The organism is Bradyrhizobium ingae (genome assembly GCF_055791185.1).
In genome coordinates, this window is sequence record NZ_JBVUBB010000003.1 from 284,427 (window position 1) to 340,620 (window position 56,194).

The window sequence follows — 56,194 nt, forward strand, 5'->3', positions numbered from 1 at the left end:
CCGGTGGCGCGGCGCGCAGCCGCGCGCTCGGAGCCATCCTTGGGGCCGCGCTCGAATGCAATGTGCGCGTCTGTAGCCGCGGCGAAGCCGGGGCGGCTGGCGCTGCGATGATTGCGGCCGTCGCAACCGGCCTTTATTCCGATATGACCAGTTGTGCTGAGGATTGGGTGAGACCGTATTTGAACGAACGACAAACACCAGATGCAGCATTGGCCGCGCGCTATGCGAAAATGTTTCCGGCCTATCTGGAGGCAAGACTGGCGTCTCGGCCGGTCTGGAAGCAGCTCGCGGCGCTGCGTGCGGGAGCCGGTCATGTCTAGCTCCATCGCCATCGTCGGTGATCGCTTCATGCTGCCGTCGGTCTTCGCCGAGAAGATCACCGCCGCCTGCGGAAACGGCGTCGACATCCGCCTTCTGGAGCAGCCCTGGCCGGACGAGCCGATGGAGCACGGCTATGCCGGCTCGAAGCTCGATGGGCTGAAGGAGTTCATGGGCGATCCGGACGAGGTCGCGGAGTTCATCGGCGACGCGGCACTACTCGTCACGCACCTCGCACCGATCTCGCGGTCGATGCTGGAGCGTTTGCCGAACCTCAAATTCATTGCGGTCTCGCGTGGCGGTCCCGTCAATATCGACATGCAGGCGACACGCGATCACGGGGTGATCGTCGTGAATACTCCGGGTCGCAACGCGAGCGCAGTCGCCGAGTTTACCATCGGCGCCATTCTCGCCGAGACGCGCCTGATCCGCAGCGGCCACGAATCCCTGCGCAGTGGCGAATGGCGCGGCGATCTCTATCGCGCCGACCGCACCGGGCGCGAGCTCGGCGAGATGACGGTCGGCATCGTCGGTTATGGCGCGATCGGCACGCGCGTGGTGAAGCTGCTCAAGGCGTTCGGCTGCAGGATCCTGGTCGCCGATCCCTACGTTCAGCTCAGTGCGCAGGACCGCAGTGACGGCGTCGAGCATGTCGGCCTGGCCGAATTGCTGGCGCGCGCCGACGTCATCAGCCTGCATGCGCGGGTCACCGCCGAAACGACGGGCTTCATCGATCGCGCGGCGCTCGATCAGGTCAAACCCGGTGCGTTGCTGATCAACACGGCGCGCGGCCCGCTGGTCGACTATCAGGCACTCTTCGATGTCTTGTCTTCGGGGCGCCTTGGCGGCGCGATGCTCGACACGTTTGCGGTCGAGCCGGTGCCGCCGGATTGGCCGCTTCTGCAACTGCCGAACGTCACGCTGACGCCGCATATCGCAGGCGCCTCCTTGCGCACCGTCACCATTGCTGCCGATCAGGCCGCGGAAGAAGTTCGCCGCTATCTCGCCGGCGAGCCGCCGCTCAACCCTTGCTGAAGACGAAAGGTGTTTCGACATGACCCGTGAGGAGCGACAGTTACGCGAAGCGATCATCGCCAAATGCCGGTGGATGAACGCCTCGGGTCTTAACCAGGGGACGTCAGGCAATATCTCGGCCCGCTACAGGGACCGGATGCTGATCACGCCGTCGGCGACGCCGTATGACGCGATGAAGCCGGAGATGATCGCGTCGATGCCGCTCGAGGGCGAATATGGCTCCTGGGAAGGACCGCTCCAGCCGTCCACCGAATGGCGCTTTCATCTCGATATCATGCGCGGGCGGCCGGATGTCGGCGGTGTCGTCCACACTCACTCGACCTACGCGACCGTGCTCGCGATCGCCCGCAAGCCGATTCCCGCGTGTCACTACATGATGGCGGCGTTCGGCGGCAACGACGTCCGCTGCGCGGGCTATGCGCGGTATGGGACCGCCGAGCTATCCGAACTCGCTCTGCAAGCGCTCGATGGCCGCAACGGCTGCCTGCTCGCCAATCATGGCATGATCGCGGTGGGGGCCAATCTCGACAAGGCGATGTGGCTCGCCGTCGAGCTCGAGACTATCGCGCGGCAATACTATCTCTCGCTTGCGCTTGGCGCGCCGCATATTCTGAGCGAGGCGGAGATCGCGGAAACGGCGAGGGGATTCTCGACTTACGGATTGCAGGCGCCCAAGCCTAAGTCGAAGCCTGAATCGAAGACTAAGTCGAAGGCCAAATCGAATCCAAAGCCGGCGAAGGCGGCGGCACGGCAGCGGGTTGAGAAAAAGCGCAGCGGAAAGCGATGACGTCGCCTGACGCGGGCAGGGATCACGGGCTCGTCGACCTCGCGATCATCGGTGGTGGCATCAACGGCGCCGGTATCGCCCGCGATGCGGCGGGGCGCGGGCTGAAGGTCCTGCTCTGCGAGAAGGACGATTTCGCCGAAGGCACCTCGTCGCGTTCTGGCAAGCTCGTGCATGGCGGGCTGCGCTATCTCGAATATTACGAGTTTCGCCTGGTCCGCGAGGCCCTGATCGAGCGCGAGGTCCTGCTCGCATCGGCCCCGCACATCATCTGGCCGATGCGCTTCGTGCTGCCGCACTCCCCGGAGCAACGGCCAGCCTGGCTGGTCCGCACCGGCCTGTTCCTCTACGACCATCTCGGCGGCCGCAAGCGCTTGCCTGCGAGCCGCGGGCTCGACCTCGCCCATGCGCCGGAGGGCGCGCCGCTGCGTGCCGAATTTCGCCGCGGCTTTGAATATTCGGATTGCTGGGTCGACGATGCCAGGCTCGTGATCCTCAATTTGATCGATGCCGCAGAGAGTGGCGCCAAGATCCTGCCGCGCACCCGCGCGGTGAGCGCGCGCCGGGAAGGGGACGTCTGGCAGTTGGAGATGCAGGGCGGGGACGGCGGCACGCAGATCGTTCGCGCGCGCGCCCTCGTCAATGCGGCAGGCCCCTGGGTGCAGGACGTCGTGCAGGGTGTCGCGGGCTTCAACTCTTCGCACAATGTCCGGCTGGTCAAGGGAAGCCACGTGGTGGTGCCGAAATTCTGGAGCGGGCCGCAAGCCTATTTGCTTCAGAACGAGGATCGCCGCGTCATCTTCGTCAATCCCTATGAGGACGATCTCGCGCTGATCGGCACCACGGACATTCCTTACGACGGTCGCGCCGAGGACGTCGCGATCGACGAGGGCGAGACGGACTATCTGCTCAAGGTCCTGAGCCGTTACTTCCGGGCTCCGCCGCGCCGAAACGAAGTGGTTCATGCCTTCTCCGGGGTGCGCCCGCTCTATGACGACAACGCGGACAATCCGTCGGCGGTGACGCGCGATTATGTATTCGAGGTTCACGGTACGCCCGACACGCCGCCGCTGCTGTCGATCTTCGGCGGCAAGATCACGACCTATCGCCGGCTCGCCGAGCATGCGCTGGGGCGCCTGGAGGCCTGGTTTCCAAAGATGGCGCCGGCATGGACGGCGGGAGCGCCGCTGCCCGGCGGCGATATCGGCGCCCCTTTCGACAACTTCGTCGTCGGTCTCGCGCACGATTACCCCGATCTTCCGCGCAAGCTGATCCATCACTATGCGCGCCTGTATGGGACGCGTGCCCGTGAACTTCTGGGCTCGGCGCGCATCTCCGCCGATCTCGGACGTCATTTTGGCGGCGACTTCTATGAACGCGAAGCGGCGTATTTGCGCGAGAAAGAGTGGGCCAAAAGCCCGGCCGACTTCCTGGACCGGCGTACCAAGCATGGGCTGCATCTGACGCCGGCCCAGCGGGAGGCGTTTGAGACCAAAATCTAGGCTTGCCCCCGAGTATGACGGTTCTATAAAAAGATCATACCGGGGTGCGGTCGGATGGAGCGGGACGGGTGACGAAGTGGTCTGGGCAGGGGGACACATCCGGCACCCTGCTGCTGTTCGCGGGACTCATCCTGGCCAACATCGCGGCCTGGATCTGGGCCTTCGCGCTGTTCGCCGACCGGCCCGCGGTGATGGCGACTGCGCTGCTGGCCTGGGTGTTTGGCTTGCGCCATGCCGTCGATGCCGATCACATCGCGGCCATAGACAATGTCGTGCGCAAGCTGATGCATGCGGGCGAGGCGCCGAAAAGCGCCGGGCTCTATTTCGCGCTCGGCCATTCCACGGTCGTGCTCGTCGCCACGCTGCTGCTCTGCCTCGGCGTGGTGAGCTTCGGCGGCGATAGCCTGCTCAGGAACGTCGGCGGCTTGATCGGCACCTCGGTGTCTGCCCTCTTTCTGCTCCTGATCGCCGTGGTCAATCTCATCATCTTCGTCGGCCTGTGGCGGACGCTGCGCAAGGTCCGCGCCCATGGCATCCATGATGCAGACGGCATCGAGGCACTGCTGGCCGGCCGCGGCTTTCTGGCGCGTCTGCTCGCGCCGATGTTCCGCATGGTCTCGAAATCCCGCCACATGTATCCGCTCGGCTTTCTGTTCGGGCTCGGCTTCGACACCGCGACCGAGATCGGGCTCTTGAGCATCTCGGCGACGGAAGCCGCGCGCGGCGCCTCGCTGTCAGATGTGCTGGTGTTTCCTGCACTGTTCGCAGCCGGCATGGCGCTGGTCGATACCGCCGACTCGACGCTGATGGTGAGTGCCTATCGCTGGGCCTTCGTCGATCCCATGCGCAAGCTCTGGTACAACCTCACCATCACCGGCGCCTCCGTGATGGTGGCGCTGTTCATCGGCGGGGTGGAGGCGCTCGGCCTGATCGGCCAGCGTTTTGGCCTCGATGGTGGGCCGTGGACGCTGATCGAAAGCCTCAACGGCTCGCTCGCCAATTTCGGCTTCGCGGTGATCGCCCTGTTCGTGCTCGCCTGGATCGTCTCGATCGTTTGCTATCGCACCGCCTTTGCGCGCCGTACCGGGTCCGACGTTCTGGAATGCACTGATGTTGCCGAGGCGACGTGATGCCGTTGGGTGCGACTGGCGATACGGCGCGCTATCATTGATCTCGGCCTGCGTTGTGGCTTGCAGCGGCTGCCGCGCCGAGGCGCAAGATAGCACCACGTCACGCGAGCTGCCGCCGATCCAGGTGACGAGCGGGGATGCGGCGCGGCCAAAGAAGCGGTCATCACCGCGTCGTGCCAGCAAGCCGGCGCCGGCCAATCGAAATATCGTGGCACAGCCCGCGACCGCAGCAGGATCGGACGGGCGCAGCGTGGCCTCCGGCGCAAACGCGCCGCCGAGCATGGCGAGCGAGGTCAGGGTCTCGGGCGAAGATCTCAACGCACGTCCCGTCGCCCGTCCAGGCGAACTGCTGGAGGCGGTGCCCGGCCTGATCGTGACCCAGCACTCCGGCGAGGGCAAAGCCAACCAGTATTTCCTGCGCGGCTATAACCTCGATCACGGCACCGACCTTGCGATCTATGTCGACGATGTGCCCGTCAACATGCGCACGCACGCGCACGGCCAGGGCTATGCCGACCTCAACTGGCTGATCCCGGAAACGGTCGCCGCGATGGACGTGGGCAAGGGGCCGTATTTTGCCGATGAGGGTGATTTCTCCTCCGTCGGCAGCGTGCATATCGGCCTGATCGACCGCACCGTGAAGGGCCTGGCGCAGGTGACCGCCGGCAGCTTCGGCTATCGCCGCTTCCTTGGCATGGATTCAGTGAAGCTCGGCGACGGCTCGCTGCTGATCGCAGGCGAGGCCGGCACCTACGATGGCCCGTGGGACAATCCCGACAACATGCGCAAGCTCAACGGGCTGATGCGCTACAGCCAGGGCACCGCGACCGACGGCGTCTCGATCACCGGCATGGCCTATGCCAACAAATGGAATTCGACCGATCAGGTGCCGCAACGCGCGATCACCTCCGGCTTGCTCGATCGCTTCGGATCCGAGGATCCGAGCGATGGCGGCAACACCAATCGCTTCGCGCTGTCGGCCCGGGTCGCGCAAAGCGACGATAAAGGGGCGTGGAAGGCAAACGCGTATGTCGTCAAGAGCGAGCTCGATCTCTACAACAATTTCACCTATGTCCTAAGCGATCAGACCTTTGGCGATCAGTTCCACCAGCATGACGACCGGCTGATGGCAGGCGGCAACATCGCGCGCACGCTGAACGGATCGTTCGCAGGTCTGCCGGTCGAAACCACCATCGGCCTGCAATCGCGCTACGATGCGATCGATCTCGCCTTGACGCGAACGTTTCAGCGCGACTTCCTGTCGAATATCCGCAGCGACAAGGTTGGAGAGGGCAGTGTCGGCGTCTACGCCGAGAGCACTGTGCGCTGGACAGGCTGGCTTCGGACCACCGCCGGCTGGCGCGGCGATTACTACGCCGCTGATGTCGCCTCGCTGTATGACGCAAATAACAGCGGCCACGCCAACGCCGCGATCGGCAGCCCGAAGTTCCGGATGGTGCTCGGTCCCTTTGACAAGACCGAGTTCTTCCTCGGTGCCGGCTACGGCATGCACTCGAACGACGCGCGCGGCGCGACGGCGACGGAAGATCCGAGCGATCCCGGCACCAAGCTCTCGCCGTCACCGCTGCTGGTGCGCACCAAAGGTGCGGAGATCGGCGTGCGCAGCAGGGTCATTCCGGATCTCGACACGTCGCTCAGCGTCTTCATGCTCGACCAGGACTCCGAGATCCTGTTCTCGGGCGATGCCGGCGACACCACGGCAAGCCGTGCCAGCCGCCGTTACGGCTTCGAGTGGACCAACCATTATCGCCCAAGATCGTGGATCGACCTCGACGCCGATCTGGCGATGACACATGCGCGCTTTCGCGGCTACGACAGCGAGCAGGCGCAGGTCTATGCCTCGCTCGTAGGCTTCCCCGAGGCGCAGATCGGCAACGCGCCGGGCAACTACATTCCGAATGCGCCGGCCATGGTGGCGTCCGCGGGCGTCACGCTCGGTGAGAAGACCGGCTGGTTCGGCGCCATGCGGTGGCGCTATCTCGCCTCCAGTCCGCTGACCGAGGATAACGCGTTCCGCTCGCAGCCGACCAGCATCGTCAATGCGCGGCTCGGTTACAGGACCGACAATGGCTGGCGCATCCAGCTCGACGTGCTCAATCTCTTCAACACCAAAGCGAACCAGATCACCTATGCCTACGGCTCGCTGCTGAAGACGGATTCCCTCTACAATCTCTGCTATGTGCAGCAGACCGCGCCGGCGGCGGTGTGCCGGAATGGCGTGATGGACTATGTGCTGCACCCGGTCGAGCCGCTGACCTTCCGGGTGACGATGGCCGGCGCGTTCTAAGGGCAATGCGATCGAAGTCCCGGTTCGGGGAGCGGCGAGCATTGATCTGGGTCAACAGGATCGAGCGAAGCCGACCGATATCTGTGCGAAGGCTGCATTGAGATGAGAGTCCGCCGTGAAGACGCTCCGCCAGCTCTTGTCCGCAGAAGATATCATCCAGCTCCTGATCCGGCTGGGCTTGCTTGCTCTGCTGATCATCTGGACGTTCGTCATTATCCGTCCCTTCGTGTCGATCCTGACCTGGAGCGCGGTCCTTGCGGTCGCGTTCTATCCCGCCTTCAGCTGGCTCGCGAAATTGCTCGGCGGGCGTCCCCGGACCGCGGCAGCGATCCTGACGCTCGTCGCGCTCGGCATCGTTCTGGGGCCGGCCGCCTGGCTCGGCGTGAGCGCAGTGGAGGGCGTGAAGGATCTGGCGAGCCAGCTCGGCACCGGTGATCTCGCCCTTCCGCCGGCGCCGGAACAGGTCAAAACGTGGCCATTGATCGGCCCGCAGCTCTATGAATTCTGGGATCTGGCCTACACCAACGTGCGAGCGGTGTTGCGTGAGGTGGCACCCTATTTGAAGCCGCTCGCGGGGCCGCTGCTGTCATTCGCAGGCGATGCCGGGCTTGGCACGCTTCAGTTCCTGGTGTCCGTCTTCGTCTCCGGCATTCTCCTTCCCTTCGGGCCGCAACTCGTGGCGGTGACCCGTGGTTTCCTGTCGCGGATCGTGCCCGAGCAGAGCGAGCATTTTCTGGCACTTGCGGGTGCGACTATCCGGGCGGTGGCGCAGGGCGTGATCGGCGTCGCGATCATTCAGGCCTTGCTGGCCGGTATCGGTTTCAAGCTCGCCGACATCCCAAGCGCCGGCCTGCTGGCCTTCGTCGTCCTGCTGCTGTCGATCGTGCAGATCGGCCCGCTCATCGTCCTCCTGCCCGTGGTCATCTGGATCTGGACGGACAAGGATGTGACGACGGCGTTGCTGCTGACGGTGTTTCTCGTCCTTGTCGGCTTCCTCGACAACATCCTGAAGCCGCTCGTGATGGGACGCGGTCTGACCACGCCGACGCTGGTGATCCTGATCGGCGTGATCGGAGGAACGCTGGCACACGGCATCATCGGACTCTTCATCGGGCCGATCATTCTATCGGTGGCCTGGGAACTCGCCGTGGCGTGGATCCGTATCGACAGCGGCGCGCCGGTGCGAAAAACGACAGGCGACTGAAGCTGTTGCCTAGCCGAGCTGAAGCACCAGATGAACGGTCTGCGGGTCACGGCGCGCGGCCGGTTTGAAGCCGGACCTTTCGAATACGCGCAGCATTGTCGTATTCTCGGGGAGGACTTCTGCCGTCAACTCCTGCAGTCCGCCGTCGCGCGCGATCTGGATGAGGTGCCGCATGAGGAGCGATCCCAGCCCGCGCCCCTGGTATGAGTCGATTACGACGAAGGCCATTTCTGCGACGCCCGGCTCGAACACGATGAATCGGCCACCACCGACAATCATCTCTCCGTCACTGCCACGGACAAGTGCAGCGAGCGCGACGTGATTTTTGAAGTCGACCTGCATGAAGAAGGCCCGTTCCTTGTCGGAGAAGTGGCGCTTCATGGCAAAGAAACGCCGCTGCAGAGACTGCGGGCTTGTCTGCTCGATCGCGGCCAGCATCTGCGCCTCGTCGTCCGGCCGCAGTGCCCTGATCTCGACCGGGCTCCCGTCCTTCAGAAGCTCCCGGGCTGAATAGTTTTCCATATCTGCCATGGGGCGTCCCGATACCGCCTCTCGGACGTGATCGCCGAGCGTCATATCTCGACATCGCTTTAAGGGGGCCCCGATGTTGACCTAGATCAACGCTCGCCGGCGGCCCCGCACCTTGAATGACGCAGCGCGACAGCGAGGTCGGAACATGTCCATGGACAAAGCACAGCAACTGGACAAAGCACAACTGGACAAAGGACAACTGGACAAGCCACAACTTCCCGGCGGCCCCATGTCTGGGCTGGTTGCGTCGGCCGTCGAATATCTGGTGGATGCGGGCCAGCGCAGCGTGCTCTTTCTGGACATCATGCGCCAGCGCGGTGACCAATACCGGGAACATGTCGCACAGACGGCGCCGCACGTGCTGCAATATGCCGCCGAATTGATCGTGGACGGCCGCAAGCTGGACGAGCCGGTCAATTACGCGTTGGTGCGCATCGTTCCGCCCAAGGGTGTCGAAATCGACATGAAACGGCGGCCCTTCATCGTGGTCGATCCACGTGCGGGCCACGGGCCGGGCATCGGCGGTTTCAAGGCCGACAGCGAGATCGGTGTCGCGATGAAGGCGGGACACCCCTGCTATTTCATCGGCTTCCTTCCCGAACCGATGCCGGGACAAACCATCGAGCGCATTGCGCGCGCCGAAGCGCTGTTCATCGAGAAGGTGATCAGCCGCCATCCCGACGCAGACGGCAAGCCCTGCGTGATCGGCAATTGCCAGGCCGGATGGGCGGTCATGATTCTGGCTTCGCTGCGACCCGAACTGTTCGGGCCGCTCGTCATTGCCGGCGCGCCTCTCGCTTACTGGGCTGGCGTGCACGGCAAATATCCGATGCGATATTCGGGCGGGCTGCTCGGCGGAAGCTGGCTCACGGCGCTTGCGAGCGATCTGGGCGGCGGCAAGTTCGATGGCGCCTGGTTGGTGCAGAACTTCGAGAACCAGAATCCATCGAACACGCTCTGGACCAAGCAATACAACGTCTATTCCAGGGTTGACACCGAGGCGGATCGCTATCTCGAATTCGAGCGCTGGTGGGGCGGGCACGTCAACCTCAATGCGGAGGAGATCCAGTTCATCGTCGACGAGCTGTTCGTCGGCAACAATCTCGCGGCCGGCAAGATCGAGATGTCCGACGGCAGGAAGGTGGATCTGCGCAACATCCGCTCGCCGATCGTGGTGTTCTGCTCCAACGGCGACAACATCACCCCGCCGCAGCAGGCATTGCACTGGATCCTAGATTGCTATGCCGATGTCGATGAGATCAGGGCCTATGGCCAGACGATCGTCTATACCGTGCACGAGAGCGTCGGCCATCTCGGCATCTTCGTATCCGGCGGCGTCGCCAAGAAGGAGCACGCGGAATTCTCGAGCAACATCGATCTGATCGACGTGCTGCCGCCGGGGCTCTATGAGGCCACGTTCGAGGCGAGGGGGTCCGAGACCGTCAACGCCGACCTCGCGACCGGCCAGTGGATCATGCGCTGCGAGGCGCGGACACTCGACGATATCCGCGCCATGGGCGGCAATTCGCCCGAGGATGAACGGCGGTTTGCCGCCGCCAAGCGCGTCTCGGAACTCAACCTCGCGGCCTATCAAAAGTACGTACAGCCCTGGATCAAGGGCATGGTGACCCCGCAAATGGCGGAGTTGGCGCGCAACCTGCACCCGCTTCGGCTGCAGTATGAAGCTTTCAGCAGTCAGAATCCGTGGATGTCGGCGGTAAAGTCGGCAGCCAACGCGGTCGAGGACAAGCGCAAGCCGGTCTCGAAGGACAATCCGTTCCTGGCGTTCCAGGAACAGATGTCCAAGCAGATCGTTCACGCGCTGGATAGCTGGCGGGATTCGCAGGAGGCGCTGAGCGAAGCCATTTTCCTGAATGTCTATGGTTCACCGGCCTTGCAGGCGGCCGTCGGCGTCGATCCGAACGCCGAGCCATCCGGCCGGCGGGAGATGACGGCCGAACACCGGGCGATGTTGGAGAAGAGGATCGCCGAACTGAAATCGAAGATCGGCGAGGGTGGTCTTCGCGAGGCTGCGATTCGCGCGCTGCTCTACGTCGGCTCGGCGCGCGGCATGGTGGATGAGCGAAGCATCGAGGCCTTGCGCCAGGTTCGGCGCGACCATTCGGGACCCCGGATGACGCTGGCCGAATTCAAGATGCTGGTTCGCGAGCAATTCTTCATGTTGCTGCTCGACCGGAACGGAGCCTTGGCTGCGATCCCGAAGATGCTGCCCGACGACGTCAATCAGCGGCGCGGAGCTTTCGCGGCGATGCGCGAAGTGCTGTCCGCGAGCGAGGACATCACGGGCGAGCGGGCAAAACGGTTGAAGCAGGTTGCCGGACTCTTCGGTGTCGGTGAGGAAGGCGAGTCGAACGTCGCCCCTTTCGATTCCAAGGCAAAAGCGTCGTAGCCAAAAGCGTCGTAGCGCAGATTGGCAGAATTGGGAGTAGCACCATGGCGGCCGAGACGACGCAAACGCAAGCAGGCAGCAAATACGATCGTCTGATCGCGGCCGCCAAGGCCGCGCCTCCTACGCCGACCATCGTGGTCCACCCCTGCGACGAGACATCGCTGCGCGGCGTTGTCGACAGTGCAATCGCGGGCATCATCCGGCCGCTGCTGGTCGGTCCGGAGCGGAAGATCAGGGAGACGGCGAACCGGTTCGAGCTCGACATCGCCGGGTTCGAGATCGTCGATGCGCCGCACAGCGATGCGGCTGCAGCCAAGGGCGTCGAATTGATCCACGAGGCCCGCGGTGAACTGTTGATGAAGGGCAGTCTTCACACCGACGAATTGATGCGCGCCGTTACAGCCAAGACCGGCGGCCTGCGCACTGACCGGCGGATCAGCCATGTCTTCGTCATGGACGTGCCAGCCTATGCCGACACCATCTTCGTCACCGATGCGGCCATCAACATCTTTCCCGATCTCGACGCCAAGCGCGACATCATCCAGAACGCGATCGACCTCTACAATTGCTTCCGGAGTACGCCGCGGGTGGCGATCCTGTCCGCAGTCGAGACAGTCACGTCGAAGATTCCGTCTACGATCGAGGCTGCCGCGCTCTGCAAGATGGCCGATCGCGGCCAGATCACTGGCGGCCTGCTCGACGGACCGCTCGCGTTCGACAACGCGATCGATATCGAGGCGGCGCGGATCAAGGGCATCAAATCGGAGGTCGCTGGCCGGGCACAGATTCTGGTCGTGCCTGATCTCGAGGCCGGCAACATGCTGGCGAAGAATCTCGCTTACTTCGCCAAGGCGGATAGTGCCGGTATCGTGCTCGGTGCTCGCGTCCCCGTCGTGCTGACGTCACGGGCCGACAGCCCACGTGCACGGATGGCGTCGTGCGCCGTGGCCGCGCTTTACGCCCATGCACGGCGCCAGAAGGCGCCGACAATTGCCGCGTGATTGCCATGGACACGATCCTCGTTATCAATGCCGGTTCCTCGAGCGTCAAGTTCCAGGTCTACTCGGTCGAGGGTGAGGGTACCCTTCGTCGGCAGATCAAGGGGCAGATGGACGGCATCGGCAGCCGGCCGCGTTTGCGGGCGAGCGGAGCAAGCGGCGATCCCCTGGCCGATCGCGCCTACCCGATCGAGGCGATTCCGGACGTTCCGGCCGCGATGCAGGTCGCGGGCGAGTGGCTCCGGAACGAAGCTCGCATCCATCCGCTGGCTGTTGGACATCGCGTCGTCCATGGCGGACCGGAATACGAGCGGCCGGTCCTGATCGATCACGCCGTGGTGGGGCGTCTGGAACGCTTTGTGCCGCTGGCGCCGCTGCACCAGCCGCACAATCTCGCACCGATCCGTTCGATCCTTGCCAACTTTCCTTCGCTTCCGCAGGTTGCCTGCTTCGACACCGCGTTCCACCGCAGCCATGGGCCGCTTGCCGATCATTACGCGATCCCGCATCAGCTGCATGCCGAAGGCGTGCGGCGATACGGCTTTCATGGACTTTCCTACGAATACATCTCGAAGACCTTGCTGAAGATCGCGCCCGACAGCGCGAAACGGCGGGTGATCGTTGCGCATCTCGGCAGCGGCGCCTCGATGTGCGCGATGAAGGGCGGGCAGAGCGTCGAGAGCACGATGGGTTTCACGGCTCTGGACGGCCTGCCGATGGGCACGCGTCCCGGTCAGATCGATCCTGGCGTGGTGCTCTATCTGATTTCCGAGAAGGGCATGTCGCCTGCGAAAGTTCAGGACTTCCTCTATCGCGACTGCGGATTGAAGGGGTTGTCCGGCGTCAGCAACGATATGCGAGAGCTGGAAACGAGCGCAGATTCGCGCGCCAAACTGGCGATCGACTACTTCGTCTATCGGATCGGCCTTGCCGCAGGCATGCTGGCGGCCGCTCTGCAGGGCCTCGATGCTTTCGTCTTCACGGCGGGCATCGGTGAGAACTCCGCGACCATACGTGCACGTGTCGCGGAGCAACTCGGCTGGCTCGGCGTTGCGCTCGATGCGGCCGAGAACGCGCGCCACTCGCGGCTGATTTCCCGGCCGAGCAGCCTCATTCCCGTCTACGTCGTGCCGACCGACGAGGAACTGATGATCGCGCAGCACACGCTGGCGCTGCTGATGAATGGTCAATCGCAAAATGCAAGATCTATGAGGGTGTCATGATTCCCGTTTATCCGGAGACGAAAGTCGCGCTGAAAGGGAAGAAGGGCTTGGTCGTTGGCATCGCCAACGATCAGTCGATCGCCTGGGGCTGCGCGCGGGCGTTTCGCGCGCTCGGTGCCGATCTCGCCGTGACCTATCTCAATGACCGCGCCAGGAAGCACGTCGAGCCGCTGGCGCAGGCTCTGGAGGCGCCAATCTTCATGCCGCTGGACGTGATGGTCGAAGGCCAGACCGAGCAGGTGTTCGAGCGGATCGCGAAGGAATGGGGTCAGCTCGATTTCCTGCTGCATTCGATCGCCTTCTCGCCGAAGGACGCGCTGCACGGACGCGTGGTCGACGTTGGCCGCGAGGGCTTTCTCAAGACCATGGAAGTCTCCTGCTGGTCGTTCCTGCGCATGGCTCACCTCGCGGAGCCGCTGATGAAGAATGGCGGCACCCTGTTCACGATGACCTATTACGGCAGTCAGATGGTCGTGGAGAACTACAACATCATGGGCGTGGCGAAAGCGGCGCTGGAAGCGGCCGTCCGCTATGCCGCAGCCGAGCTCGGACCGAAGGGCATCCGTGTGCATGCTATCTCGCCGGGACCGCTGGCGACGCGCGCGGCGTCAGGCATTCCGGAGTTCGACGAGCTCATGGACAAGGCGCAGTCGAAAGCGCCGGCACGCAGCCTCGTCAGCATCGATGACGTCGGCCATGCCACGGCTTTCCTGGCGCTTGACGGTGCCAGGCTGATGACCGGCAGCGTTCTCTACATCGACGGCGGCTATCACATCATTGATTGAGGAGAGGCAGCGCCGCTTCGCAGGAGCCAACCTGGGCGGCCTGTTCAGCATCGGTCAGATCGGCTCACCTGGGCCGTGACAGCGTGTTTTTTTTCTGCACCGATTGGCTGGTCGCTTCTGACTTCCGATTGCGCTTGACGAGCTTCAGAAATGTCAACGGTACAGGCCCCAGCTCGTCACGACGCCTTGTGACCGCATGAAGTGTACGGCGCATGTTCGGACGCAGTTTGATCGCCACGAAACCTTGCCGATCCAACGGCAAGGCCAGTTCGGGCATGATGGTCAGCCCGAGCCCCTCGCTCACCATGCTGATCAGGGTTGCATTGTCGCGCACCAGGCACACGATGTCGGGATTGCTTGAGGCTGTCGCCAGGAGTTCCTGAACGAGCGTCTCGCACCCGCCCCCAGATAACAGCATGCGTTGCCCGTCCAAATCTCTAAGTGCAACCGATGATTTTGCGGCAAAGGCATGCCCTTGAGGTACCAGCACGACGTAATCATCCTGGAAGACAGGCAACGCGGCCAGCTCCGCGTGCGTGCGGCTGGTGAAGCCGATTTCAACGATCCCCGTCTGGACCCATGCGGTAACTTCGGGATCGGTTCCTTCGTAGAGCGTCACCGAAATATCGGGATGGGCAGCGCGAAGCTGACGAAGCCAGCCCGGTAACAAGCGTATCGCAGCACTCTGGACAACGCCGATACGCAAGTTGCCGCTCAGTGCGGCCGAGCGGCGGACGCTGCCTGCGAGGCGCTCGACCGCCGCCAGGACCGCGCGGGCCTCGGCCAACGCTGCAACCCCTGCGCTCGTCAACGTGACGCCATCGCGACCCCGCACAAGAAGCTGTGCACCGAGTGTCCGCTCCAATGCCGCCACTGCCTGGCTGACCGCTGATTGCGACAGGCACAGATGATCTGCAGCAATTGTGAAATTGCCTTTCTCCGCAACTCCGCAAAAGCACCGCATCTGGACCAGAGTGATATTAGGAAACAAGATAGTGCCTCATGCGTAGGATTAATTTGACTGATGCTATAGCGCCGACTAGCAATCCAGCAAGGCAATAAAAGCAGGGCTGAATTCTACGATGTCCACCGTTGAAGACGATCAATTGACTGTTGGTTTGGTCCAGATTGCGCCGGTCTGGCTCGAGCGCACGGCAACACTTGAAAAAGTGATCAATTATTGTGTGAAAGCGGCGCAGCGCGGCTGTGGTTTCGTCGCGTTTGGCGAGGCGCTTGCGCCCGGCTATCCCTTCTGGATTGAGCACACCGACGGCGCGCGGTTTGAGTCAAGCCTTCAGAAAGAGATTCACGCGCACTACCTCGATCAGGCGGTCCAGATCGAGGCCGGCCACCTTGAGCCGGTGGCCAAGGTTGCCAAGGAGCTGGGCCTTGCCGTGATGCTTGGGCTTATCGAGCGCCCGGCCGATCGTGGCGGCCACAGCGTCTATTGCTCGCGCGTCCATATCGGTAGCGACGGCAAGATCGCGTCGGTACATCGCAAGTTGATGCCGACGTACGAAGAGCGCCTGAGCTGGGCGCCTGGTGACGGCAACGGCCTCCAGGTACATCGCGTCGGCCCGTTCCATGTCGGTGGGCTCAACTGTTACGAAAACTGGATGCCACTCTCGCGTGCAGCACTTTATGCGCAGGGCGAAGATCTGCACGTCGCCCTTTGGCCGGGCAATTTGCGGAATACAGAGGGCACCACACGCTTTCTTGCCCGAGAAGGTAGGAGCTACGTATTAGCGGTGTCTGGCCTCATGCGGAAAAGCGACGTGCCGCTGAACAGTCCTGCAAGAGCAATGCTTGAAAAATGCCCCGACGTGCTGGCGAACGGTGGGTCATGCATCGCCGGACCGGACGGCGAATGGGTCGTTGCGCCTGTGACGGATAGTGAGGAATTGATCGTTGCAACACTTGATCAGCGGATCGTACGGCGCGAGCGGCAGAATTTTGATCAAGCGGGGCATTATTCGCGACCGGACGTGACACGCCTGGTGGTGAACCGTAGCCGACAAGCGATCGCATCGTTCAGCGCACACGCGGAATAGTGCTCGTGGGTATCGAGATCCATCATCTGCTCGACTATGAGCATCACCTTCCGACCGTTGCGGCATGGCAGCAGGCGGAGTTTGGCTATCTAAGCCCGAACGGCACCGTTGAGCAACGTGCCGAACGGCTAAGAAGCGCCATTGATAAAGCGCGGCTGCCGATCTCCCTCGTGGCGATCTCAAACGATGAGGGAGATCTCGTCGGCTCCGCAAATATCGTCGCGACCACGCTGACCCACAAACATCTCACGCCCTGGCTGTTGTCGGTGTTTGTGCCACGGACGCAACGCGGCAAAGGCATCGCCTCAAAGCTCGCTCTTGCTGCGATCTCGGAGGCGGATCGGCTCGGGTTCGACAGGATCTATCTTTTCACACCGAAGAATGAAGCCCTCTATGCGCGCCTTGGCTGGGAGACGTTCGAGCACACTGTGATCAACGGTGTCCCGGTTTGTCTGATGGCGAGAGCAACGCGACGAACCGAAGCAGACGCCGCCAGCGCCATAGGTCCAGTTGCAAGACTGGCTACCTAGTCCTGTCAGGAAAGGGTGGCTTGGCGGCTACCATGCTTCATCGAGCCCGAGATGCTCGAATACCTCGCGACGAAGCTCAACGAAGTGAGGATCGCCCCGATGGCGAGGATAGGGCTGGCTGTTGACGATTTCGGCCTTGATCCGCGCGGGTCGGTCGCTCAGCACGATAACGCGGCCGGCGAGCAAGAGAGCCTCCTCGACATCGTGCGTGACCAGCAGCGCCGTGAATCTCGAGCGCTGCCAAAGTGAAACAAGTTCCGCCTGCATCGCGATGCGCGTCAGCGAGTCGAGCTGGCCCAAAGGTTCGTCGAGAATGAGCAGCTTCGGGTCGTTGACAAGCGCTCGCGCCAGGGCCGCGCGTTGCGCCATGCCGCCGGAAAGCTGGTGCGGGTAGGCATTGGCGAAGCCCGTGAGCCCTACCAGACGCAACGCGCTTTCGACGCGTCCGCGATGAGTGCGCAGCAAGCCGCGGGCTTCCAGACCGAGCGCAACGTTGCTCCATACCGTCCGCCACGGATAAAGCGTGGGGTCTTGAAAAACGACAACGCGCGACGGATCGGGTGCGTCGATCTCCTTTCCCTCCGTTAGCAGGGAGCCGGCGGTTGGAGTGTCGAGCCCTGCGACCAGCCGCAGCAGGGTGGATTTTCCGCACCCACTCGGTCCCAGGAGAGCGACAAATTCGCCGCGGCCGACCTGCAGGTTGATGCGGTCCAATACCGGCAGGGGCTGCCCCTCGAAATTGAAGCGGTGGCTGACTTCGCGGAGAGTTAGCGTCGAGCCATGGATTGCGTGATCGCTTGCAATCGCCGCTACCATCGCACCAGACCCTTCTGCCAGGATAGCAGGCGGTCCCGCAAGCGAAACAGCAGCGTGATCAGCCCGGAGCACAAGAACGCCATGAGCAGCAGCGCGGCGTACATATTGGCGTAGGCCGCCCAACCCTGTGCCCATTGCAGATACCAGCCGAGCCCCGCCTTCACGCCCAGCATTTCGGCGACGACAAGAACCGCAAACGAGTTCCCCAGACCCATAAAAAGCCCAACGAAGACATGCGGCATTGCCGCCGGAATTGCAACCTTGAGCACGAGGAAGCGCTGGGTTGCACCCAATGTCCGCGCAATGTCGTAATAGGCGCTCTTCACGCCGGCGACGCCCGACCAGGTGAGCACGGTGACCGGAAAGCCGGTGGCGAGCGCAATCAGGAAAATGCTGGCGCTGAAGCTCGACGGGAAAACGAAAAATGCGAGTGGCAGCCAAGCCGTCGCGGGCAGCGGCCCGATGAACCGCAAGACTGGATGAATCCAATAGCCGGCGAGCGGCGACCAACCGATCGCCACGCCGGTCACGAAGCCCACGGTCGCACCGAGGACATAGCCAGTCGCGAGCAGACGAGCTGAGGCGAAGATGCCTTCGGCCAGCCGCTTCCAATCGTCGATTGCGACTTCGACGATCGCCTGCGGCGGCGGAAAAAACGGTAACGGCAGCCATCCGAGCTTTGCTGTGACGACCTCCCAGGCAGCCAAAAACATCGCGAGCGCGAACAGCCACGGAGAAAGCCGCTGGAGCCGCTGAAAAGCGACGAAACGAACACTCGCAAAGGCCGCAAAGGCAAGGGCAACGGCCAATGCGCCGCAGGCAATGGCGAAGGCGCCCGTGTAGGCCCAATCGCTTTCGAGCTTATCTGGCCAGAACGCAGTGAGCGCGGCGACCATGGACCACGCGGCGGCCACAGACAGGCCGCCGATCAACGACCGACTGGTCGAACTTTCAAAAAAGCCGAAAGCCGATTTCTCTGATGGCCTCGGCACTTCATCGATGACCGAGCTCACTGCGGATATTCCCAATCGGCTTAGCTTAGAACGTCAAGATAGATCCGCTCGGCGAACTTCGCAGGATCAGTGCTGCGCTTGATGACGTTCACTGCCTTGAGTTCATCTGTGTAAAGTAAAAGCTGCTTCTTGAGCACCATCCCGACGGGATGATTGTGGTGAGTATGGCTGCGATACATGGTGGCGAGATCCTCTATGGACCCCTTTCCGCCGTAGCCCGAATAGATTGCTGCGGCATCGGCCGGATCGTCGGCAACTCGGTCCGCCGCCTCCAGTATCGATCGTGTCAGGGCAGCCGCGACCGGCATTTCGTTGCGGGTGAGGCTGCCACGTATCGCGAGAACGCAGCAGGTGCGGTCGGCGAATTCGCCCGTCAAGTTCGTCGCGATCTCGTTGAGCTTGCCGTCCTTGAGCCACAGATAGGGCAGCGGGTCGATCTCGGCCAGCGCCTGTACTTCGCCCTTATCGACGGCAAGCGCGAGCAGATTGGCCGGATACTGGCGCCACTCCACCTCTTGGGCAGGGTCGATGCCCTTCTTGGCGAGATAGATCGAGAAGAAGTTCTTCGCCGGGCTGGCTTGATCGCTGATCGCGATGGCCTTGCCGCGCAGGGAGTCCAGGCTGTCAATGTTCGCAGCCTTGGAGCCGAGGAGGCGGATGCAGCCGCCATGCACACCAGCGGTCAGCCGAACGTCGAAACCTTGTTCCAGCGGTTTGAGCCAGCGCAGGGCCAATCCCAAACCGGCATCCGCCTTGCCAGTTGCAATCGCCTCCAACAACTGGTCGGTCGAACCGCCGAAATTGACGAAATCGACATCGAGGTTGTGCTTGGCGAAGATACCCCGTTCTTTTGCGACCGGCGCAGCGACCGTGCACGCCGCATTCGCGTTCCAGGCGAGTTTGAGTTGGCGGGGCGGGCCCTGCAGCTCTTCACCGTTCGCTGCGACCCGGCAAATCAGTGGCTCGCCAGCAATATAGGACAGCGATCCAGTCCCGGATGCCGTCAGCGCGCGAGCCGCTCCGAACATACCAAACGGCGCCGCGGCGCCGAGCGTGCAAGCCAAGGTTAGCACCGAGCGGCGGGAGAACGCACCTCGCTGCGCTTCGGACAGATCTTTCGTCGAGCTGTTGTCAATTTCGCGCTTTTCCATGTGTTGCTCCCAAACTCGCGTGTGAATGGAATAAACCCATCGGAACCGGGTGGCGCTTTGCGGAGCCTTAGCTCGCTTCTCTTTTTCTTTCTTGTTTGGGCATCATCCGAGCCCGTTGGCTACACAGGTGTGAAGCACTTCACACTAACGCAAAAAATTGGAAGGAGATAGCTGCGCGACGATTGAGGCTCTCGTCAATCGTGTTGACCTACTGGCGGCAAGCAGTACGGGTTGGGTTCCGCGCTCTTGATCGAGGTCGACCTTTCGCGTCGCTTGCTTGATCGCGGGGATGCCATCAATGTTGCGCCGGGACCATTCTTACGAGGAGGTCGCATGATTACCGCCATTGTACGATACAAACTACCGCCGCAGATCGACTACGCCGCGTGCCGCGAGCACTTTCACAAGATCGCACCCAACTTCCGCGAGGTGACGGGGCTGATCAGCAAGCACTTCATCTGGTCCGAAACCGGGGTTGCTGGCGGCGTGTACCAGTGGGAGCGCATCGAGGACGCCAAGGCGTTCTACAGCGGACCGTGGCTCGATGGCATCATCCAGCGCTACGGCGTGAAGCCGCAGATCGATTTCTACGAGGTCTTTGCGGTGACCGACAATGCGCGCGACAAGGTTGAGCTGTTCAAGGCGGCCAGCGATGATCGTGTGACGCGCGACGCGCCGTTCGGACAAGCTCGTTGAATCTCTCGGACTCCACGGCAGACGAAACCAATGGCGGAGCATTCATCTGCCCAACGGCCAGCGAGATCGTCCACGGCTGCACGAGGCTCTGATTTGACCGATGGGCCAAGTGTTGCTGCCCGAAGGCGTCATGCCGACAACCGCAAGTCTACTTTGTATGGGGTTGTTTTTCAGTTTTTGTTTTCAGCGGTAATGCAGGGCGATCAGCTCGGCGACGCAGGCGGGCTTCTTGCCACCCTCGATCTCGATCACGAGGTGATAGTTCACGCGCAGGCCGTCGGGCGGCACGTCCTCGGCCTCGGCGACGGTGACGCGGCCGCGCAGTCTTGAACCTGCGGGGACGGGAGCCAGATAGCGTATCCGGTCTGCGCCGTAGTTGAGGGTGTTGCGCAGGCCTTTCAGGCCGATCACCGAGCGGATGAAGAGCGGTGCGAGTGCCAGCGACAACAGCCCGTGCGCGATGGTCTTGCCGCCCGGCATCTCCTTGCTCGCGCGCTCCTGGTCGACATGGATCCACTGCTCGTCGCAGGTCGCCTCGGCGAACTGATTGATGCGATCCTGGGTGATCTCGATCCAGTCGCTGGCGCCGATCTCGGTGCCGACGGCGGATTTGATCTCCTTGAAATCGCTGAATACCCGCATGGTCCGACCTCGTCAGATCTTCATTTCCGGTACGTTGTCGGGAACGGCGAGCTCGGCATCCGTCACGGCCATCACTTCGCCTACGCTCACACCTGGCGCGGTTTCGAGGAGCGTCGCCCTGCCGTCGGGAAAGCCGATCACGGCCATGTCGGTAACGACGAGGCTTACCGGCCGCGCCGACGTCAGCGGCAGTGTGCACTTGGCGACGATCTTCGACTTGCCCTTGGCCGCGTGCTGCATGGCGACGATCACGCGCTTGGCGCCGCTGACGAGATCCATCGCCCCGCCCATGCCCGGCACCATCTTGCCGGGGATCATCCAGTTGGCGAGGTGGCCGTGGGCATCGACCTGAAGGCCGCCGAGCACGGTGACATCGACGTGGCCGCCGCGGATCAATCCGAACGACATCGCGCTGTCGAAGGTGCAGGCGCCGGGCAAGGCGCTGATTGGGCGGCCTCCCGCGTCCGTCAGCGTCGGATGGGCCATGCCTTGCTCCGGGATCGGGCCGGTGCCGATGAGGCCGTTCTCCGATTGGAAGAACACCTTCAGATCGGGCGGAACGTAGTTGGCGACCAGCGTCGGGATGCCGATGCCGAGATTGACGAGATTGCCGCTCTTCAGCTCCTTGGCGACGCGCCGGGCGATGATGGTCTGTGCATCCATGATCTCACCCGTTCGTAATGAGGAAATCGACGAGCGGCGCCGGCGTCACGACGTGATCGGGCGCGATGACGCCGACCGGCACGATGTTGTCCGCCGTGACAATGACGGTGTCGGCGGCCATCGCCATCACGGGATTGAAATTGCGGGAGGTGAGGGCGTAGGAGAGGTTTCCGAGATAGTCGGCGAGAAAAGCATGCACCAGCGCGAACTGCGCCCGCAGCGCAGTCTCGAGCAGGAACGGCTTGCCGTCGACCTCGATCTGTCGCTTGCCTTCGGCAACCAGTGTGCCGACCCCGGTCGGGGTCAGAACGCCGCCGAGTCCGCATCCGCCCGCGCGAATGCGCTCGACGAACGTGCCCTGGGGAACGAGATCGACAGCGATCTGGTTCGCCAGCATCTGCTGCTGCGCTTTCGGATTGAGGCCTATATGGGTTGCCGTCAGCCGCGAGACCAGCGCGGCATCGAACAGCTTGCCGACGCCTTTGCCGGGTGTGGCCGCGTCATTTGAGATCAGCGACAGCCCCGTCTTCTGCTGCCGGACGACTTCATCGAGCAGGCGCTCCGGTGTCCCGACACCCATGAACCCGCCGACCATGACGCTCGCGCCTGCCGGAATCATTGCAACGGCTTCTTCGACGGAAACGGCCTTCATGGCGGCAACTCCGATGCGACGCGAGGGCAGCAGCGGGTGGATGTTTGCCGGCCGTCACCGCGGTGCTTTGATTTGCATCAAGGATTCTCGTCATTTGAATCGCCGACGGCGATGCCGACGCTCTGCAGCATGTCGCGCCACAGCTTGCGCACCTCGGTGTGACGCCGTTCGAGCGCGGTGTTGACGGCGTCGCGAAATGGCACGAGGTCGGGACCCTTCAGCGACAGGATTTGTGCCTGGAGCAGGCGGCTGCTTTCGAACTCGATACGGCGCAGTGCCATTGCGAACGGATCCTCGGGATTTGCTTCGGCCGGCAACAGTGCTGCGGGCCGGATCGCCGCATGAACGGCGTGGGCGAGCGTCGCAAGACCGGCTGCCACTGCCAGGGGCCAGTCCGAAATTTCGTAGACCGGTGCCGGAAACCAGGCGCTTTCCCAGGCTACGGTCATATAGCCAAGGCCCGGGTCAGGCGCCCAACTCGTCGCGCGCATCAGCAGCGAGACGATCTCGGTCTCGCGGAAGAGCTGCGTGTTCAGCTCGGTCTGCCAGGCGGATTCGAGCTTTGTCGGCAAGGTAAATGCGGACTGTCGCGCCAGCGCACCGTGGGCGGAGATAAGGAATGCGGCGACACGCGTTTGCTGGTGGGGTGGCACGCGCCCCTCGGCATCGAGTGGTCCGAAGAAGCCGGTCATGGCGCGGTCCTCTGCACCGGAATCGCGCGCATGTGATCGTAACCTGCCGGGAACGGCATGAGCTCGCCGCCGGGCTCTTCCGGCGCGACCCAGACCGCCTTGTTGCCCTGCCACCGTCCGGCGAGAACATCTTCGGCGAAGCGCGCCAGCAGATCGGCGGTGAGGGTGCCCTTCTCGAGCGTGAAGGCGTGATAGGCCCGCGGGATGATCACCAGCGAGCTGTTGGGGATTTCGACCCGCAGGGTCTCGTGCAGGGCCCGCGGCGTCAGGAAGTCGAACTCGCCGTTCAGGATCATGGTCGGGAGCGTGATCGAGGAGAGCTTCGGCGTCAACGGCTGGAAGTCGAGAAAAGACTCCATCAGGTTCTGGAGCGCGTAGACATCGTTGACGAGCCAGCCCTGCCGCTTGACGCTGTCGAGCTTGCCCAGAAGCGGCTTCAACCACTGGTCGGACAGGTTCATCGGCAGCAACAGGTCCTGGAGATAGCCGGTGCCACCCAGGATCAGGCCGGTGCGCAAGGCGCTGCCGATCAGCTGCAGCTGTGGGGACATCTCAGCAAAGCAGCTCATCGGCACCAGGCCGGTGAGCCGCTCGCCGTGCTCGATCGCGTAGCGCAGTGCAATGAGTCCGCCGAAGCTGATGCCGCTGAGGAAGATCGGGCCACCGCCGAGCTCATCGATTAGGCAATGAAGCGCGGTAACCTGATCGTCCTGATTGATGAACAGGGCCGGTTTGTCCGAGCCGCCCTGGCCGAGCAGATCGAAAGTCGCCACGCGGAAATGTCGGGCGACAAGAGCTTCGCGATAGGCAGCCCAGAGCTCGGCATATTGCGTGAGACCGTTAACCAGAACATAGGCGGGGGCACCCGGCGGCCCTTCGAGCTCATAGCGTATCCGATATGAGCCGTGACTGAGGAAGGGCATTGCGACGACCGGCTGCCGTGTCTGATCGCTGCGATCTTCAATCTCCGGTCAGGGATTCCATTGAGCTAAATCAAAGCTCTTCCGGGTGACGTGACTAGCGTTTTCGCAAAACACCGCCAGGAGGAATCCGCCATGACCGGGAGAGATCTGCTCAAACGTTGCCTCCTCAGCCTGATCGTGTTGCTGGTCGGCACGGCGCTCGCTGTCGCGCAACCCTTCACCCGCCGCTCATCGCAGATGCAGCATGATGGGCTGAAGAAGACCTACGAGATCGCCAACTTCCGCCTCGGCGGCAAGTATGATCTGTCCGATCCGTCCAAATGGGAAAATGGCGGCGAAGGCGGCGTGACGCTGGAATCGCTCGGTGCCGGCAAGCTGCGCGCCTCGTACATCGCGATCGGCAAGGCGCGGCGCAATGCCAATGACGAGATCACAAACGCCGTCGTCATCAACTCGTACTACTCCGGCGACTCCACCGACATGTTCGAGCAGTGGGTCAAGGGCGCGGCCTTGTCAGGTGGCGTGCCCATCATCGGGCCCGGCCGGCCGATCGATACCGATCGCTACTTCGTCATCATGGTCGATCCGCTCGGCACCTGGGGCGACAGCAAGCCCTCCGACGGATTAGGGGTGAAATTCCCGCAATACAGCTACTTCGACATGGTGCAGGCGAACTACCGTCTGCTGCGCGATCATCTGAAGGTCGCGCGCGTGGCGCTGGTGACCGGCGTCTCCATGGGCGGCACGCAGACCTATGTCTGGGGCGTGATGCATCCGGAGTTCATCAACGCGCTGATGCCGATCGGCGGCACCACGCAATCCGATGCCGGCGACCCCGTCGGCAACTGGACTTTCCAGATGATGACGGCCGCAATCGAGTCCGACCCCGTGTGGCAGTCCACGAACGGCGATTACTACAAGTTGCCCAAGGAAGAGCACCCCATGCCGGGCGTTGCATTCGGGTGGTCCATCCTTGGAATGACCGGGTACGACTTTGGTTATCGCACGACCCAGAATTTCACCGCAGTCCAGCCCGAGATATTCTACTGGGATCCGCCCAATGAGAAGGCGGGATTGAACGTTACCAACCGTGCCAAACTCTATGACGCCGTCGATCTGGTTTGGCGCAACCGGGTCGGGGAAACTCACAACATCAATGCCGATCTCGGCCGCATCCAGGCGCGTACGCTGGTGATGCACATCACCAACGACCTCTGGCTGAACTTCAAGCTCGCCCAGCAGGCCGTCGATCGGGTGCCCGGTGCAGACCTCATCGCCGAGGAAAGTCCGGTTGCCCATTATGGCGTCTTCCCTCTCATCAACAACCGCAAGAACGATCCGAAGTTCGTCGCCTTCATGGATGACGTCGCGAGCCTGGACCGCGCGCAACAATTCGTCGACAAGAACTATCGCGTGCCAGGTGTTGCCGAGAACATCGATCCCACGAAATCGTTCTGGAAGGATTTCGTGACCTATCCCTATCCAGTCAAATTCGCCAACGCCAAGGACAAGAGCGGCAACTCCTGGCAGATCGGCTACATGGATGAATATGCCGGCACCGCCAAGGATCCGAAGGTCCTCGTGATCATCCACGGCAAGGGCGCGTTCGGCGGGCACTACGGCAATATCATGCAATACGCCTTGCGTAGCGGCCTGCGGGTGATCGTGCCCGACCTGCCGCATTACGGCATGTCCGGACCCGGTAATCTCGACAAGAGCCCGGCCCGCACCATGCAGGACATGCGTGAGGTGATCTACGACCTCGTCGTCAATCAGCTCGGCGTCAAGAAGGCCTACTATCTCGGCCATTCGCTCGGCGGCCAGTTCGTGATGGGTTACGCCCTGACCTGGCCGGATACGGTGCAGGGTCTTGCACTGGAGGCGCCGTCGGGCCTCGAGGAATATCCGCGCGATATCACGGTCGCCAAGGACAAGAAGCTGCGCCTGTTTGATCCAGCGTTCGACCACGACTTTGACAAGTGGAAGGCGACCTGGGACCAGACCGGAATCCTCGCTGCCGAGAAGGCGCGCGATGAGCAGAGCATCCGCGACTTCTTCTACTTCAAGAAGCGTGATCCGAACACCGGCGCGGTGTCGGCGGCCAAGAGCGGTTACTTCTTCAGCGACAGCGAATATGCCCGCTTCCACACCGAGCAGCGCGTTGGGCTGACCAAGGGCAATCCGAAGGAGCTCGAGCAATGGTGCAACGTCTTCATCTACGACATCTACACCATCGGCGCCGAACTCCAGCAGGATGACCCGAAGAACCTCTACGAGCGGCTTACCCAGATCAAGGCGCCGATCTTCCTCGCATTCGGCGACAAGGAACCCTTTATCCCGACACCCGCGTTCAACGGGCTGACGGATCTGGGGCGCGACGTCATCTCGCCGTTCATGACGAGGATGACCAATGCCGGAAACCGGCCGATGCTCAAGATCTATCCGGAAACCGGACATTTTATCCATACGGACAATCCGGTCGAGTTCTCGGTCGACGTCGTGGACTTCGTAACCAAGGGTAGCGTCGATACGTCGTCGCCGCTCGGCATCGACCGCATGATCAAGGGCGCCGTGGTATCGGCCTTGCCGGTAGCACCGACCCCGGCTGGTGCCGCGCCGACGGCCGGCCTGAACAAGTAGGCCCGCTCATGCCAAGGGTGCAGGCGGGCGAGGTTCAGTTGAGCTGGCGAGAGTGGGGAGAGGGCGACGTCACCGTCGTCTTCATCCACGGCAATCTCGCCAGCAAGGACTGGATCGAGCTCGCCGCGCCGATGTTCCCTTCAGGCCTGCGCGTGATCGGTATCGATTGGCGAGGCTGCGGCGACAGTGACCGGCCGAAGCCCAAGGTCGACTATTCGAACTACTCGATGCAGCAGCATGCGCAGGACATGCTCGCGGCGCTCGATGCGCTGGGCGTCAGCTATTGCCACCTTGCCACGCATTCGACCGGTGGCATCATCGCGGCGCGAATGCTCTTGATGCAACCGCAGCGCTTCGGACGCGTGTTCGCGCTCGATCCGGTGACGCCGCTCGGCTTGGCTTTCAATGCCGATCAGATCGGGCTTTTCCGCGCAATGATGGCGAGCAAGGAGCTGACGCGGACCGTGATGGCGACCGCGGCCTCCTCGCTGTTCGTGCCCGAGAGCATGGCGCCAAACGAAACTCCCCGGTTCCGCGCGGGCGTAGGAGAAATCCAGACTTTGTTCGACCGGATCATCGAACAGACCTTCGGCGTCTCTGAAGGCATCTGGATCGGAACGCCCATAAACCTCACCAAGGAAAAAGAGAGCCGGGAGCTGGAGCGCCGCATGGCGGAGATACCGCATCCGCATCTCGTCCTGTGGGGCGAATGGGACGGCTGGATCCCACCCGTCGACCTGCGCGCCATGGCCGAGGCGATGCCGGACTGCCGGCTGGTGGTCGTGCCCCGCGTTGGGCATTCTATGAATCTCGAGCTGCCGGCTCTGTATGCCGGCTATTTTGGGGCTTGGTTCGGCGGGCTAGCGGCATAACCCCTAAGGAGCAACATCATGGCGGACATCCCATCGACCGAGAATATGCGCGCAATGCTGAGCGAAGCGCTTGGTCGTCTGCGCAAGGCCAATGCCGAATATTTTGAGCTGCTCGAGAAGGGCCTGAGCTCCTCGCCGCTGCCGATCGCGGGCCACGCCAAGGAGTTCTGCGATCACATGCAGCGCAACGTCATCGCGACTTTCGATCTCGGCGACAAGCTCATCCAGGCCAAGGACATGCAGGAAGCGCTCAAGATCCAGTCCGAGTTCTTCCAGGACCAGATGCGCTCCCTGACCGACCAGGCCAGAGGCATGGGCGAGTCCGCGATGAAGGCGGCAAGCGGCATGTTCACGCCGAAGGCATAGGCGAAGTCTCATCCAGCCCCTCCGCCATCCGGCGAAACGTGAGAGGATGATGGCGCTTCAATTCCTGGCCGGTACCATCATCAGCCTCGTCAACATCATGATTCACGCGCTGGTGACCGTTGGCGCCATCGGCATCGCGCGTAGGGCGGGGCTGCGTCACTCAACGGGAGCACGGTTGCATTTGATGGCGGTCATGGTCGCAACCGCGGCTGCCCTCATGGTGGCGCACACGCTCGAGATCCTCGTCTGGGCGCTCGCATATCTGGTGGTTGGTGCGGCGCCCGCCGGGAGCGAGTTCCTCTATTTTGCCTTCGTCAATTATACCACGCTCGGCTACGGCGATATCACGCCTGTCCCGGACTGGCGGTTGCTCGGCCCGATGACTGCGATGAACGGCATCCTGCTGTTCGGCTGGTCAACCGCCGTGCTGTTCGAGGTGTTGCGCAAGACGCTGGAGCATCTCGCCGCGATCAACGCCAAGGGTTTCAGTTCTGGAGATCGAGACTAGCAAGCTGCTGGCGGTCCAACAGCACGATCTGTCGCTGGGTGTTGCCGACGAAGCCGAGGATGCCGAGCTCGTGCAGGTGCGATATCGCCCGCGAAACCGTCTCAAGGGTGAGGCCGAGATAGTCGGCGATATCGCGCCGCGACATCGGCAAGGCCAGGACTCCGGCGGCAGTCAGTCGCGTATCCATCTCGATCAGGAAGGCCGCGACCCGTTCCAGCGATGTCTTGCGGCCGAGCAGCAGCATGTGATCTTCGGCATGCTGCAGATTGGTCGTGGTCATGCGGAGCAGGCTCTTGGCCACCACCGCGTCGCTCTCGGCTACCGTCTCCAGGCTCTGCCGCCTGATCAGGCGCACGGTGGTATCGACGACAGCTTCTGCGGTGAAGCGATGCGTACGGCCATTCTCGAGCCCGAAGATATCGCCGGCGAGGTGAAACGCGCCGATCTGACGACGTCCGTCCGACAGCAGCTTGTAGCTGCGCACCGCGCCGGTCTTGACCTGGTAGATATACTCGGCGGGCTCCTTCTCGCCGTAGATCTCGTTGCCCTTCTTGTAGGTAAACTCGCTCAAACTGACGATCGGATTCGAATCACTGTTCATTCCGAGATCGTGCAGAGAGTTGGGGCGGGGCAGGGGATCGGTCGTGATGCGTACGAACATGGGCCAACTCCTCATCCATCGCTGAATTGGTCTCAGTCGATTCATGGCGAGGAATGTGCCGCGCAATCCCACTCCCGCTTGGGTTGCTTTACGACGAATGCGGCATTTCCAGCCATTGTCTCGAGGGCCATTGTACCAAAGGACAAGCGCTGCAATATCTTGCGCAGAGTGAGAAAAGGCGATTGTTATAAAATGCATTTGATACTCTTGGTACTACATCTTATGGATTGTTCGCTATGCCCGGTATCATCCATATGGACAACTTGATCGCCGGTTGACTCTGCGTCTCAGTGCGGCGGAAACTCCAATAGTCGTCGCGGCAAAGAGGTGAAATTGCCTGGGCTGGTGCACGTGGTCGACGACGACGCCTCGTTTCGGACGGCGATCGAACGCCGTCTGAGACTTGCTGGCTATGACGTCGCGACCTACGCGTCGGCGCAGGATCTGCTTGATCGGTTGCCTGACCCTGCCAAGCTGGGATGCGTTCTGCTCGACGTGCAGATACCGGGATTGAGCGGTCCAGAGCTGCAACGTCGTCTGATCGAGCTTGGCTCGATGCTGCCGATCGTCTTCCTCACCGGCCACGCCGACACGGCAACGACAGTGCGAGCCATCAAGGCGGGCGCCGAGGATTTTCTGACGAAGCCGGTCTCGTCGGAGCAATTGATCGATGCGATCGAGCGCGCCATGGCTCGGCACGAGACGGCACGCAGCGAGCGCAGCAAGCTCGACTCGCTCACGGCGCTGGTGGACCTACTGACTCCACGCGAGCGGCAGGTGTTCGATCTGATCGTGCGCGGCAAGATCAACAAACAAGTTGCTCACGAGCTCGGAACCACCGAACGCACCGTGAAGGCGCATCGCCATCAGGTGATGGAAAAGATGCAGGTTCATTCACTCGCGGAACTGGTTTCGATCGCCGAGCGCCTCGGCATGCTCGATCCCAAGGGCGATCGGCACGGCTAGTCGCTCCGCGCTGTCTGCCGGTTTCCAAAAGTAACTATACCTGGGGACAATATGAAGGCGCGGCAATGGCGTGTTCTGTGAAGCACGCACGCCTTGTAAGCGAACCTCGTTAGCAAGTCCTGCGAGCGGCGTTTTCACCTAGCCAACAAGAGGACTGTTCACGTGCCGACCCGCAGATCCGTGTTCGTTGTTGACGATGATGCGTCGGTGCGCATCAGCATCAAGCGGCTTCTGCGCGAGCACGGCTTCACGACGCTGCTGTTCGACTCCGCGGCCGCGCTGCTTGACCATGGTGAGTTCGAGAGCGCCATGTGCATCATCATCGATATCGACCTGGATGATCATTCCGGCATCGACCTGCGACGGAGGATCGCCGACAAGGGCGTATCGGCACCCGTGATCTATATCACCGGAAATGATTGCGAGAGTAATCGCTCGGCTGCGGTCGCATCCGGATGCGCGGCGTACCTGACCAAACCCTTTACCGCGCAATCACTCGTCGATCAGATCGAACGGGCTCACGAAAACAGGATCTAGACCGGTTTTGTCGGATCATTCCTCGATATCCTGCTCCAGCGTCTTTGCGGGCGCACCCTTGTGAATCGAAGCGAATTGCGCCAGGGGTATCGACGTCGTCAGCGCCAGAAGATTGGCATCGACGACCTCCAGGACCAGTGCTTTTCCTGCTTCCATCTCCCTGATGATCTTTGGATCTGCGACGTCAGCCGCGATGCAGGCGTTGGTGAGGCACCAGGTATAGGGCACCAGGTAGGGGCTACCCTGATCGACGGTCAGCTTGACGGGGTATTGCAGGTACATGCCAACGGGAACGAACAGTTGCAGCCGAGCCGTCCGGTCGCCTTCGCGCTCGATCAGGTCTGCCCGCATTGCCATTTGACCGGTCGGAAACTTTCCGGTGATCGATGTCCGGCACAACATCGGCGCACCGCCTGGCTTGAAGCAGAGCTTTTGCCAATCCCCGTAGGTGATGTCTTTGGCTTCGCGCTGGCCGCGCGTTGCGACTTCGGCTGGTTTGTCGATTTGCGCCTTCTTCCGCGTGGCCGCACCGGGCGTCGTGGCGACGCCGGCGATGGCGGCAACCAGGACGCCTGCGAGACAGTAACGAGCTTTTCCCATGGTTTCGTCTCCGAGCCTCGAACCATTCCGGTTATCTCTGCGCGTCAAGAAATGTCGTCACCAGCGGCGACCAGATCGGGGTCGTATCGGGCGAACCGATGAAGGCCGAAGGGCGGCAGCAAATGGTATTCGGCGTTGCCACCGGCGGCGACGAAAGCCTCGTGCATGCGTTTCGCCAGAACCGGCCCGAAGTAAGTGCCGCGGTTCATGATCACGAGCGGGAAGGGGCCGTCTCCCACCGGGCCTACCACGTAAGCGAACATCGGCAACGGCAGCGGCAGTGCCCAGATCTCCTCTTGAATGGGACGATCGTCGGCCGCAACGACGCTCGACGGCGCAAGCAGACCGAAAAACACAAACAGCAGCAGGGCTGTTAGGCTTCGTAAGGTTTGCTGACACATGGCTCAGCTCTCGGTGGAGATGATCCGCCTGGTGGTGCTCATTGAAGTACTTCCCCGGGGCGTGTTTGCAGGAAGTCAGTCCTGATAAGCGGCAGGATGCTTGATCCAGATCAATCCCTGCCGGCCGGATGACCATGCCTATGGTCGGACATGAATTCTCCGGACATCGCCGCCTCTCCGTCGGTTCGCCGCGACAAGACAGTCGACGTTGCGCGGTCGCCGGCTTTCGCCGGCCGCGGCTTTCTTGAAGCCAATACCCGGGTGATCCATGGCGTGATGGCCAACGCACAGACAGACAATCTTCTGCTATTGCGCGGCGAGGTTCAACGTGGTGGTGGGCGGCCATGACGGAGGTGCCCGGTCAGTTGACCAACTGGTTCAGGTTCTTCCCTCCGGTGCGATGGCTTGCCAATTATCAGGCGGCATGGCTGCGGCCGGACGCGATCGCCGGCATCACGCTCGCGGCTTATGCCATTCCGGTCTCGCTCGCCTATGCCGCGCTGGCCGGCCTGCCGCCACAGGTCGGCGTCTACGGCTATCTGCTTGGCGGCATCGGTTATGCGTTGCTTGGCTCGTCACGGCAGCTCGCTGTCGGCCCGACCTCTGCGATCTCGCTGATGATCGCCGGTACCGTGGGCGCACTGGCTGGCGGGGACGCGGTGCGATACGCGCAAATTGCAAGCCTCGCAGCCTTCGCGGTAGCGGTCCTGTGCTTCATCGCCTGGCTGTTCAAGCTCAGTGTTCTCGTCCGCCTCGTCAGCGACAGCATCCTGGTCGGCTTCAAGGCCGGTGCCGGCCTCACCATCATCATGAGCCAGTTGCCAAGTCTGCTCGGCGTCGCCGGCGGCGGTCACAACTTTTTCGACCGCGCCGTCAAGCTCGCCAGTCAGCTTGGTGAGATCAATCTCCTCATCCTGGCGATTGGCGCCGTCGCGCTCCTGCTCCTCCTGCTTGGCGAGCGCTTTCTGCCGGGACGGCCGGTCGGCATCACCATCGTGGCGCTGTCGATCGTCGTGGCGACACTCCTCGGCTTTGCGTCCCATGGCGTCCCCGTGACCGGCAAGATTCCCGAGGGGCTGCCGGCGATCGGACTGCCGACCTTTGGTCTTCTGGAATTTGACGATCTCTTTCCGCTCGCGGCAGGATGCGTGCTGCTGGCCTACATCGAAGGTGTCTCGGCCGCGCGCAGCTTTGCGGCCAAGCATGGCTACCCCCTCGACGTGCGGCAGGAGTTTCTGGGACTTGGCGCGGCGAACCTCGCCGCAGCGTTCGGTCACGGGTATCCCGTCGCCGGCGGCCTGTCGCAATCCGCGGTCAATGACAGCGCGGGCGCGCGGACGCCGTTGGCTTTGGTCATCTGCTCGGTGACGCTTGGCCTGTGTCTGCTGTTCTTCACGGGGCTGTTGACCAACTTGCCCAAGGCCGTGCTCGCGGCCATCGTGTTTGCCGCCGTCTACAGGCTGGTCGACATTCGCGCGCTGCTGCGAATGTGGCAGGTCAGTCGGATCGACTTCTACGCCGCGGCGATTGCGCTCGTGTCCGTGCTGCTGCTCGGCATCCTGCAAGGCGTCCTGCTGGCATCCATCGCCTCAATCTTTCTGTTGCTGGCGCGCGCCTCGCAGCCGAACGTGGCATTCCTCGGCCGGCTGCCCGGCAGTGGTCGTTACTCCGACAGCGCGAGACACCAGGGCGTCGAGCCGCTCGTCGGCGTCATCGCCTTCCGGCCTGAAGCCTCGCTGCTTTACATCAATGCCGAGACAATCCTCGATACGGTCCTGATCGCGCTCAAGAAGTCGTCGGACATCCGACTCGTCGCATGCGATCTCTCGGCATCGCCCTATATCGACCTCGCCGGCGCGCGCATGTTGTGCGATCTAAACGACGAGCTTGCGACGCGCCGGGTCGCTTTCTGTATCGTCGGTGCGCATGCGCAGCTGCGCGACCTGTTGCGGGCCGAAGGCCTGGCGGAGAAGACCGACAGTGGCCAGTGGTTGCGCTCGCTCGACAGCGTTCTGGGTGAGAGACAGCCCGACGCGAACCAAAGAACGTTCTAGTCTCCCGACTGGCTTCTTATCGCATGCCGGTGTTGTGTTGCATTGCGAAGGGGCGCTCGCGCAGCCAGAAGCGTCATGACATCGTGCGCGACCGTTGACTTGGATCAATGGAGCCTGCCGCGCCCCAACTCACGATCTCGTATCACCATGCCTCAGGGATCGGGAGACAGTCATGTCCAAGGACACGAAGCCCGCGCAGAAGCGTATCGATCAGTTCTTTTCCGGGCCTGGAGCGCGGGCAGATGACTGGCGAGATCTGGTGGAGGCCGCGAAGGCATGGGCCCGCGGCGGTGATCGTGCGAAATACGATGCGGCGCTCGCCGATCTGTCGGTGACCGAGGAGTTTCACGGCTATCCTGGCCTGCAACTGATGGCGGCATTGCGAGAGGCTGCCTCTGGCGGCGATGCGGCAACATCACTGGCCCTTGCGACGCGGATTACACAGGCGCTGGCCACGCGATCGTTCCGGCAGCATGCCGGCGACTGGAGCGCGAAGGAGGACGGCAATGGCGATGCTCCGGAGCTGGTGTCGCCGACCTTCGGCGCCCATGCGGCGCGCCGGCCCTATTTCGAAACCCTGATCGTCACCGGCGTGTCATCCGGCAACTGGCCGGCGCTCGTTGCGGAATGGCGCAAGCTGCGGCGTCCGGTCGACCAGTTCATCTATGAGCCGGTCATCGTCGGCAGTCTTGAAGACGCCTTCTGCGCGACGATGCTCAATCCAAATATCGCGGCGGTCATCATCAACGAGGGCTTTGGCCTGCGTTCGCGCCACAATGCGCCTGTGCTGCGCTCGATCACGAGCACTGCCGGTCTCAACGACGAAACCGATGCATCAGCGCTCCGGCTCGCCCAGATCATCAAACGCGTTCGTCCCGAGCTCGATCTCTACATGATCTCGAACCGCGACGTGGAGGAAATGGCTGGCAATCCCGAGGCCAACGTGGTTCGCCGCATCTTCTACTCCGTCGAGGAGCTTCTCGAGCTTCATCTGTCGATCCTGGAGGGCATCCAGGATCGTTACGACACGCCGTTCTTCGACAATCTCAAGAAGTACGCCCAGCGTCCGATCGGGACGTTCCACGCATTGCCGATCGCCCGTGGAAAATCCATCTTCAAGTCCGACTGGATTCGCGACATGGGCGAGTTCTACGGCCCGAACCTGTTCCTGGCCGAGAGCAGCGCCACCACCGGCGGCCTCGACAGCATGCTCGAGCCGACCGGCAACATCAAGAAGGCGCAGGAGAAGGCGGCGAGGGCGCTCGGAGCTGATCGCGTCTTCTTCGTCACCAACGGTACCTCGACCTCGAACAAGATGGCGGTGCAGGCACTGCTCGCGCCCGGCGACATCGCGATCGTCGACCGCAACTGCCACAAGTCGCACCATTACGGCATGGTGCTGGCCGGCGCCCAGCCGCTCTATGTCGAAGCTTTCCCGATGACGGAATATTCGATGTACGGCGCGGTGCCGCTGAAGACGATCAAGCAGGCGCTACTCGGGGCCAAGGCCGACGGCCGGCTCGACCGCGTCAAGATGATCGATCTCACCAACTGCACGTTCGACGGCCACATCTACAACACCCGCCGGGTGATGGAGGAGTGCCTCGCGATCAAGCCGGACCTGATCTTCCTGTGGGACGAGGCCTGGTTCGGCTTTGCGCGGTTCTCGCCGTTCCTGCGCCGGCGTACCGCGATGGGTGCCGCCAACGAGATCGAGGCGTGGATGCGTGATCCGAAGTCGGTCGCGGCCTATGAGAAGCAGCAGGCCGAGCTCGGCAAGAACCCGTCGGAAGAGGTTCTGCTCAAGACCCGGCTTATCCCTGACCCGCGGCAGATACGCCTGCGCGTCTATCAAACCAACTCGACCCACAAGTCGATGTCGGCGATCAGGCAGGGCTCGATGCTCTCGGTCAAGGATGTCGAATTCCACACGGTCGAGCAGCAGTTCAAGGAGGCCGTGTTCACGCACGCTTCCACCAGCCCGAACCAGCAGCTCATTGCCAGTCTCGACATCTCGCGCCGGCAGATGGAGCTGGAGGGCTATGGCCTCGTTGCCAACGCGATGGAGATCGCGTTCGCGATCCGCCAGGCGGTCAACAACAATCCGTTGATCTCAAAATACTTCCGGATCCTCGGCGCTGACGTCATGGTGCCGGCGCAATACCGACAGAGCGGCTTCACAGACTATCTTTCGGCCGGCGTGAACTGGGTGAATACGCTCAAGAGCCTGGACGAGGACGAGTTCTGCCTCGATCCGACCCGCATGACGCTGGTGTGCGGCATGGCGGGCTACGATGGCACCCAGTTCAAGGGCATCCTCGCCAACGAGTACAACATCCAGGTCAACAAGACCTCGCGCAACTCGGTCCTTGTCCAGTCCAACATCAACAACACCCGCAGCGACGTCGCTCATCTCATCCGCGTCCTCGCCGAGATTGCGGGCGAGGTCGATCGCGGCCTTGCGCAGGGCGGCGCCAACGGGAAGAAGGCCTTCGAGGCCCGGGTGACGAGCCTGATGAAGGACGTGCCCGACTTGCCGAACTTCTCGCATTTCCATCCGAGCTTCCGCGGCGATGCCGGCACCAAGACCAACGAGGGCGACATCCGCAGCGGCTTCTATGCCGCCTATGACGTGGCCGGTTGCGAACACATCCGCCTCAACGATCCCGAGATCGACCGGCGGCTGAAGGCCGGGCCGGAGCTCGTCTCGGCCAACTTCGTGATCCCGTATCCGCCGGGCTTCCCGATCATGGTGCCGGGACAGGTTATCACGCAGGAGACCATCGACTTCATGCGCAAGCTCGATGTGAAGGAGATCCACGGCTACGACGCCAAGGAAGGGCTGAAGCTCGTACGCACGGAAGCCCTGGCGAAGATCGGCAGGCCGAAGCCGGGTGCGCAGCCGAAGCTGAAGGCCGCTTCTTGAATAGTTCGACGTCAACCAAAGGGGAAACCAAAGTCATGAGAAAATTTGCCATCCGCGCCGCTCTGGTCGCCTTGCTTGCAGGCGTTGCAGGTTTCAGCACGCCGTCGCAAGCCGAGACAGGCCAGGTCGCAGTCGTCTTCACCAAAGGCGGGCTGATCGTCGGGGTCGGCGGCGGCGAGGGTGTGCTGACCTTGCGCGGCAAGCACTATCCGTTCACGGTGTCGGGCATGAGTGTCGGTTTCACGATTGGCGCCTCGACGACGAAATTTGTCGGACGAGCTCTCAATCTCAAGGGGCCAGCTTCGATCGAGGGCTCATATGCGGCAGGTGGAGCGGGAGGCGCGGTTGCCGCGGGCGCCGGTGCCGTTCAGCTGCAAAACGCCAACGGCGTGATCCTGCAACTCTCCGGGCCGAAGGTTGGTGCCGAAGTGTCGGCTGCGGTCGGTGGAGTTACCATCCGGCTGAAATAGCCTTCGGTGATCGGGCCGCATCCACGCGGCCCGACGGAACACTGTGTTTTGTTCAAATGCTCCGGTTCCGTTGATCTAGGTCAAGTTCTGGCACGACCAGCGCCCGACGGTATCGTCAGGTGCTGGTCGCTTGTCGCGCGGCATCATCGAAGAGCGAACGACGGCACCCCGATCAATGGAGGACACGCCATGCTTCGTTATCTTCTCGCTGCTCTTGCGGCGCTCGTTCTTCTCACGACCTGCCTCGTTCCGGACGATGCCTTCGCCCGCCGGGGCGGCGGCGGCGGTGGTGGTGGCTTCCGCGGTGGCGGCGGTGGTTTCCACGGCGGTGGTGGCATGCGCGCAGGCGGTTTTCATGGTGGCGGTATGCGCGCCGCCGGCGGGTACCGCGGCGGTGCCGTTCACGCCGGACGCATTAGCGGTGGCGGTTATCGCGTCGCCGGAGGCGCGCGTCCGAGCCATCCGATAGCCGGTCGTCCGGGCCGTCCGATCGCCGGCCGTCCAGGGTATCCGGGGCGTCCGATCGCGGGCTATCCCGGTTATCGTCCGGGCTATGGCTATGGCTGGCGCGGGCCAGCTTATGGTGCCGCCGCCGTTGGAGCCGCAGCGGCCGGTGCGTACGGTGCCTACGGCTATTACAACAACAACTACAACAACTACGGCTGCTATCAGGACTCCTACGGCAGTTGGGTCTGCCCGCAGCAATATCCCTATAATTATTGAGGCAAGAAAGGTCGCATCAGGCCGCCGGCGCGCGGCCTGATGCGCTCAATCTCAATAGCGCTCCTCGACGAATTTCAGCCCGCGCAGGCTGGCCTGGTCGTTGTAGCGCCCCTTGTCGGAGCGGGGCGGCAGCCTGATCTTGTCTTTCTTCACGCGCCTATAAGGGATCGCCTTGAGCAGGTGCGCGATGCAGTTCAGCCGCGCCCGCCGCTTGTCGTCGGAGCGGATGATGTGCCAGGGCGCATGCTTCGTGCTGGTCTTTCTGAGCATCAAGTCGCGGGCCCGCGAGTAGTCGTACCAGCGCCGGTAGGATTCCAGATCCATCGGGCTCAGCTTCCACTGCCGCACCGGATCATCGATGCGGGCCCTGAATCGGCGCTCCTGCTCGTCCATCCCGACCTCGAGCCAGATCTTGACCAGGATGATGCCGCCTTCGATGACGTATTTCTCCATCTGGGGGCAGAGATCGAGAAAGCGATCGTGCTCGGCGGGCGTACAGAAGCCCATCACATATTCGACGCCGGCGCGGTTGTACCAGCTCCGGTCGAAGATCACGATCTCGCCGCCGGCGGGAAACTGCTCCATGTAGCGCTGGAAGAAGAGCTGGGTCTTTTCACGATCCGACGGCGCGGGAAGGGCAACGACGCGAAACACGCGCGGGCTGACCTTCTCGGTGATCGCCTTGATGGTGCCGCCTTTCCCCGCGGCATCCCGGCCCTCGAAGAGGACGATCACGCGCAGCTTCTTCTCCCTCACATAGTCCTGGAGATGGCAGAGATCGACCTGAAGCTTTTCGAGCTCCTTCTCGTACTCCTTGCGCTTCATTCGTTTGTCGGACTCGTCATCCTTGGCCATGCCTGTCCTTTCGCTGTTTCAGCTCCGACGCGGCCGAATGGCCGTCAATCGTCTCCCCAGGAGATGGTGACGCCGATATCGCCCGGGACGCCGCCGGGAAAATCGATGATCTGGTAGGCGATGCGATAGCCGCGCGGCTTCAAATGGTCGGTCCAGAGCTGGAAGATTTCCTTGGGAATGCCGGTCAGCGTGTTCTCCCAGCCCTTTTCCCGCTGATTGATGGCGCGGCCCTTGTCGGTGCACAGAGTGTTGGGGAAGCGATAGACCTGGACCTCGGTCAGGCCATTTCGCACTGCACGCTGGATGATGGTCGAGGCGAGCTTGATCTTCTCCTCCTCGGTCTTGCCGGACGGCTTGCTCAGCCGGTCGATCAGGGCGTGCTTTTCGGCTTCGGCGGCGGCGGCAAGGCGGGCATATTCTTCCGCCTTCTGGGCCTCCTTGAGGGCTGCTTCTTTCCGGATCTGCGTGGCATTGGGAATGAGATCATCGAGGCCGGGCATGGCTGACGGCTCCTGATTGAATGTTTGCAGTTCGGCGTCTGCCGAAAGCTAGGCCCGGCGGCGACCCATTTCTTGATTCAAATCAAGCAAAACCCACACCGGGGTAGTCAGACTGGTCGCAACGCGATGTGCAACTTTCGCTCCTGACTAGGGAGAGACCATTGAACGATCAGCTTCATCCGATGGCTCCGCACCATCTCCCGTTCTATCTCGCGCCAGGAAGCGGGGTCGACCCGTTGATGGTGGTGATGGGAATATTCCTGATTGGCACCGTGCTCTGGGTCGGCACGCTCTATTGGAAGCTGCACAGCCTGCCCGAGCGGATGGCGCACAAATCGCAGAAGCTGCAGTTCGAATTTGTCGCGGTGCTCGGCCTGATCTCGCTGTTCACGCATATGCATATTTTCTGGGTGGCGGGCCTGTTGCTTGCGCTGATCGACATCCCGGATTTCGGCACACCGCTGCGCAGCATCGCCGACTCCGTCGAAAAGATCGCCGATGCGACGCCGGGAGAGGCCGGCGCGACCACATCGACCTCACAAGCCGGCGACGCCGTCAGTCCGGCACCGGCAGACAAGGCCGGTGTCGCGAAGGAGAAGGAGCACAGCCATGTTTGAGCTCATGTTCTGTTCGCTCCTCACCATCGTGCCGGACTATCTGTACCGCCGCTATGTCCAGGGCAAGCGCTTCGGCAAGGAGATTACGTTCTTCTCCGTCTGGTACGAGCTGCGATGGGGCATCACGGGTTGCCTGATGCTCACGGTGTCGCTGATCACCATGATCTTCTATTTCCATCCGGCGACCGATTCTGCGACGCTCTATTTCCGCACCGTGCCAATCCTGCCCGAGGGATCGGGGCGGGTTGCCGAGGTCAAGGTCGGCTTCAGCCAGGACGTGAAGAAAGGCGACGTGCTGTTCACGCTGGACAGCTCCAAGCAGCAGGCCGCTTACGAGACCGCGCGGCGGAAGGTCGCCGAGGTCGATGCGGCGATGGCCTCGGCGCAGTCGGATGTCGTCAAGGCCGAAGCCCAGATCCAGGAAGCCAAGGCCAATTGGCAGCAGGCCAAGGACGAGCTCGACGTCAAGAGCGAGTTGCAGCGTCGCAATCCTGGCATCGTGCCGCAACGTGACATCGAAAAGCTCCAGGTGCTGGTCGATCAAAGGCAGGCCGGGATCGATGCGGCGACCGCCGTGAAGGAGTCGGCCGCCTTGCAGGTCTCGACACTTTTGCCGGCTCAGAAGGCCAGCGCTCAAGCCGCCCTCGAGCAGGCCCAAGTCGATCTCGACAAGACGATCGTCCGAGCCGGGGTCGACGGCCGGGTCGAGCAGTTCCTGCTTCGCGTCGGCGATGTCGTCAACCAGCTGATGCGGCCGGCGGGCGTGCTCATTCCGGAGGGCGCCGGCAGGAAGGTGCTTCAGGCCGGCTTCGGTCAGATCGAGGCGGGCGTGATGAAGGAAGGCATGGTGGCGGAAGCGACCTGCATATCGAGGCCCTGGGTCATCATCCCGATGGTCGTTACCACGGTGCAGGACTACATTGCGGCAGGACAGTTCCAGGGCGGACAGCAACTGCTCGAGGCGCAGAACGGTCCAAAACCCGGTACGATCCTCGTCTTCCTGGAGCCGCTCTACAAGGGCGGGCTCGAAGGCGTGACGCCCGGTAGCAGCTGCCTCGTCAACGCCTATACCAGCAATCACGAGGAGATTTCCGCCGAACATACCAGCACCGGTCGTGCCATTGCGTTGCACGTCGTCGACGGCGTCGGCCTCGTTCACGCGCTGCTGTTGCGGATCCAGGCGCTGCTGCTGCCGATCAAGACGCTGGTGCTGAGCGGCCATTGACCTCGAGGGAGGCTTCCGCAAAGCCGTTGGCCGTCGCCCGTTTTGCGCTAGAATGAGGCGAAGGTGCAGCCGATCGAAGCTGCTGAGGAAGAGGATGAGCGGGCGCATCCCGATCATTGCTGCGGTCAGGCGGGGCTGGCCGGCGGCGGTCGCACGGCTCTGTCTGTGCGTGCTGGTCTTGGCCCTTGCCGGGCTCGGACCGGCGAGCGCTGCCGATCAGGGCCAGCCCAAGCGCGTGCTGCTGTTGCATTCGTTCGGACGGGAGTTTCGTCCGTGGAGTGAATTCGCTCGCACCATCAAGGCCGATCTCGAGCAACGCTCGCCCTGGCCACTGGACATTCAGGAGCACACGCTCCTGACGGCACGGTTCAACAATCCAGGTCCTGAAGAGCCCTTCGTCGACTATCTGCGCTCGCTCTATGAAAGTTGTCCGCCCGATATCGTCGTGAGCGTCGGCGCGCCGGCGGCACGATTTGTCCAGAAGTATCGCAAGCAGCTTTTCCCCGACACGCCGATGGTTCTGAGCGTGGTTGAGCAGCGTCTGGTGGATCGCATCGGATTAACTGACAACGACACCGTCGTGTCGGTCCAGAACAATTTCAAGACGACTTTCGCCAGCATCCTTCATGTCCTGCCGGATACGCAGAAGATCGCTGTTGTGCTGGGCGCGTCTCCGCTGGAGAAATTCTGGCTCGACGAGGTCAAGAAGGATGCGACGCCGTTCGAAAGCAAAGTGTCCTTTGACTGGTACGCGGGACTCTCCTTCCAGGAAATCCTCCACCGTGCCTCCGCGCTTCCGCCGCATGCCGTCCTGTTCTTTGGCCTGATGTCGGTCGATGGCGCAGGCATCACGCATGAAGGCGATTCTGCCTTGCGCAAGTTACGCGCTGTGGCAAATGCTCCGATCTTTTCCTATCAGGATGCATTCTTCGACGGACAGACCGTCGGCGGTCCGATGCACTCCACGGCCGAAATCAGCCGAAGTGTCGTCAGCGCCGTCATGCAGATCCTCGGTGGCGAAAAGCCCGGCAACATCAAGATCGAGCCGATCCAGTTTGCCCCGCCGCGCTATGACTGGCGTGAGATGCAGCGCTGGGGCATCAGCGAGAGCAACCTGCCTCCCGGCAGCGAAATCTTGTTTCGCGAGCCGAGCGTATGGGAGGTCTACCGTTGGCAGATGGTGCTGATTGCGGCCGTGATGCTGATGCAGGCCGGACTGATCAGCGGACTGCTTCACGAACGCTGGCGTCGCCGCGTTGCGGAGGTCGAGTCCCGGCAGCGCCTCGCGGAGCTCGCACATGTCAATCGCTACGCGGCAGCCGGAGAGCTGACCACGTCGATCGCTCACGAATTGAACCAGCCGCTCGGCTCGATCCTCACCAACGCCGAAACCGCCGAGCTCATGCTGAAGGGGGTTTCGCCCAATCTCGACGAGATCAGGGAGATCCTCGCCGATATCAGGCGCGACGATCAGCGGGCCAGCGAAGTGATCCGCAGGCTGCGCAGCGTGTTGAAGAAGACGCCGTTCGAAATCGCGGACATCGACCTGAATGAAACCGTCGATGAGGCAATCGGGTTCCTGACCGCCGTGACCGACCAGCACAGGATCGCCCTGAAGTTTACGCCCGCCGCAAGTGCGCTGCGCGTCAGGGGCGATCCGGTCCAGCTCCAGCAGGTCATTCTCAACCTGATCATCAATGCGATCGACGCGATCTCGGAGGCGGAGGCGAAAATGCGCGAGGTGACCGTGACGACGGCGCTGTCCGGCTCCTTTGCAGAAATCAGGATCGGCGACAGCGGACCCGGCATAGCCGCCGGCGATCTCAAGAACGTCTTCAATCCCTTCTTCACCACCAAGCCGCAAGGCATGGGCATGGGGCTGGCCATTGCCAAAACCATCATCGAGGCTCATCGCGGACAGATCGTTGCGGAGAACAGGCTGTCGGGTGGTGCGCTGCTTACGATCAAGCTGCCGCTTACGCGCTAGGCCGAAACGGATCGGTTGCCGAAGTTTCGCGCCGCAGCAACCCTGCAAACGCATTCTTTGATCTCTATCAAAGGAACACTGCGGTCCTGGTCCGATGCTACCTGCCGAAATGCCAAGGGAGGTTGTGGAATGTTTCGCTCCGGCAAGACGTTGATCGCGCTTGCGCTGATGATGGCGATGCCCGTCGCCGTGTCGGCGCAGACACCGGCCGCTCCGAGCACCTCGGCGCAGCCGGCAAGCCAGGCGCCGCCGGCTGCGGAGCTTTTGAAGCCGGAGCAGCTCGAAGCGCTGGTCGCGCCGATCGCGCTCTATCCGGACGAACTGCTCGCCAACGTGCTGGCGGCATCGACCTATCCGCTGGAGGTCGTGCAGGCCGATCGCTGGCTGAAGGAGCGCAAGAGCCTGAAGGGCGATGCGCTGAAGGCGGAGGTCGAGAAGCAATCGTGGGACGACAGCATCAAGGCTCTCGCGAGCACGGCGGATGTTCTCGCCATGATGAGCGACAAGCTCGACTGGACCAAGAGCCTCGGCGACGCCTTTCTCGCGCAGCAGCCGGACGTGATGGATGCGGTCCAGCGGCTGCGCAACAAGGCCTATGACAACAAGAAGCTGGTCACGACCAAGCAGCAGAAGGTCAGCGTCCAGACTCAGGACAACAAGCAGGTGATCGTCATCGAGCCGGCCGAGGCAGGTGCGATATACGTTCCCTATTACGAGCCGGCGACCGTCTACGGCGCGTGGCCTTATGCCGAGTATCCGCCGTACTACTTTGGATATCCGTCCTATATCGGCGCGGGCGTGATCGCAGCGGGGCTCGCTTTCGGCACGGCGTGGGCGATCGGACGCTGGGGCAACTACTGGGGCGGCGGCTTCAACTGGGGCAATCGCAACGTCTACGTCAATCATCGGACGACCAACATCGCAAACGGCTGGCAGCACAATCCGGCGCATCGCCAGGGTGTGCGCTATAACAACGTGAACGTGCAGCAGCGTTTCGGCAACAACAACATCAAGGCCGGCGCTGCCGACCGGATGGATTTTCGCGGCCGCGACGGTCAGCAGGTGCTGAAGCCCGGACAGGATCGGCCAGGCGCGGGAGACCGTGCGGGCGACCGCGCAGGCGATCGAGCGGGAGATCGCGGCGGCGATCGTGCAGGTGACCGCGGCGGAGATCGCGCCGGCGCTGGCGATCGCGCCAAGGGTGGCGGGGACCGTGCCAAAGGCGGTGGCGACCGAGCTGGTGCGAAGGGCGGTGGCGACCGCGCGAAGGCCGCCAACCGCGGCGGTGCTGGCACCGGCAATCGCGCCGCCAATGCCAACCGTGGTGGTGGCGGCAATCGCGGTGGCGCCATGAACGTCTCGTCCGGCCGCGCCGCGGCCGCGGCGTCGGCACGCGGACGCTCGAGCATGGCGAGCATGCCCCGCGGCGGCGGTGGCGCGAGCTTTGCCGGGCGCGGCGGTGGTGGCGGAATGGCGATGCGTGGCGGCGGCGGAGGAGGCTTTGGCGGAGGTGGGCGCGGCGGCGGCGGCGGTGGCCGGCGCTCGGATATCGCGCTGAAGCACGACATCGTCCTGCTCGGTCATCTCGCGAGTGGCCTCGGCTACTACCGCTTCAGCTATCTCGGCAGCCATAAGGCCTATGTCGGCGTCATGGCACAGGAGGTCGAGCGCGTGATGCCTGACGCCGTGACCCGCGGCAGTGACGGGTATCTACGCGTCTACTACGAAAGGCTTGGTCTGAAATTCCGTACCTACAGCGATTGGCTCGCCGACGGCGCAAAAATTCCCGCGGAGGTGATGCCATGATCGGTCTGAAGTCGCTTCAACGCGCGGTGTTGCCGGCCATGATGGGGCTCGTGCTGTTCAGCTTGCCGTCGCAAGCGCAGCAATCCTATCCGACCCCGGAGGATGCAGCCGCTGCGCTCGCCGCGGCCGTGAAGAGCGGGCCCGGCGATATCCTGAAAGTGCTCGGCCGAAACGCCGACGACATCGTCTCGTCCGGTGACGAGGTTGCCGACGGCGACATTCGTCAGCGCTTCACGTCGATGTATGACGCCAAGCATGCGATCAAGGCGGAGGGCAACAAGAAGGCCACGCTGATGCTAGGCCCGGATGATTTCCCGTTCCCGATTCCTTTGGTCAACTCCAGAAAGGGCTGGGAATTCGACGTGGATGAGGGGCGGATCGAGGTGCTCTATCGCCGCATCGGCCGCAATGAGCTCGATGCGATCCAGGCCGCGCTCGCCTATGTCGATGCCCAGAATGACTACGCCGAGAAGGATCGCGGCGAAGGCGTCGGCGTCTATGCGCAACGCATCGTCTCGACCCCCGGAAAGAAGGATGGGCTGTTCTGGCGCGACGATAATGACCCGAGTCCGCTCGGCGAATTTGCGGCGGAGGCCTCGCGTGAGGGCTACAAGATGGAAGGGCAAAGTGCGCCCTATCACGGGTACTACTTCAGGATCCTCAAGGGGCAGGGGCCCAACGCCCCCGGCGGCACCCTCGATTACGTCGTCAAGGGCAAGATGATCGGCGGCTATGCGCTCGTCGCCTATCCCGCCGAGTACGGCAATTCCGGCGTCATGACCTTCGTGGTCAATCACGGCGGCACCGTCTACCAGAAGGATCTCGGGCCGCGCACCGAAAATATTGCCAGCCGCATGATCCTGTTCAACCCGGACCAGACGTGGAAGAAAGTCGATGCCACGAAACAATAGGAGAGTGGCGGGGCGTTCCTTCGGATTCTGCCTGGCGGTGATGACGTCGCTCGCCCTGCTGGTTCCGGTGACGCCTTCGTTCGCGCAGGCCGCCGGCCACGTTCGCGTCAAGTTCGCGAAAGCAGCATTGCTGGTGGGCGGCGGCGCCGGCAGCGGCGTGCTGACCTGGCGTGGCCGCAACTATCCGTTCAGCGTGTCCGGCCTGAGCCTTGGCATCACGGCCGGCGCCACGATCAGCCGCCTGGATGGCTGGGCTTCGGGCATCCGCGAGGTTAGCGATTTCACCGGCACCTATAGCTCGGTCGGCGGCGGTTTTGCCCTGGTCGGTGGTGTCAACGGTGTGCATCTGCGCAACGAAAAGGGCGTCACGATCGTGCTGCAAGGTCCAAAGGCAGGCATGGAAGTCGCCGCCAATCTCAGCGCGATCACGATCTCCATGAAATGAGCCGGGGCTGAATACGTCCCCATCCGGCTTTCCTTGAGCATGCGAAGCTGGCCTCCAAGTTGGAGGCGGCTCTGGTCGCGTGACACTGCCGCAGATCTTTCGGGGAGCATTCGCGCGCAAATCGTCCATCCGCGCGCCGCCGGTTGCGAGGCGTGATCGCGTCGATCATGTGCGGCTCCCCCGTGAATAACATGATGTTAGGTTTATCGCACAACAGGGTAATTGTGTTAGTTCGCCGAAAGCCTATTGTCGCCCTCAACCAGACACGTTCCGGCAGTCGACAAGCGCACGCGAAAGGCCGCTGCGCGGTCGGACATGACTGCCCAACACATCGATGAAGCCCGCTCACGGGACGCCAGCAAAACAGGTCGGAGGAAACTTGCACATGACCACGGCTCGCGCGATCCACGACATGGGTCAATCCAAGAAGGCTGCTGCGAGCGGCTGGATTGGATCGGCGCTTGAATATTATGACTTCTTCATCTACGCGACCGCGGCGTCGCTGATCTTTCCGCAGATATTCTTCCCGTCAGACAATCCTACGGTTGCCATCGTCGCATCGCTGGCAACGTACGGCGTCGGATATGTGGCCCGGCCGATCGGTGCCTTCGTCCTCGGGCACTGGGGCGATACCCACGGCCGGAAAACGGTTCTGATCGTCTGCATGTTCCTCATGGGCATCTCGACGATGGCCGTCGGCATCCTGCCGACATACCAGCAGGTCGGCATCTGGGCGCCGATCCTGCTCGTCACCTTGCGTCTCGTGCAGGGTTTTGCCGTTGCCGGCGAGATCTCCGGCGCAAGCTCGATGATCCTCGAGCATGCGCCATTCGGGCGACGCGGATTCTATGCGAGCTTCACGCTTCAGGGCGTGCAGGCGGGACAGATCCTTGCGGCGGCGGTCTTTCTGCCGCTCGCGGCCTACATGCCCACCGAGGCCTTCAATAGCTGGGGATGGCGGATTCCCTTCCTGCTCAGCTTCTTCGTTATCGTCGCGGGCTACATCATCCGCCGCGAGGTCGACGAGACCCCCGCTTTCGCCAAGGAGGGTGAGCGCGGAGAGACCCCGCGGGCGCCGATCATTCAGGCCATCAAGCTGAACTGGAAGGACATGCTCAGGGTCATCTGCATGGCACTGATGAACGTCATTCCGGTGGTCGCGACGATCTTCGGCGCAGCCTATGCCGTCCAATCCGCCTACGGAATCGGTTTTGCGAAGGACGTCTACCTCTGGATTCCGGTCCTCGGAAACATGCTCGCCGTGTTCGTCATTCCCTTCGTCGGCAACCTGTCCGACAAGGTCGGCCGTAAGCCTCCAATTATCATCGGCTCGCTCTGCTCCGGTCTGCTCGCGTTCGGCTACCTCTATGCAATCAGCATCAAGAATGTGCCATTGGCGATCCTGTTGTCGCTGTTGATGTGGGGTGTGGTCTATCAGGGCTACAACGCGATCTTCCCGAGTTTCTATCCCGAGCTGTTTCCGACGCGCACCCGGGTGTCGGCGATGGCGATCTCGCAGAATATCGGAACGACCATCACCGCGCTGCTTCCCGCTCTGTTTGCGACAGTGGCACCTCCCGGCTCGGCCAACATCCCCCTGACGGTGGGCGCTATCGCCTTCGGCATCACTGTCATTGCGGCGCTTGCAGCCGCAACTGCCAGGGAAACATACAGGATCAGCATCGACGATCTTGGCAATCCGAGCGCTGTTCCAATGCCAAGAGCAGACTATGATCGCAAGCGTGCGGAGACTGCGAGCGGGGCTGCCATTTCACCGGCATGATCGCGATCTTCGACCGGCTGCATGTCGGCTACCAAGGAGTTGAAAGATGAATCCCGTTGTTGTTGCTGTTGCGATCACCGGTTCCGTTCCGCGCAAGAAAGACAACCCCGCGGTGCCGATCGTGCCGTCCGAGCAGATCGAATCGACTCACGCGGCCTTCGAGGCCGGCGCGACCCTTGCGCATATTCACGTTCGCAACGACGACGAAACGCCGTCCTCCGATCCGCAGCGTTTCGCCGCGGTGCAGGAGGGGATCAAGAAGCATTGTCCGGGGATGATCGTTCAGTTCTCGACCGGAGGCCGCGGCCGCGATCCGTCCGCCCGCGGATCGGCGCTCTATCTGAAGCCGGACATGGCGTCTCTATCGACCGGATCGGTGAACTTTCCGACGATCGTTTATGAGAATAGCGCCGCCCTGGTCGAGCAGCTCGCCACCGGCATGAAGACGGGCGGCATCCGCCCCGAAATCGAGATATTCGATTTGTCGCACCTGCATGGCGCGCGCCGCCTGATCGAGGCGGGACTGATCGACGAGCATCCCCACGTGCAGTTCGTCATGGGCGTCAAGAACGCCATGCCGGCGGACGAGCACGTGCTCGACATCCTTCTGGCGGAGCTCAAGCGGCTGATGCCGAAAGCGACCTGGACCGCGGCAGGCATCGGGCGCCATCAAGCCGAGGTCATGGGCTGGGCGCTGTCGCGGGGCGCCGATGCGGTTCGCACCGGGCTCGAGGACAACATCAGGATCGACAAAAACCGTCTGGCCAGAAGCAACGCGGAGCTTGTGACCCTCGCCTGTGAGGCGGTCACGCGCCACGGCCGACACGTCGCGACGCCGGCGGAGGCACGATCGGCGCTGAAGATCGCGAGGTAGATCACACGATCAACCGTCCCCGCCGCGCCGCGATCCCGATCGCGACTTCGGCGCCGGCGTTGAATTCGAGGCGATCGGCTTCGATGCCGTCGCTGAAGATGACGCCGTTTTCCGGCATCAGCGAGCGGATACGCAAGCGTTCGGAGGCGGTAAGGCTGCCGCAGACGAGGTTGGTCTCTGAATGCCGGCTGGGGAAGGGCTCGCGCACGGCAAAGCGCAGCTCCGCCGCGTCCCAGGGCAGGGCGGCGTAGGCGACGGGCTCTGACGGCTGGCCGAACTGCCCGGCGATCGCAAGCGAGCCGGTGACGATGCTCTTGAACCAGGCGGTTGAGCCGAGCCCCGTCGACACGATCAGTCCGCTGGAAGACTGTCGCTCCTTCGTCTCGCCGGTCGCAATCTCGTAGATCGCGGAGGTGTGCGTGCGGGCGCCGATGAAGAGGTCGTTCACGGCATGGAGCGCCTGCCCATCGGAGAGCCGCGCCTCTGCCATCGTCACCGCCTGGCTGTCGCGCTTGTCGGCTGCGACCTCCGGCAGGAGCTTTGCGAGGTCGCGCGGCGCGAAGGGCAGGAGGATGCCGTCGTAGCGCGCCGGGTCCGGGTTGAGCCCGATCAGCGGATGGCCGTCGAGATATTTCATGGTGTTGGCAACGACGCCGTCCTGACCGAGCGCGACGACGATGTCGGATGGCGCGAAGATGAAGTTCGGCAGGAAGCTGCGCTCGATCATCTGGTAGCGTCCCCATTGCTCCAGTACCTGGAGCGCGAGGCGCTGTTGCGCATGATAGACCTCGTGCTCGCGCTCATAGTCGGAGAAGTCGGCGCCGAGATGCTCGACATAGAAGCGTGCCTGCGCCGCGGTCAGGTAACGCGCGACCAGGTCCTCCAGCCTGGTCTTGCGCGTCACCAGCACGATCTTGCGGTCATTGCCGGCGGGCATTGGCGGCCTCCGCCTTGGGCTTTTCCATCAACTGGCTGAGCAGGTCCGGCGAGACGTTGAGCTGGCCGATCTTCTCGGCCTTTTCGGCGATGCCGGTGAAGGCCTGCGCGATGAGCTGGCCCGGCTGCATGCCGGCAGAGGCGAGTGCCTGGATCACGCGGGTGTCGACGCCCTCGAAGATCTTCATCAGCGCGCCGACGCGATAGGCCTCGGCATCCGCCAGGGTGCGGGTGTTCTCGGCGTTGAGCTCGACAAAGTCCTTGCGCCTGCCTTCGAGCGCGATGTCCGCGACCATGCCGGCCTGGCGCAGCTCGTTCTTCTTGGCGGCGACGCTGGCTTCAGCGTCCATCTGCGTCTCGCGGATCGAACGCTTCTTCTGCTCGACCGCGATCTCGGTGTCGAGCTCGCTCTCACGAATGGCGCGCTCCTGCTCGACCGCAAAGTTGCGGCGGGCGAAGATCGCTTCGTCCGCGTTCTTCAGGATCGCCTCGCGCGCTTCCGCCTCCAGCGCCTTGGCGGTGTCCGGCGTCGGCTTGATGCCGCGGATGGAGACGCCGAGGATTTCGAGGCCGAGAGAGGCGATGTCGGCGCGCGCCCGCAGGCCGGTCGCGATGATGTCGGCGATGCGGTCGGAGGCCTGAAGCGCCTCTTTCAGCGTCAGCTCCTTAACCGCCTGCTGGGCGAGCACCTCGACGGTGCCGAGGATGCGCTGCGGCAGCTTTTCCGGATCGTCGGTCTCATAGGTCTTGCCGTCGCTCTTCAGCGTGAAGTCGAGCATCGAGGCCGCCTTCTTCGGCTCGCTGACGCGATAGGTGACATGACCCTGGACGGTGATGGTCTGAAAGTCGCGTGCGATCTGCTGGAAAATGAAGGAGGCGTCGCGGCTGCCGATGGGAACGGCGACGAGCGAGGTGGCCGGCGCATAGTAGAACGCGGATAGTCCGGGGCCTTCGGCGACCACGGCGCCGGCACGGTACTTCATGAGATAGGTGGTGGGCTGGGCCTTGATGAACCGGACGCCGAACATGGTCTTCTCCTAATAAGTTTGTCAGGGCAACTAAGTAAGTTGCACTGTACAACTAAGTGGGTTACTGTCAAGCGAAAGGCGAGGGGAGGTCGCAATGGCGACGAAGGATCAAGCCCAGGGCATTGAAAGTTCGGGACAATTGGATTTCCCGCGGCCGCTGGCCACGGTCGATGTGGTGATCTTTGCGATCCGGAACGAGTGTCTCCACGTCCTCCTAGTGCAGCGGCCGGCGGGGGCGGGCGAGCCGTTTCCGCTGGGCTTCGCACTGCCGGGCGGCTTCGTCGATGTCGCCAAGGACCGCGATCTCGGGGCCTGCGCAGTGCGCAAGCTGAAGGAGAAGACCGGCGTGACCAGCCCCTATCTGGAGCAGCTCGGAAGCTGGGGCAGCGCCACGCGCGACCCGCGGGGCTGGTCGGCAACACACGCCTATTTCGCGCTGATGCCGGAGGAGGCGGGCCGGGCCGCGCTCGCTTCCGACGCGCAATGGTTTCCGATCATTGCCGGCAGGATCAAGCCGAAGCTTGCCTTCGACCATGGCGACATCCTCACGGCCGCCGTCGAGCGCCTGCGCAACAAGGTCGAATACACCTCACTGCCGGCCTACCTGATGCCGGCTGAATTCACGCTGCCCGATCTTCAGCGGGTCTACGAGATCGTGCTCGACCGTCCCCTGGAAAAGAGCGCCTTTCGCACGCGGATTCTCTCGGCCGACATGATCGAGCCGATCGCCAAGATGCGGCGTGGACCGAACCGGCCAGCGCAGCTCTATCGTCTGAAGAAGGGCAAGGAGCCGGTGTATTTCGTGCGCACGTTCAATCCGCCGGAATGAGCGGTCTTGCGTGTCGCGGGTTAGGCGAACTGGCGAGCTTTTGGCGGCTCCGGCGGATCTACGACAAACCCTTCGCAGACGATGAGGCCGTCGATCAGCCTGAACTCTAGCCTGTCGTAGCCCGGCATCGTCTCGCCGGGCTTCGGCGGCAGCAGGGCGATGCGACCCTGAATGCACAGCACGGATTGCCCGGCGCCATGCCACATCCTGATTCCGGTCTCCTTCCAGCGCCGGCGAATGAGCGTCTCGCGGTCACAGAGGTCATCGGGTTTCGCGGCGGCAACCGGAGCGGCATCGGCCTTGGCCGAGACCATCTCGACCGGAGCCGTTTCGATGGTGTCGGCCTCGACGAACTCAGCCTCGACCGCGTCGGTCTCGACAGCGGTGGCTGCAAAAGTATCCGCGGCGTCGGGATCGCCCGTGCCCGTCTCGAAAGCTTCGAGAGAGGGGGCAGTCTCGACTAGCTCGGGTTCAATCGTATCGGGCTGAGCGGCCTTGCTCTCGGTCTCGATTTCAAGGGGCGCGGTCTCGATCGCGTCGACCTCGATCATCTCGGTCTCGGCGGAACCGGGCGGGAGAACATCCGTCTCGACAGCAACGCCCTCGGAAAAATCCTCCGACGGCGTGACATCAACCGTCACGTCGTCGGCGCAAAGCGCGACGGTTTCGACTTTCTCGGCCTCAGCCGTATCGGCCTCGGCGCTTGCGGCAAGAGGTGTCTCAGCAGACCCGCTTTCAGCTATCTCGGCCTCAACGGGGAGATCACCGTTTTCAACGGTATCGATCTCACGCCCGGAGAGGTCGTCGGACGCCGTTGCGGGAAGGACGGCATCGCATTCGCTGAGTGTCACCGGCTCATCTGCATCGGTCTCGGCACCGCCAGTCTCTGCGGTTGCGGTCTCAGCGGCGTCCGCCGAAGGAGCCTCCATCTTCTCAGCCTCGGCGCTTGCGCCAACAGGCGTCTGAGCAGACTCGGTTTCAGCTATCTCGGCCTCAACGGGGAGATCATCGCTTTCAACGGACTCGATCTCACGCCGGGAGAGCTCGTCGGATGCGATTGCAGGGGAGGCAACGTCGCATACGCTTGTCGTGACCGGCTCATCTGCGGCGATCTCTGCGGTGTCAGTCTCAGCAGTCGCGGTCTCAACGACCTCAGTCGCAGGAGTTTTGATCTCCTCAGCTTTGACAGTGTCGGTCTCGATTGGCTCGGCCGCAGCGATCCCGGTTCCACCCGGGGCCGCGGGCACGGTGTCGGCTCCAACGGTTTCGGCATCAACCGTGCCGCGCGCGACATCGTCCTTCGCGACGTCAGCGGCTGGTGCCTGAAACTCGCTGACGACAGCAGGTTCGTCGTTCGTTCGGCCACGCAATAGCGACTTGAACTTCGCGAACGCAAATTCGACCGCTGGAATGCGGCGCAGCGCTATCGCCAGTCTCGTGAGGACTGGGAGCGGTTTGGGAGCGTACTCGGCCTGAGACATCAGTGATTCTCGAAACGAGCAAGAGTTGCCCGCGCTGTGCGAAGCTGTCAAATCGCGCTGCTGGCCGTTGTCATCGTGTCAATGCTGTTGTGGCGGATAGGGTCATACCGCGTTCGCAGTGCAGCGCCGGGTGGAGATGGTGTATCCGGGAACGACCGGATCGGTCGGATCCGGCCCTGGGGCGGAATGCGTCGCTTGAAATTCGATACGAAGCTGATTGGCGTCATGGCGGTGCTTGCCGTCACCCAACTCGTCGGATGGGGGACGATCGGGCTCCCCACCATCGTCGGTCGCGATCTCGCTGCCGATCTCAACATGAGCCTTCCGGCGGTATTTGCGGGAACGTCGGTTCTGTACGTCGCCATGGGGCTGTGCGCGCCCTGGCTTGCAAAGTCCTTCACGCGGCAAGGCGCGCGCCGTGTGATGATGGCAGGCACGCTCGTGACTGCGCCGGGCTTTGTGCTGCTATCCTTCGCTCAGGGGCCGATCCTTTATTTCGCATCGTGGATCGTCCTCGGTGTGGCCGGCAGCGCCACGCTTTCGACGGGCGCCTATATCATGCTGAACGAGGTCGCCGGAGTGCGTGCAAAGAGCGCGATCGGCGCGCTCATGCTGGTGACGGGCCTTTCCGGCAGCATCTTCTGGCCAACGACGTCCTTTCTGAGCGGGCTCGCCGGCTGGCGCGGAACGTGTCTGATCTATGCGGCCATGATGGTCGTCGTCAGCCTGCCTCTCCTGGCCTTCGGCGCACCGCACCGGCGCAAGGCGGGCGAGGAAGTCGCCGTGAAGGCGCGGGACGTGCCGGCTTCTCCAGTTTCCAGAAGCACCTTCCATCTCGTCACATCAGCGGTCGCGCTGAACGCCTTCGTGAATTTCGGCTTGGGTGCGGTCTTCATCGAGCTCTTGAAGGCGGAGGGGCTGTCGCCGGCGGAGGCCGTCGGCTTCGGCTCCATGCTGGGCGTGATCCAGGTCAGCGCGCGCGGCGTCGATTTCCTTGGCGGTGGGCGCTGGGACGGCATCACAACCGGACTGGTTGCGGGCACGGCGCTGCCGCTTGCGATGTTGCTCCTGATGGCCGGCAATGGCGCATATTGGATCGTTGCGCTCTTCATCCTGCTCTATGGTCTCGGCAGCGGCGCGATGGCGGTGGCGCGCGCGACGATCCCGCTCGTCTTCTACGACCAGACCGAATTCGCCAGGGCGATGTCGATGATCGCTCTGCCGGTCAATCTGTCCGCAGCGGTCTCGCCGCCGGTCCTCGCAGCCCTGCTGGTCCATTTCGGCAGCCGCGGCCTGCTCGGCCTGACCATGCTCTGCTCATGCGCAACGGTGCTGATCCTGATCGCGCTCGGCCGCCGACGGCCGGGTGCAGCGACGGCAGCCGCGGCGTAATATCGTAGGACTGCCCCAGGCGCGGATGGCCGCATGCCGACAGTGCAACGCTCTGGCCCCTGAAATAGTGTATCCGCAGGGAGCGCGGCCCGGCCTTGGCCGCCGCGCCAACATCAGTTCCCGGAGGAAACCCTATGTCGGCCTTGCCGCTCTCAGGCATCAAGATCCTGGACCTCACACGCGTGCTCGCCGGGCCCTTGTCGGCCCAGATGCTCGGCGATCTCGGCGCGGAGGTGATCAAGATCGAGCGGCCCGGCACCGGTGACGACGCACGCGCCTTCGGCCCGCCTTACCTGACCGATCCCGAGGGCAGGGCGAACAACAACAATTCGTTCTACCTCTGCGCCAACCGCAACAAGAAGTCGGTCACCGTCAACATCGCCAAACCCGAGGGGCAGGAGATCGTCCGCCAACTGGCGAAGGAGGTCGACGTCTTCATGGAGAACTACAAGGTCGGCGATCTCAAGCGCTATGGCCTCGACTACGAGACGATCAAGGCGATCAACCCCGGCATCATCTATTGCTCGGTGACCGGTTTCGGCCAGACCGGCCCTTACGCGCCGCGCGCCGGCTACGATGCGATCCTGCAGGCGATGGGCGGCCTGATGAGCGTCACCGGTCATATCGACGGCGAGCCTGGCGAGGGCCCGATGAAGGTCGGCCCGTCGATCGTCGACTACATGACCGGCATGAACACCTCGATCGGGATTCTCTCGGCGCTCTACCATCGCGACGTCAATGGCGGAGAAGGACAGCACATCGACGTCTGCCTGTTCGATACCGTCATCGCATCATTGTCGCATTGGCTGCAGATCTACCTCGTCAATGGCAAGATGCCGCCGCGCCGCGGCACCTGGGGCAATGGCGGCATGCCGGCCGGCGTGTTCCGTTGTACCGACGGCGAGCTGATGCTGGTGGTCGGCAATGACGGCCAGTTCCAGCGGACCTGCGCCGTGCTGGGCGAGCCCGAGCTCGCGAGCGACAAGCGCTTCATCAAGAACAACGACCGCGTCGTCCACGGCAAGGAGATCATGGCGATCTTCGCCGGCCTGTTCCTGAAGAAGCCGGTGGCTTACTGGCTGGAAAAGCTGGAGGAGGCCGGCGTGCCGTCAGGTCCGATCAACAATTTCGAGCAGGTGTTCAGCGATCCGCACGTCCAGTCGCGCGGCATGCGGGTGAAGGTCAATCACAAGTTCGAACCCGAGCTGTCCCTGATCCGCAACGCGCTGACGTTCTCGGAGACACCCGTAACGGACTATCGCGCGCCGCCGCTGCTCGGGGAGCACACGCAGGAGGTGCTCGGCGGACAACTCGGCTATGATGCGGAGAAAATCGAGGCCTTGAAGAAGCAGGGCGTGATCTAGGGCATATTGCATGACCAGCGGCAAGACTATCATCACCTGCGCGATCACCGGCAACCTCACGAAGCCCGAGCAGTCGCCTTATCTGCCGATCACGCCCGAGCAGATCGCGACATCTGCGCTCGAAGCGGCCGAAGTCGGCGCGGCCATCGTCCACATCCACGTGCGCGATCCCGCGACCGGGCGCCCGTCGATGTCGATCGACCTCTATCGCGAGGTCGTCGAGCGCATCCGCGCCCGCAACAAGAGCCTGGTCGTCAATCTCACCACCGGTCCGGGTGGACGTTTTGTTCCCTCGCACGATGATCCCCGCGTCGCCGGTCCCGGCACGACGCTGCTCCAGCCGGAGAAACGCGTCGAGCATATCGAGCTGCTCAGGCCCG

At 62.8% G+C, this 56,194-nt stretch carries 53 protein-coding genes and 1 pseudogene (2 of these 54 only partly in view); 36 read left to right on the forward strand and 18 right to left on the reverse strand.

The genetic code is table 11. From position 1 onward, the window contains the following. From ACV1FX_RS06345 to ACV1FX_RS06375, 7 genes are all read left to right on the forward strand, one after another. Positions 1–320: the final stretch of an FGGY family carbohydrate kinase gene (locus ACV1FX_RS06345; protein WP_473116698.1), read on the forward strand. Its footprint begins 1,261 nt before the window's first position; 320 of the gene's 1,581 nt are visible here — the last part of the coding sequence; the start codon falls outside the window, past its left edge; its stop codon occupies positions 318–320. After that, positions 313–1,353 (forward strand): 2-hydroxyacid dehydrogenase, encoded by a 1,041-nt coding sequence (locus ACV1FX_RS06350; protein WP_473116699.1) that lies wholly within the window; start codon positions 313–315, stop codon positions 1,351–1,353. Before ACV1FX_RS06345 ends, ACV1FX_RS06350 begins: the two co-directional genes overlap by 8 nt. A gap of 19 nt (positions 1,354–1,372) precedes the next feature. Then, entirely contained in the window at positions 1,373–2,140 is a 768-nt protein-coding gene (locus ACV1FX_RS06355) for a class II aldolase/adducin family protein (protein WP_473116700.1), read from the forward strand. Beyond that, entirely contained in the window at positions 2,137–3,639 is a 1,503-nt protein-coding gene (locus tag ACV1FX_RS06360) for a glycerol-3-phosphate dehydrogenase (RefSeq protein WP_473116701.1), read from the forward strand. The genes ACV1FX_RS06355 and ACV1FX_RS06360 overlap by 4 nt, the downstream gene beginning before the upstream one ends. Before the next feature lie 68 nt (positions 3,640–3,707). After that, on the forward strand, positions 3,708–4,769 hold the full coding sequence (locus ACV1FX_RS06365; protein ID WP_473116702.1) for a HoxN/HupN/NixA family nickel/cobalt transporter: 1,062 nt from the start codon (positions 3,708–3,710) through the stop codon (positions 4,767–4,769). Next, positions 4,750–7,077, forward strand: a complete 2,328-nt coding sequence (locus tag ACV1FX_RS06370) for a TonB-dependent receptor (protein WP_473116703.1) — start codon at positions 4,750–4,752, stop codon at positions 7,075–7,077. Before ACV1FX_RS06365 ends, ACV1FX_RS06370 begins: the two co-directional genes overlap by 20 nt. Positions 7,078–7,192: 115 nt before the next feature. Beyond that, on the forward strand, positions 7,193–8,281 hold the full coding sequence (locus ACV1FX_RS06375) for an AI-2E family transporter (RefSeq protein ID WP_473116704.1): 1,089 nt from the start codon (positions 7,193–7,195) through the stop codon (positions 8,279–8,281). 9 nt (positions 8,282–8,290) lie between these two features. On the opposite strand, the gene ACV1FX_RS06380 is transcribed toward ACV1FX_RS06375, so the two are convergent. Then, positions 8,291–8,812 (reverse strand): GNAT family N-acetyltransferase, encoded by a 522-nt coding sequence (locus tag ACV1FX_RS06380; RefSeq protein ID WP_473116839.1) that lies wholly within the window; start codon positions 8,810–8,812, stop codon positions 8,291–8,293. A gap of 229 nt (positions 8,813–9,041) precedes the next feature. On the opposite strand from ACV1FX_RS06380, the gene ACV1FX_RS06385 reads away from it, so the two are divergent. From ACV1FX_RS06385 to fabI, 4 genes and pseudogenes are all read left to right on the forward strand, one after another. Continuing rightward, complete coding sequence (locus tag ACV1FX_RS06385; RefSeq protein ID WP_473116705.1) at positions 9,042–11,222, forward strand: DUF3141 domain-containing protein; 2,181 nt, start codon at positions 9,042–9,044, stop codon at positions 11,220–11,222. Then, positions 11,204–12,223 (forward strand): annotated as a pseudogene (locus tag ACV1FX_RS06390) (phosphate acetyltransferase); the annotation flags it as partial. The gene ACV1FX_RS06385 and the pseudogene ACV1FX_RS06390, both read left to right, overlap by 19 nt. Before the next feature lie 5 nt (positions 12,224–12,228). After that, entirely contained in the window at positions 12,229–13,443 is a 1,215-nt protein-coding gene (locus tag ACV1FX_RS06395) for an acetate/propionate family kinase (RefSeq protein ID WP_473116706.1), read from the forward strand. Further along, complete coding sequence (gene fabI, locus ACV1FX_RS06400; RefSeq protein ID WP_473116707.1) at positions 13,440–14,228, forward strand: enoyl-ACP reductase FabI; 789 nt, start codon at positions 13,440–13,442, stop codon at positions 14,226–14,228. Before ACV1FX_RS06395 ends, fabI begins: the two co-directional genes overlap by 4 nt. A gap of 64 nt (positions 14,229–14,292) precedes the next feature. Here fabI and ACV1FX_RS06405 read toward each other — a convergent pair whose 3' ends face one another. After that, a complete protein-coding gene (locus ACV1FX_RS06405; RefSeq protein WP_473116708.1) occupies positions 14,293–15,219 on the reverse strand; it encodes a LysR family transcriptional regulator in 927 nt (308 codons plus the stop codon). Between the two features lie 91 nt (positions 15,220–15,310). Between ACV1FX_RS06405 and ACV1FX_RS06410 the strand changes: the two genes are divergently transcribed. Beyond that, positions 15,311–16,279, forward strand: coding sequence for a carbon-nitrogen hydrolase family protein (locus ACV1FX_RS06410; protein WP_473116709.1), 969 nt, complete (start codon positions 15,311–15,313; stop codon positions 16,277–16,279). Positions 16,280–16,284: 5 nt separating this feature from the next. After that, entirely contained in the window at positions 16,285–16,809 is a 525-nt protein-coding gene (locus ACV1FX_RS06415; protein WP_473116710.1) for a GNAT family N-acetyltransferase, read from the forward strand. Positions 16,810–16,836: 27 nt separating this feature from the next. Here ACV1FX_RS06415 and ACV1FX_RS06420 read toward each other — a convergent pair whose 3' ends face one another. From ACV1FX_RS06420 to ACV1FX_RS06430, 3 genes are all read right to left on the reverse strand, one after another. Beyond that, positions 16,837–17,625, reverse strand: a complete 789-nt coding sequence (locus ACV1FX_RS06420; RefSeq protein ID WP_473116711.1) for an ABC transporter ATP-binding protein — start codon at positions 17,623–17,625, stop codon at positions 16,837–16,839. Next, positions 17,619–18,557, reverse strand: a complete 939-nt coding sequence (locus tag ACV1FX_RS06425) for an ABC transporter permease (RefSeq protein WP_473116840.1) — start codon at positions 18,555–18,557, stop codon at positions 17,619–17,621. The genes ACV1FX_RS06420 and ACV1FX_RS06425 overlap by 7 nt, the downstream gene beginning before the upstream one ends. 101 nt (positions 18,558–18,658) lie before the next feature. Next, positions 18,659–19,789 (reverse strand): ABC transporter substrate-binding protein, encoded by a 1,131-nt coding sequence (locus tag ACV1FX_RS06430; protein WP_473116712.1) that lies wholly within the window; start codon positions 19,787–19,789, stop codon positions 18,659–18,661. Positions 19,790–20,035: 246 nt separating this feature from the next. Here ACV1FX_RS06430 and ACV1FX_RS06435 point away from each other — a divergent pair, with 246 nt between their 5' ends. After that, positions 20,036–20,485 carry a hypothetical protein gene (locus tag ACV1FX_RS06435; protein ID WP_473116713.1) on the forward strand — a complete coding sequence of 150 codons (450 nt, stop codon included), beginning with the start codon at positions 20,036–20,038 and terminating at the stop codon, positions 20,483–20,485. Between the two features lie 183 nt (positions 20,486–20,668). On the opposite strand, the gene ACV1FX_RS06440 is transcribed toward ACV1FX_RS06435, so the two are convergent. The 5 genes from ACV1FX_RS06440 to ACV1FX_RS06460 all read right to left on the reverse strand — a co-directional run bounded on the left by ACV1FX_RS06440 (position 20,669) and on the right by ACV1FX_RS06460 (position 24,057). Then, on the reverse strand, positions 20,669–21,127 hold the full coding sequence (locus tag ACV1FX_RS06440) for a MaoC family dehydratase (protein WP_473116714.1): 459 nt from the start codon (positions 21,125–21,127) through the stop codon (positions 20,669–20,671). Between the two features lie 12 nt (positions 21,128–21,139). Continuing rightward, complete coding sequence (locus ACV1FX_RS06445) at positions 21,140–21,790, reverse strand: 3-oxoacid CoA-transferase subunit B (protein WP_473116715.1); 651 nt, start codon at positions 21,788–21,790, stop codon at positions 21,140–21,142. Positions 21,791–21,794: 4 nt separating this feature from the next. Further along, a complete protein-coding gene (locus ACV1FX_RS06450; protein ID WP_473116716.1) occupies positions 21,795–22,442 on the reverse strand; it encodes a CoA transferase subunit A in 648 nt (215 codons plus the stop codon). A gap of 77 nt (positions 22,443–22,519) precedes the next feature. Further along, on the reverse strand, positions 22,520–23,134 hold the full coding sequence (locus tag ACV1FX_RS06455) for a hypothetical protein (protein WP_473116717.1): 615 nt from the start codon (positions 23,132–23,134) through the stop codon (positions 22,520–22,522). After that, a complete protein-coding gene (locus ACV1FX_RS06460) occupies positions 23,131–24,057 on the reverse strand; it encodes an alpha/beta fold hydrolase (RefSeq protein ID WP_473116718.1) in 927 nt (308 codons plus the stop codon). The genes ACV1FX_RS06455 and ACV1FX_RS06460 overlap by 4 nt, the downstream gene beginning before the upstream one ends. 132 nt (positions 24,058–24,189) lie before the next feature. On the opposite strand from ACV1FX_RS06460, the gene ACV1FX_RS06465 reads away from it, so the two are divergent. Genes ACV1FX_RS06465 through ACV1FX_RS06480 form a run of 4 tightly spaced genes read left to right on the forward strand, consistent with a single transcriptional unit; the run spans position 24,190 to position 28,443 of the window. Continuing rightward, complete coding sequence (locus tag ACV1FX_RS06465; RefSeq protein ID WP_473116719.1) at positions 24,190–26,697, forward strand: alpha/beta hydrolase; 2,508 nt, start codon at positions 24,190–24,192, stop codon at positions 26,695–26,697. 8 nt (positions 26,698–26,705) lie between these two features. After that, complete coding sequence (locus tag ACV1FX_RS06470; RefSeq protein WP_473116720.1) at positions 26,706–27,569, forward strand: alpha/beta fold hydrolase; 864 nt, start codon at positions 26,706–26,708, stop codon at positions 27,567–27,569. Between the two features lie 18 nt (positions 27,570–27,587). After that, the gene (locus ACV1FX_RS06475; RefSeq protein ID WP_473116721.1) at positions 27,588–27,935 is read left to right on the forward strand and encodes a phasin; all 348 of its coding nucleotides are present in this window, start codon (positions 27,588–27,590) and stop codon (positions 27,933–27,935) included. Between the two features lie 49 nt (positions 27,936–27,984). Further along, positions 27,985–28,443 (forward strand): potassium channel family protein, encoded by a 459-nt coding sequence (locus tag ACV1FX_RS06480; RefSeq protein ID WP_473116722.1) that lies wholly within the window; start codon positions 27,985–27,987, stop codon positions 28,441–28,443. Here ACV1FX_RS06480 and ACV1FX_RS06485 read toward each other — a convergent pair. Then, a complete protein-coding gene (locus ACV1FX_RS06485) occupies positions 28,421–29,104 on the reverse strand; it encodes a helix-turn-helix domain-containing protein (protein ID WP_473116723.1) in 684 nt (227 codons plus the stop codon). The two genes, ACV1FX_RS06480 and ACV1FX_RS06485, sit on opposite strands and share 23 nt — an antisense overlap. 333 nt (positions 29,105–29,437) lie before the next feature. Here ACV1FX_RS06485 and ACV1FX_RS06490 point away from each other — a divergent pair, with 333 nt between their 5' ends. Together ACV1FX_RS06490 and ACV1FX_RS06495 are read left to right on the forward strand one after the other, a co-directional pair. Next, a complete protein-coding gene (locus ACV1FX_RS06490; protein ID WP_473116724.1) occupies positions 29,438–30,070 on the forward strand; it encodes a response regulator transcription factor in 633 nt (210 codons plus the stop codon). A 162-nt stretch (positions 30,071–30,232) separates the two neighbouring features. Further along, entirely contained in the window at positions 30,233–30,607 is a 375-nt protein-coding gene (locus tag ACV1FX_RS06495) for a response regulator (RefSeq protein ID WP_473116725.1), read from the forward strand. A gap of 15 nt (positions 30,608–30,622) precedes the next feature. Here ACV1FX_RS06495 and ACV1FX_RS06500 read toward each other — a convergent pair whose 3' ends face one another. Continuing rightward, complete coding sequence (locus tag ACV1FX_RS06500; protein WP_473116726.1) at positions 30,623–31,207, reverse strand: invasion associated locus B family protein; 585 nt, start codon at positions 31,205–31,207, stop codon at positions 30,623–30,625. Between the two features lie 44 nt (positions 31,208–31,251). After that, entirely contained in the window at positions 31,252–31,608 is a 357-nt protein-coding gene (locus tag ACV1FX_RS06505; RefSeq protein ID WP_473116727.1) for a hypothetical protein, read from the reverse strand. A gap of 344 nt (positions 31,609–31,952) precedes the next feature. Here ACV1FX_RS06505 and ACV1FX_RS06510 point away from each other — a divergent pair, with 344 nt between their 5' ends. The 4 genes from ACV1FX_RS06510 to ACV1FX_RS06525 all read left to right on the forward strand — a co-directional run bounded on the left by ACV1FX_RS06510 (position 31,953) and on the right by ACV1FX_RS06525 (position 37,781). Beyond that, a complete protein-coding gene (locus ACV1FX_RS06510; protein ID WP_473116728.1) occupies positions 31,953–33,662 on the forward strand; it encodes a SulP family inorganic anion transporter in 1,710 nt (569 codons plus the stop codon). Positions 33,663–33,834: 172 nt separating this feature from the next. After that, positions 33,835–36,588 (forward strand): decarboxylase, encoded by a 2,754-nt coding sequence (locus ACV1FX_RS06515; RefSeq protein WP_473116729.1) that lies wholly within the window; start codon positions 33,835–33,837, stop codon positions 36,586–36,588. Between the two features lie 35 nt (positions 36,589–36,623). After that, on the forward strand, positions 36,624–37,058 hold the full coding sequence (locus tag ACV1FX_RS06520) for a hypothetical protein (RefSeq protein WP_473116730.1): 435 nt from the start codon (positions 36,624–36,626) through the stop codon (positions 37,056–37,058). Between the two features lie 189 nt (positions 37,059–37,247). After that, the gene (locus ACV1FX_RS06525; protein WP_473116731.1) at positions 37,248–37,781 is read left to right on the forward strand and encodes a hypothetical protein; all 534 of its coding nucleotides are present in this window, start codon (positions 37,248–37,250) and stop codon (positions 37,779–37,781) included. Positions 37,782–37,832: 51 nt separating this feature from the next. Here the strand turns inward: ACV1FX_RS06525 and ppk2 are convergent, their stop codons facing one another. Both ppk2 and ACV1FX_RS06535 read right to left on the reverse strand, forming a co-directional pair. After that, positions 37,833–38,636: a polyphosphate kinase 2 gene (ppk2, locus tag ACV1FX_RS06530; protein WP_473116732.1), complete on the reverse strand. Its 804-nt coding sequence runs from the start codon at positions 38,634–38,636 to the stop codon at positions 37,833–37,835. Between the two features lie 44 nt (positions 38,637–38,680). Beyond that, positions 38,681–39,136 carry a hypothetical protein gene (locus ACV1FX_RS06535; RefSeq protein ID WP_449377312.1) on the reverse strand — a complete coding sequence of 152 codons (456 nt, stop codon included), beginning with the start codon at positions 39,134–39,136 and terminating at the stop codon, positions 38,681–38,683. Positions 39,137–39,318: 182 nt separating this feature from the next. Here ACV1FX_RS06535 and ACV1FX_RS06540 point away from each other — a divergent pair, with 182 nt between their 5' ends. The 8 genes from ACV1FX_RS06540 (at position 39,319) to ACV1FX_RS06575 (ending at position 48,784) form a co-directional block, all read left to right on the forward strand. Further along, positions 39,319–39,753 carry a hypothetical protein gene (locus tag ACV1FX_RS06540; RefSeq protein WP_473116841.1) on the forward strand — a complete coding sequence of 145 codons (435 nt, stop codon included), beginning with the start codon at positions 39,319–39,321 and terminating at the stop codon, positions 39,751–39,753. Further along, the gene (locus ACV1FX_RS06545) at positions 39,746–40,978 is read left to right on the forward strand and encodes an HlyD family secretion protein (RefSeq protein ID WP_473116733.1); all 1,233 of its coding nucleotides are present in this window, start codon (positions 39,746–39,748) and stop codon (positions 40,976–40,978) included. Before ACV1FX_RS06540 ends, ACV1FX_RS06545 begins: the two co-directional genes overlap by 8 nt. A gap of 94 nt (positions 40,979–41,072) precedes the next feature. After that, complete coding sequence (locus ACV1FX_RS06550) at positions 41,073–42,965, forward strand: sensor histidine kinase (protein WP_473116734.1); 1,893 nt, start codon at positions 41,073–41,075, stop codon at positions 42,963–42,965. Positions 42,966–43,094: 129 nt separating this feature from the next. Further along, a complete protein-coding gene (locus ACV1FX_RS06555) occupies positions 43,095–44,771 on the forward strand; it encodes a DUF3300 domain-containing protein (protein WP_473116735.1) in 1,677 nt (558 codons plus the stop codon). After that, entirely contained in the window at positions 44,768–45,682 is a 915-nt protein-coding gene (locus ACV1FX_RS06560; RefSeq protein ID WP_473116736.1) for a DUF2950 domain-containing protein, read from the forward strand. The genes ACV1FX_RS06555 and ACV1FX_RS06560 overlap by 4 nt, the downstream gene beginning before the upstream one ends. Further along, a complete protein-coding gene (locus ACV1FX_RS06565; protein WP_473116737.1) occupies positions 45,666–46,127 on the forward strand; it encodes a hypothetical protein in 462 nt (153 codons plus the stop codon). Before ACV1FX_RS06560 ends, ACV1FX_RS06565 begins: the two co-directional genes overlap by 17 nt. A gap of 385 nt (positions 46,128–46,512) precedes the next feature. Then, complete coding sequence (locus ACV1FX_RS06570) at positions 46,513–47,910, forward strand: MFS transporter (RefSeq protein WP_473116738.1); 1,398 nt, start codon at positions 46,513–46,515, stop codon at positions 47,908–47,910. A gap of 46 nt (positions 47,911–47,956) precedes the next feature. Further along, positions 47,957–48,784 carry a 3-oxoadipate:acetyl-CoA acetyltransferase gene (locus ACV1FX_RS06575; protein WP_473116739.1) on the forward strand — a complete coding sequence of 276 codons (828 nt, stop codon included), beginning with the start codon at positions 47,957–47,959 and terminating at the stop codon, positions 48,782–48,784. A 1-nt stretch (position 48,785) separates the two neighbouring features. Here the strand turns inward: ACV1FX_RS06575 and ACV1FX_RS06580 are convergent, their stop codons facing one another. Then, positions 48,786–49,721 (reverse strand): diacylglycerol kinase catalytic domain-containing protein, encoded by a 936-nt coding sequence (locus ACV1FX_RS06580; protein WP_473116740.1) that lies wholly within the window; start codon positions 49,719–49,721, stop codon positions 48,786–48,788. Continuing rightward, complete coding sequence (locus ACV1FX_RS06585) at positions 49,705–50,748, reverse strand: SPFH domain-containing protein (protein WP_473116741.1); 1,044 nt, start codon at positions 50,746–50,748, stop codon at positions 49,705–49,707. Before ACV1FX_RS06585 ends, ACV1FX_RS06580 begins: the two co-directional genes overlap by 17 nt. Before the next feature lie 94 nt (positions 50,749–50,842). On the opposite strand from ACV1FX_RS06585, the gene ACV1FX_RS06590 reads away from it, so the two are divergent. Further along, complete coding sequence (locus ACV1FX_RS06590) at positions 50,843–51,577, forward strand: NUDIX hydrolase (protein ID WP_473116742.1); 735 nt, start codon at positions 50,843–50,845, stop codon at positions 51,575–51,577. 20 nt (positions 51,578–51,597) lie between these two features. On the opposite strand, the gene ACV1FX_RS06595 is transcribed toward ACV1FX_RS06590, so the two are convergent. Continuing rightward, positions 51,598–53,058, reverse strand: coding sequence for a hypothetical protein (locus tag ACV1FX_RS06595; RefSeq protein ID WP_473116743.1), 1,461 nt, complete (start codon positions 53,056–53,058; stop codon positions 51,598–51,600). Positions 53,059–53,244: 186 nt separating this feature from the next. Here ACV1FX_RS06595 and ACV1FX_RS06600 point away from each other — a divergent pair, with 186 nt between their 5' ends. The 3 genes from ACV1FX_RS06600 to ACV1FX_RS06610 all read left to right on the forward strand — a co-directional run. Next, positions 53,245–54,450 carry an MFS transporter gene (locus ACV1FX_RS06600; RefSeq protein WP_473116744.1) on the forward strand — a complete coding sequence of 402 codons (1,206 nt, stop codon included), beginning with the start codon at positions 53,245–53,247 and terminating at the stop codon, positions 54,448–54,450. A 134-nt stretch (positions 54,451–54,584) separates the two neighbouring features. Next, positions 54,585–55,814 carry a CaiB/BaiF CoA transferase family protein gene (locus ACV1FX_RS06605; RefSeq protein ID WP_473116745.1) on the forward strand — a complete coding sequence of 410 codons (1,230 nt, stop codon included), beginning with the start codon at positions 54,585–54,587 and terminating at the stop codon, positions 55,812–55,814. 10 nt (positions 55,815–55,824) lie between these two features. Beyond that, positions 55,825–56,194 carry the start of a beta-keto acid cleavage family enzyme gene (locus tag ACV1FX_RS06610; RefSeq protein WP_473116746.1) on the forward strand. Its footprint extends 509 nt past the window's final position, so the window shows 370 of its 879 coding nt (coding positions 1–370); it begins with the start codon at positions 55,825–55,827; its stop codon lies beyond the right edge, outside the window.

Excerpts from the sequence above, each read along its gene's own strand:
- ACV1FX_RS06555 (WP_473116735.1), top strand. The coding sequence starts at position 43,095 with ATGTTTCGCTCCGGCAAGACGTTGATCGCGCTTGCGCTGATGATGGCG.
- ACV1FX_RS06515 (WP_473116729.1), top strand. The coding sequence starts at position 33,835 with ATGTCCAAGGACACGAAGCCCGCGCAGAAGCGTATCGATCAGTTCTTT.
- ACV1FX_RS06505 (WP_473116727.1), bottom strand. The coding sequence starts at position 31,608 with ATGTGTCAGCAAACCTTACGAAGCCTAACAGCCCTGCTGCTGTTTGTG.
- ACV1FX_RS06485 (WP_473116723.1), bottom strand. The coding sequence starts at position 29,104 with ATGTTCGTACGCATCACGACCGATCCCCTGCCCCGCCCCAACTCTCTG.
- ACV1FX_RS06355 (WP_473116700.1), top strand. The coding sequence starts at position 1,373 with ATGACCCGTGAGGAGCGACAGTTACGCGAAGCGATCATCGCCAAATGC.
- ACV1FX_RS06545 (WP_473116733.1), top strand. The coding sequence starts at position 39,746 with ATGTTTGAGCTCATGTTCTGTTCGCTCCTCACCATCGTGCCGGACTAT.
- ACV1FX_RS06590 (WP_473116742.1), top strand. The coding sequence starts at position 50,843 with ATGGCGACGAAGGATCAAGCCCAGGGCATTGAAAGTTCGGGACAATTG.
- ACV1FX_RS06560 (WP_473116736.1), top strand. The coding sequence starts at position 44,768 with ATGATCGGTCTGAAGTCGCTTCAACGCGCGGTGTTGCCGGCCATGATG.
- ACV1FX_RS06465 (WP_473116719.1), top strand. The coding sequence starts at position 24,190 with ATGACCGGGAGAGATCTGCTCAAACGTTGCCTCCTCAGCCTGATCGTG.
- ACV1FX_RS06395 (WP_473116706.1), top strand. The coding sequence starts at position 12,229 with ATGGACACGATCCTCGTTATCAATGCCGGTTCCTCGAGCGTCAAGTTC.
- ACV1FX_RS06500 (WP_473116726.1), bottom strand. The coding sequence starts at position 31,207 with ATGGGAAAAGCTCGTTACTGTCTCGCAGGCGTCCTGGTTGCCGCCATC.
- ACV1FX_RS06445 (WP_473116715.1), bottom strand. The coding sequence starts at position 21,790 with ATGGATGCACAGACCATCATCGCCCGGCGCGTCGCCAAGGAGCTGAAG.
- ACV1FX_RS06380 (WP_473116839.1), bottom strand. The coding sequence starts at position 8,812 with ATGGCAGATATGGAAAACTATTCAGCCCGGGAGCTTCTGAAGGACGGG.
- ACV1FX_RS06410 (WP_473116709.1), top strand. The coding sequence starts at position 15,311 with ATGTCCACCGTTGAAGACGATCAATTGACTGTTGGTTTGGTCCAGATT.
- ACV1FX_RS06595 (WP_473116743.1), bottom strand. The coding sequence starts at position 53,058 with ATGTCTCAGGCCGAGTACGCTCCCAAACCGCTCCCAGTCCTCACGAGA.
- ACV1FX_RS06480 (WP_473116722.1), top strand. The coding sequence starts at position 27,985 with ATGGCGCTTCAATTCCTGGCCGGTACCATCATCAGCCTCGTCAACATC.
- ACV1FX_RS06535 (WP_449377312.1), bottom strand. The coding sequence starts at position 39,136 with ATGCCCGGCCTCGATGATCTCATTCCCAATGCCACGCAGATCCGGAAA.
- ACV1FX_RS06510 (WP_473116728.1), top strand. The coding sequence starts at position 31,953 with ATGACGGAGGTGCCCGGTCAGTTGACCAACTGGTTCAGGTTCTTCCCT.
- ACV1FX_RS06350 (WP_473116699.1), top strand. The coding sequence starts at position 313 with ATGTCTAGCTCCATCGCCATCGTCGGTGATCGCTTCATGCTGCCGTCG.
- ACV1FX_RS06520 (WP_473116730.1), top strand. The coding sequence starts at position 36,624 with ATGAGAAAATTTGCCATCCGCGCCGCTCTGGTCGCCTTGCTTGCAGGC.
- ACV1FX_RS06470 (WP_473116720.1), top strand. The coding sequence starts at position 26,706 with ATGCCAAGGGTGCAGGCGGGCGAGGTTCAGTTGAGCTGGCGAGAGTGG.
- ACV1FX_RS06420 (WP_473116711.1), bottom strand. The coding sequence starts at position 17,625 with ATGGTAGCGGCGATTGCAAGCGATCACGCAATCCATGGCTCGACGCTA.
- ACV1FX_RS06580 (WP_473116740.1), bottom strand. The coding sequence starts at position 49,721 with ATGCCCGCCGGCAATGACCGCAAGATCGTGCTGGTGACGCGCAAGACC.
- ACV1FX_RS06370 (WP_473116703.1), top strand. The coding sequence starts at position 4,750 with ATGTTGCCGAGGCGACGTGATGCCGTTGGGTGCGACTGGCGATACGGC.
- ppk2 (WP_473116732.1), bottom strand. The coding sequence starts at position 38,636 with ATGGCCAAGGATGACGAGTCCGACAAACGAATGAAGCGCAAGGAGTAC.
- fabI (WP_473116707.1), top strand. The coding sequence starts at position 13,440 with ATGATTCCCGTTTATCCGGAGACGAAAGTCGCGCTGAAAGGGAAGAAG.
- ACV1FX_RS06565 (WP_473116737.1), top strand. The coding sequence starts at position 45,666 with ATGCCACGAAACAATAGGAGAGTGGCGGGGCGTTCCTTCGGATTCTGC.
- ACV1FX_RS06455 (WP_473116717.1), bottom strand. The coding sequence starts at position 23,134 with ATGACCGGCTTCTTCGGACCACTCGATGCCGAGGGGCGCGTGCCACCC.
- ACV1FX_RS06600 (WP_473116744.1), top strand. The coding sequence starts at position 53,245 with ATGCGTCGCTTGAAATTCGATACGAAGCTGATTGGCGTCATGGCGGTG.
- ACV1FX_RS06570 (WP_473116738.1), top strand. The coding sequence starts at position 46,513 with ATGACCACGGCTCGCGCGATCCACGACATGGGTCAATCCAAGAAGGCT.
- ACV1FX_RS06360 (WP_473116701.1), top strand. The coding sequence starts at position 2,137 with ATGACGTCGCCTGACGCGGGCAGGGATCACGGGCTCGTCGACCTCGCG.
- ACV1FX_RS06430 (WP_473116712.1), bottom strand. The coding sequence starts at position 19,789 with ATGGAAAAGCGCGAAATTGACAACAGCTCGACGAAAGATCTGTCCGAA.
- ACV1FX_RS06450 (WP_473116716.1), bottom strand. The coding sequence starts at position 22,442 with ATGAAGGCCGTTTCCGTCGAAGAAGCCGTTGCAATGATTCCGGCAGGC.
- ACV1FX_RS06575 (WP_473116739.1), top strand. The coding sequence starts at position 47,957 with ATGAATCCCGTTGTTGTTGCTGTTGCGATCACCGGTTCCGTTCCGCGC.
- ACV1FX_RS06525 (WP_473116731.1), top strand. The coding sequence starts at position 37,248 with ATGCTTCGTTATCTTCTCGCTGCTCTTGCGGCGCTCGTTCTTCTCACG.
- ACV1FX_RS06440 (WP_473116714.1), bottom strand. The coding sequence starts at position 21,127 with ATGCGGGTATTCAGCGATTTCAAGGAGATCAAATCCGCCGTCGGCACC.
- ACV1FX_RS06550 (WP_473116734.1), top strand. The coding sequence starts at position 41,073 with ATGAGCGGGCGCATCCCGATCATTGCTGCGGTCAGGCGGGGCTGGCCG.
- ACV1FX_RS06605 (WP_473116745.1), top strand. The coding sequence starts at position 54,585 with ATGTCGGCCTTGCCGCTCTCAGGCATCAAGATCCTGGACCTCACACGC.
- ACV1FX_RS06460 (WP_473116718.1), bottom strand. The coding sequence starts at position 24,057 with ATGCCCTTCCTCAGTCACGGCTCATATCGGATACGCTATGAGCTCGAA.
- ACV1FX_RS06540 (WP_473116841.1), top strand. The coding sequence starts at position 39,319 with ATGGCTCCGCACCATCTCCCGTTCTATCTCGCGCCAGGAAGCGGGGTC.
- ACV1FX_RS06385 (WP_473116705.1), top strand. The coding sequence starts at position 9,042 with ATGTCTGGGCTGGTTGCGTCGGCCGTCGAATATCTGGTGGATGCGGGC.
- ACV1FX_RS06585 (WP_473116741.1), bottom strand. The coding sequence starts at position 50,748 with ATGTTCGGCGTCCGGTTCATCAAGGCCCAGCCCACCACCTATCTCATG.
- ACV1FX_RS06475 (WP_473116721.1), top strand. The coding sequence starts at position 27,588 with ATGGCGGACATCCCATCGACCGAGAATATGCGCGCAATGCTGAGCGAA.